Source organism: Ottowia thiooxydans DSM 14619 (assembly GCF_000422885.1).
Classification (GTDB): Bacteria; Pseudomonadota; Gammaproteobacteria; order Burkholderiales; family Burkholderiaceae_C; genus Ottowia; species Ottowia thiooxydans.
Genome location: NZ_AUGX01000037.1, coordinates 1 through 57188 on the forward strand (window position 1 = coordinate 1; position 57188 = coordinate 57188).

At 59.3% G+C, this 57188-nt stretch carries 52 protein-coding genes (1 of these 52 running past the window's edge); 32 read left to right on the top strand and 20 right to left on the bottom strand.

The window, feature by feature from the left end; genetic code table 11:
- Positions 1 to 726: 726 nt before the first annotated feature.
- The 5 genes from G518_RS0121780 to G518_RS0121805 form a co-directional block, all read right to left on the bottom strand.
- Positions 727 to 1485: a sulfite exporter TauE/SafE family protein gene (locus G518_RS0121780; RefSeq protein WP_028604348.1), complete on the bottom strand. Its 759-nt coding sequence runs from the start codon at positions 1483 to 1485 to the stop codon at positions 727 to 729.
- 319 nt (positions 1486 to 1804) lie between these two features.
- On the bottom strand, positions 1805 to 2716 hold the full coding sequence (ygiD, locus tag G518_RS0121785; RefSeq protein WP_156909495.1) for a 4,5-DOPA-extradiol-dioxygenase: 912 nt from the start codon (positions 2714 to 2716) through the stop codon (positions 1805 to 1807).
- Between the two features lie 359 nt (positions 2717 to 3075).
- Positions 3076 to 4419 carry an argininosuccinate synthase gene (gene argG / locus G518_RS0121795; protein ID WP_028604350.1) on the bottom strand — a complete coding sequence of 448 codons (1344 nt, stop codon included), beginning with the start codon at positions 4417 to 4419 and terminating at the stop codon, positions 3076 to 3078.
- A gap of 390 nt (positions 4420 to 4809) precedes the next feature.
- Positions 4810 to 6246 (bottom strand): NAD-dependent succinate-semialdehyde dehydrogenase, encoded by a 1437-nt coding sequence (locus tag G518_RS0121800; protein WP_028604351.1) that lies wholly within the window; start codon positions 6244 to 6246, stop codon positions 4810 to 4812.
- Between the two features lie 318 nt (positions 6247 to 6564).
- Complete coding sequence (locus G518_RS0121805; protein ID WP_028604352.1) at positions 6565 to 8250, bottom strand: GMC family oxidoreductase; 1686 nt, start codon at positions 8248 to 8250, stop codon at positions 6565 to 6567.
- Between the two features lie 329 nt (positions 8251 to 8579).
- Between G518_RS0121805 and G518_RS0121810 the strand changes: the two genes are divergently transcribed.
- The gene (locus G518_RS0121810) at positions 8580 to 9734 is read left to right on the top strand and encodes a hypothetical protein (RefSeq protein ID WP_028604353.1); all 1155 of its coding nucleotides are present in this window, start codon (positions 8580 to 8582) and stop codon (positions 9732 to 9734) included.
- Here G518_RS0121810 and G518_RS0121815 read toward each other — a convergent pair.
- The gene (locus G518_RS0121815) at positions 9708 to 10538 is read right to left on the bottom strand and encodes a hypothetical protein (protein ID WP_245598079.1); all 831 of its coding nucleotides are present in this window, start codon (positions 10536 to 10538) and stop codon (positions 9708 to 9710) included. The genes G518_RS0121810 and G518_RS0121815 overlap by 27 nt on opposite strands.
- Entirely contained in the window at positions 10489 to 11019 is a 531-nt protein-coding gene (locus tag G518_RS0121820) for a bactofilin family protein (protein ID WP_028604355.1), read from the bottom strand. The genes G518_RS0121815 and G518_RS0121820 overlap by 50 nt, the downstream gene beginning before the upstream one ends.
- A 410-nt stretch (positions 11020 to 11429) precedes the next feature.
- Between G518_RS0121820 and G518_RS0121825 the strand changes: the two genes are divergently transcribed.
- From G518_RS0121825 to G518_RS36320, 4 genes are read left to right on the top strand one after another with little or no spacing between them, the layout of a single operon-like run.
- A complete protein-coding gene (locus G518_RS0121825; protein ID WP_028604356.1) occupies positions 11430 to 12551 on the top strand; it encodes an MlaE family ABC transporter permease in 1122 nt (373 codons plus the stop codon).
- Positions 12551 to 13408: an ABC transporter ATP-binding protein gene (locus G518_RS36315; RefSeq protein ID WP_051237240.1), complete on the top strand. Its 858-nt coding sequence runs from the start codon at positions 12551 to 12553 to the stop codon at positions 13406 to 13408. Before G518_RS0121825 ends, G518_RS36315 begins: the two co-directional genes overlap by 1 nt.
- 4 nt (positions 13409 to 13412) lie before the next feature.
- Positions 13413 to 14396 carry an MlaD family protein gene (locus G518_RS0121835; RefSeq protein ID WP_028604357.1) on the top strand — a complete coding sequence of 328 codons (984 nt, stop codon included), beginning with the start codon at positions 13413 to 13415 and terminating at the stop codon, positions 14394 to 14396.
- 37 nt (positions 14397 to 14433) lie between these two features.
- Complete coding sequence (locus G518_RS36320; RefSeq protein WP_051237243.1) at positions 14434 to 15078, top strand: ABC-type transport auxiliary lipoprotein family protein; 645 nt, start codon at positions 14434 to 14436, stop codon at positions 15076 to 15078.
- Between the two features lie 599 nt (positions 15079 to 15677).
- Here G518_RS36320 and G518_RS36325 read toward each other — a convergent pair.
- The 4 genes from G518_RS36325 to G518_RS0121865 form a co-directional block, all read right to left on the bottom strand.
- Positions 15678 to 16961 carry a phospholipase A gene (locus G518_RS36325; protein ID WP_051237246.1) on the bottom strand — a complete coding sequence of 428 codons (1284 nt, stop codon included), beginning with the start codon at positions 16959 to 16961 and terminating at the stop codon, positions 15678 to 15680.
- 4 nt (positions 16962 to 16965) lie between these two features.
- Positions 16966 to 17463 carry a MaoC family dehydratase gene (locus G518_RS0121850; RefSeq protein WP_028604358.1) on the bottom strand — a complete coding sequence of 166 codons (498 nt, stop codon included), beginning with the start codon at positions 17461 to 17463 and terminating at the stop codon, positions 16966 to 16968.
- A gap of 5 nt (positions 17464 to 17468) precedes the next feature.
- Positions 17469 to 18215 (bottom strand): SDR family oxidoreductase, encoded by a 747-nt coding sequence (locus tag G518_RS0121855; RefSeq protein ID WP_028604359.1) that lies wholly within the window; start codon positions 18213 to 18215, stop codon positions 17469 to 17471.
- 207 nt (positions 18216 to 18422) lie between these two features.
- The gene (locus tag G518_RS0121865; RefSeq protein ID WP_211231751.1) at positions 18423 to 19316 is read right to left on the bottom strand and encodes a LysR family transcriptional regulator; all 894 of its coding nucleotides are present in this window, start codon (positions 19314 to 19316) and stop codon (positions 18423 to 18425) included.
- Between the two features lie 223 nt (positions 19317 to 19539).
- Between G518_RS0121865 and G518_RS0121870 the strand changes: the two genes are divergently transcribed.
- From G518_RS0121870 to G518_RS0121905, 8 genes are all read left to right on the top strand, one after another.
- Entirely contained in the window at positions 19540 to 20757 is a 1218-nt protein-coding gene (locus tag G518_RS0121870) for an amino acid ABC transporter substrate-binding protein (protein WP_028604361.1), read from the top strand.
- 70 nt (positions 20758 to 20827) lie between these two features.
- The gene (locus G518_RS0121875) at positions 20828 to 21694 is read left to right on the top strand and encodes a branched-chain amino acid ABC transporter permease (RefSeq protein WP_028604362.1); all 867 of its coding nucleotides are present in this window, start codon (positions 20828 to 20830) and stop codon (positions 21692 to 21694) included.
- Positions 21691 to 22635, top strand: coding sequence for a branched-chain amino acid ABC transporter permease (locus G518_RS0121880; RefSeq protein ID WP_028604363.1), 945 nt, complete (start codon positions 21691 to 21693; stop codon positions 22633 to 22635). The genes G518_RS0121875 and G518_RS0121880 overlap by 4 nt, the downstream gene beginning before the upstream one ends.
- Positions 22628 to 23392: an ABC transporter ATP-binding protein gene (locus tag G518_RS0121885; RefSeq protein ID WP_028604364.1), complete on the top strand. Its 765-nt coding sequence runs from the start codon at positions 22628 to 22630 to the stop codon at positions 23390 to 23392. Before G518_RS0121880 ends, G518_RS0121885 begins: the two co-directional genes overlap by 8 nt.
- Positions 23389 to 24123 carry an ABC transporter ATP-binding protein gene (locus tag G518_RS0121890; protein WP_028604365.1) on the top strand — a complete coding sequence of 245 codons (735 nt, stop codon included), beginning with the start codon at positions 23389 to 23391 and terminating at the stop codon, positions 24121 to 24123. The genes G518_RS0121885 and G518_RS0121890 overlap by 4 nt, the downstream gene beginning before the upstream one ends.
- A 119-nt stretch (positions 24124 to 24242) precedes the next feature.
- Positions 24243 to 25001 (top strand): 2-amino-5-chloromuconate deaminase CnbZ, encoded by a 759-nt coding sequence (cnbZ, locus tag G518_RS0121895; RefSeq protein WP_028604366.1) that lies wholly within the window; start codon positions 24243 to 24245, stop codon positions 24999 to 25001.
- A 40-nt stretch (positions 25002 to 25041) separates the two neighbouring features.
- Positions 25042 to 25878 (top strand): fumarylacetoacetate hydrolase family protein, encoded by an 837-nt coding sequence (locus tag G518_RS0121900; protein WP_028604367.1) that lies wholly within the window; start codon positions 25042 to 25044, stop codon positions 25876 to 25878.
- A 400-nt stretch (positions 25879 to 26278) separates the two neighbouring features.
- Complete coding sequence (locus G518_RS0121905; protein ID WP_028604368.1) at positions 26279 to 26968, top strand: dienelactone hydrolase family protein; 690 nt, start codon at positions 26279 to 26281, stop codon at positions 26966 to 26968.
- Between the two features lie 256 nt (positions 26969 to 27224).
- Here G518_RS0121905 and G518_RS0121910 read toward each other — a convergent pair whose 3' ends face one another.
- The 5 genes from G518_RS0121910 to G518_RS0121935 all read right to left on the bottom strand — a co-directional run bounded on the left by G518_RS0121910 (position 27225) and on the right by G518_RS0121935 (position 31660).
- Positions 27225 to 28169, bottom strand: a complete 945-nt coding sequence (locus tag G518_RS0121910) for a flavin reductase (protein ID WP_028604369.1) — start codon at positions 28167 to 28169, stop codon at positions 27225 to 27227.
- Positions 28166 to 28534, bottom strand: coding sequence for a VOC family protein (locus G518_RS0121915; RefSeq protein WP_036595612.1), 369 nt, complete (start codon positions 28532 to 28534; stop codon positions 28166 to 28168). Before G518_RS0121915 ends, G518_RS0121910 begins: the two co-directional genes overlap by 4 nt.
- Before the next feature lie 8 nt (positions 28535 to 28542).
- A complete protein-coding gene (locus G518_RS0121920) occupies positions 28543 to 29361 on the bottom strand; it encodes an SDR family NAD(P)-dependent oxidoreductase (protein ID WP_051237248.1) in 819 nt (272 codons plus the stop codon).
- Between the two features lie 160 nt (positions 29362 to 29521).
- Positions 29522 to 30520 (bottom strand): Bug family tripartite tricarboxylate transporter substrate binding protein, encoded by a 999-nt coding sequence (locus G518_RS0121930; protein ID WP_028604372.1) that lies wholly within the window; start codon positions 30518 to 30520, stop codon positions 29522 to 29524.
- A gap of 60 nt (positions 30521 to 30580) precedes the next feature.
- Positions 30581 to 31660 (bottom strand): LLM class flavin-dependent oxidoreductase, encoded by a 1080-nt coding sequence (locus tag G518_RS0121935; RefSeq protein WP_028604373.1) that lies wholly within the window; start codon positions 31658 to 31660, stop codon positions 30581 to 30583.
- 113 nt (positions 31661 to 31773) lie between these two features.
- Here G518_RS0121935 and G518_RS0121940 point away from each other — a divergent pair, with 113 nt between their 5' ends.
- Positions 31774 to 32727: a LysR family transcriptional regulator gene (locus tag G518_RS0121940; protein ID WP_028604374.1), complete on the top strand. Its 954-nt coding sequence runs from the start codon at positions 31774 to 31776 to the stop codon at positions 32725 to 32727.
- A 30-nt stretch (positions 32728 to 32757) separates the two neighbouring features.
- On the opposite strand, the gene G518_RS0121945 is transcribed toward G518_RS0121940, so the two are convergent.
- Entirely contained in the window at positions 32758 to 33633 is an 876-nt protein-coding gene (locus tag G518_RS0121945) for an SMP-30/gluconolactonase/LRE family protein (protein ID WP_028604375.1), read from the bottom strand.
- A 284-nt stretch (positions 33634 to 33917) separates the two neighbouring features.
- Here G518_RS0121945 and G518_RS0121950 point away from each other — a divergent pair, with 284 nt between their 5' ends.
- Positions 33918 to 35141, top strand: coding sequence for an SDR family NAD(P)-dependent oxidoreductase (locus tag G518_RS0121950; RefSeq protein WP_028604376.1), 1224 nt, complete (start codon positions 33918 to 33920; stop codon positions 35139 to 35141).
- Entirely contained in the window at positions 35138 to 35884 is a 747-nt protein-coding gene (locus tag G518_RS0121955) for a carboxymuconolactone decarboxylase family protein (RefSeq protein ID WP_211231752.1), read from the top strand. The genes G518_RS0121950 and G518_RS0121955 overlap by 4 nt, the downstream gene beginning before the upstream one ends.
- Here the strand turns inward: G518_RS0121955 and G518_RS36330 are convergent.
- The gene (locus tag G518_RS36330; protein ID WP_051237250.1) at positions 35881 to 36804 is read right to left on the bottom strand and encodes a LysR family transcriptional regulator; all 924 of its coding nucleotides are present in this window, start codon (positions 36802 to 36804) and stop codon (positions 35881 to 35883) included. The genes G518_RS0121955 and G518_RS36330 overlap by 4 nt on opposite strands.
- Before the next feature lie 212 nt (positions 36805 to 37016).
- Here G518_RS36330 and G518_RS0121965 point away from each other — a divergent pair, with 212 nt between their 5' ends.
- Positions 37017 to 37316 (top strand): hypothetical protein, encoded by a 300-nt coding sequence (locus G518_RS0121965; protein ID WP_028604378.1) that lies wholly within the window; start codon positions 37017 to 37019, stop codon positions 37314 to 37316.
- Between the two features lie 97 nt (positions 37317 to 37413).
- On the opposite strand, the gene G518_RS0121970 is transcribed toward G518_RS0121965, so the two are convergent.
- Both G518_RS0121970 and hemB read right to left on the bottom strand, forming a co-directional pair.
- A complete protein-coding gene (locus G518_RS0121970; RefSeq protein ID WP_028604379.1) occupies positions 37414 to 38571 on the bottom strand; it encodes a magnesium transporter CorA family protein in 1158 nt (385 codons plus the stop codon).
- Positions 38572 to 38662: 91 nt separating this feature from the next.
- Positions 38663 to 39670 carry a porphobilinogen synthase gene (gene hemB, locus G518_RS0121975; RefSeq protein ID WP_028604380.1) on the bottom strand — a complete coding sequence of 336 codons (1008 nt, stop codon included), beginning with the start codon at positions 39668 to 39670 and terminating at the stop codon, positions 38663 to 38665.
- A 586-nt stretch (positions 39671 to 40256) separates the two neighbouring features.
- On the opposite strand from hemB, the gene G518_RS0121980 reads away from it, so the two are divergent.
- The 15 genes from G518_RS0121980 to G518_RS0122050 form a co-directional block, all read left to right on the top strand.
- On the top strand, positions 40257 to 40685 hold the full coding sequence (locus G518_RS0121980; RefSeq protein ID WP_028604381.1) for a CopD family protein: 429 nt from the start codon (positions 40257 to 40259) through the stop codon (positions 40683 to 40685).
- Between the two features lie 37 nt (positions 40686 to 40722).
- Positions 40723 to 41916, top strand: coding sequence for a VanZ family protein (locus tag G518_RS36335; RefSeq protein ID WP_084652112.1), 1194 nt, complete (start codon positions 40723 to 40725; stop codon positions 41914 to 41916).
- A gap of 106 nt (positions 41917 to 42022) precedes the next feature.
- Positions 42023 to 43975, top strand: a complete 1953-nt coding sequence (locus tag G518_RS36340; protein WP_051237253.1) for a type IV pili methyl-accepting chemotaxis transducer N-terminal domain-containing protein — start codon at positions 42023 to 42025, stop codon at positions 43973 to 43975.
- Positions 43972 to 44652, top strand: coding sequence for a response regulator (locus G518_RS0121995; protein WP_028604382.1), 681 nt, complete (start codon positions 43972 to 43974; stop codon positions 44650 to 44652). Before G518_RS36340 ends, G518_RS0121995 begins: the two co-directional genes overlap by 4 nt.
- 153 nt (positions 44653 to 44805) lie before the next feature.
- Positions 44806 to 46098: an MFS transporter gene (locus tag G518_RS0122000; RefSeq protein ID WP_028604383.1), complete on the top strand. Its 1293-nt coding sequence runs from the start codon at positions 44806 to 44808 to the stop codon at positions 46096 to 46098.
- A gap of 11 nt (positions 46099 to 46109) precedes the next feature.
- Positions 46110 to 47546 (top strand): MFS transporter, encoded by a 1437-nt coding sequence (locus G518_RS0122005; RefSeq protein ID WP_028604384.1) that lies wholly within the window; start codon positions 46110 to 46112, stop codon positions 47544 to 47546.
- 46 nt (positions 47547 to 47592) lie between these two features.
- Positions 47593 to 51390, top strand: a complete 3798-nt coding sequence (locus G518_RS0122010; RefSeq protein ID WP_028604385.1) for a nitrate reductase subunit alpha — start codon at positions 47593 to 47595, stop codon at positions 51388 to 51390.
- Between the two features lie 23 nt (positions 51391 to 51413).
- Positions 51414 to 52937, top strand: a complete 1524-nt coding sequence (narH, locus tag G518_RS0122015) for a nitrate reductase subunit beta (RefSeq protein ID WP_028604386.1) — start codon at positions 51414 to 51416, stop codon at positions 52935 to 52937.
- Between the two features lie 14 nt (positions 52938 to 52951).
- Entirely contained in the window at positions 52952 to 53650 is a 699-nt protein-coding gene (gene narJ / locus G518_RS0122020) for a nitrate reductase molybdenum cofactor assembly chaperone (protein ID WP_028604387.1), read from the top strand.
- Positions 53647 to 54378 (top strand): respiratory nitrate reductase subunit gamma, encoded by a 732-nt coding sequence (gene narI, locus G518_RS0122025; protein WP_028604388.1) that lies wholly within the window; start codon positions 53647 to 53649, stop codon positions 54376 to 54378. Before narJ ends, narI begins: the two co-directional genes overlap by 4 nt.
- A gap of 39 nt (positions 54379 to 54417) precedes the next feature.
- Positions 54418 to 55263, top strand: a complete 846-nt coding sequence (locus tag G518_RS0122030) for a peptidylprolyl isomerase (protein ID WP_028604389.1) — start codon at positions 54418 to 54420, stop codon at positions 55261 to 55263.
- Positions 55264 to 55291: 28 nt separating this feature from the next.
- Positions 55292 to 55966 (top strand): carbonic anhydrase, encoded by a 675-nt coding sequence (locus G518_RS0122035; RefSeq protein ID WP_028604390.1) that lies wholly within the window; start codon positions 55292 to 55294, stop codon positions 55964 to 55966.
- Positions 55967 to 56046: 80 nt separating this feature from the next.
- Positions 56047 to 56466 (top strand): hypothetical protein, encoded by a 420-nt coding sequence (locus G518_RS0122040; protein ID WP_028604391.1) that lies wholly within the window; start codon positions 56047 to 56049, stop codon positions 56464 to 56466.
- Between the two features lie 84 nt (positions 56467 to 56550).
- On the top strand, positions 56551 to 56892 hold the full coding sequence (locus tag G518_RS0122045) for a (2Fe-2S) ferredoxin domain-containing protein (RefSeq protein WP_028604392.1): 342 nt from the start codon (positions 56551 to 56553) through the stop codon (positions 56890 to 56892).
- A gap of 154 nt (positions 56893 to 57046) precedes the next feature.
- Positions 57047 to 57188, top strand: partial view of an alpha/beta hydrolase gene (locus G518_RS0122050; protein WP_028604393.1) — the 5' end (the start) only. The gene runs 497 nt beyond the window's last position; the window shows 142 of its 639 coding nt (coding positions 1-142); its start codon is at positions 57047 to 57049; the stop codon falls past the right edge of the window.

Genomic DNA, 57188 nt, shown 5'->3' on the forward strand with positions numbered 1-57188 from the left:
TGAGGTGGCTCAGGCGGCAGGGACCGTGGGCTATGAGTTGATGTGTGCGCTCGCTCTGCGCGTACCTACCGTAGTTCTTTGACAAGCTGATGCCGAGCTGGAGTTAGGCGGACGTAGAAGCACGCCATTCAAGGTCTGGAGCTCATCTTTTCCCGGCAGGGAAAACTGGCCAGTCGAAGGCCGAGCGAAGCAATGGCCCGAATGGGTATCCCACCCCTTGAGGCCGTGCCGAGGAGCGCAGGGCAAGGGGCGGGCAAGAGCACTGCAAGATGCTCTTGCTTCAAGAACTAGCTTGCGGCAGTTGTTTGAACGTAGTGAGCGAAGCGAAAGAAGAGAGTTCTGTCGCACCGCCCCTTGACCGAGCACCGCAGGGTGCCCGGAGCGCAGCGTAGGGACACGGACTTGGGGTCGCTTTTTTTCTGCCTACTCTCTTTTGGCGAAACAAAAAAGAGTAGGTGCGCCGCCGGGCGCAATTCCCGGCCTCCGACTTCAAGAGAAGAGCAGAAGGTAACTATCAAGCACTACCAACAAATCAACCGCCGCTTGCCCTCACGCCGCAGCCGGCCGCCCCCGCCCTCTCCCAGGGGGAGAGGGAGTTAACCCCCTGGCGCTCACCAGGAGGAGAGGGAGTTGAAACACCTGCCTTGTCCGAGGGAGAGGGGATGAATTCCCCCAGGCGTCCCGTGCAGGACCCCTCGAACCGATTCCTAAAAGCGCAAATGAAAACTACTTGAAGAACGCGTCATATCCCGTCTTCAAGATCAGCGCACTCACCACAAAAATAAACACGCCTCTAACAAACCCCGCCCCATGCTTAAGCGCCAGCCGCGTACCAATCAGACTCCCCACCACGTTAGCAACTGCCATCATGAGCCCAATATGCCACCAAATGTGCCCTTTTGACGCGAAAAGGGCGATTGCAGCGATGTTGGTGGCTACATTCAACAGCTTGGCGGAAGCGGATGCATTGAGAAAGTCGTAGCCCAGAAAGCGGACGAACAGAAAAATGAAGAAGCTGCCGGTGCCGGGGCCAAAAAAACCGTCGTACCAGCCGATCACCGCACCTATGACGCATGCCAGCGCAGTTTCGCGCCCACGCGTATGACGTGGCGCGTGGGTGTGGCCCAGGTCCTTTTTCACCAACGTATAGATCAGCACGGCCAGAAGAATTAATGGCAGCAGGCGGCGCAGGAAATCGGGGTTGATCAGCGTGACATGCCAGGCTCCTAGGAAGGAGCCCACCAGAGCAGCGCCCGCTGCGGGAAGGAGCACCGCCCAGCGCATTTGCACGCGCCGGCTGTACTGTGCTGTGGCAATCGCCGTACCCCATACCGATGCGCTCTTGTTGGTGCCAAACAGAGTAGCCGGCGCGGCGTTCGGAAAAGTGGCAAAGAGCGCTGGCACCAAAACCAGCCCGCCACCTCCCACGATCGAATCCACCAACCCGGCCAGGAGCGAAGCCAGGGAAACGATCAGCAATTCCATGAGAGAAAGAAAGAGTAGTGGACGGTCAGGCTTCAGCCGGGAGACTTTGAGCAGGCTCTAAGGCGCTCCCTTGATGCGTTGCACAGCATGTCTAAGCCGTGGCGCAAGATGCGCGCTGATCATAGCGGCTTGCGCTCAGGGAAGGTGTGAGCGAATCTCTCAAGCCCGCCAGTACCGCCAAAAACTACCCACTAGGCGAGCAAATGCTCCCTGTAGCCCGATCTACGCCTTCGTTGGGTGCTGGTGGCCTATGACGGCTCTTTCGAGCGCGCCGAATGCATGCACACTTCTGATCTGCGATGGCCCCCCGCCTGATTGGCTAGCCCCAGACCACTGACCGCATTGAAATGGAAGCTGACTGGAACCCAGTATTGAAAAAACGAGGCATCTCGGTGGCGCGTGCGGCCCCTGCGGCATAGAGCAGCGGAAGGTAGTGCTCGTGCGTGGGGTGTGAGAGCCGCGCCACCTGGCCTAGTTTCTGGAAATCTGCCAGCGCACCGAGCTGGCCCTTTTTGATTTGATCTTGCACCACGGTGTCGAACTCGGAAGCCCAGTCGTAGGCTTCCTGTTGACCTGCACCTCGGCGAGTGGCCCGCAAGTTGTGCACGATGTTGCCGCTGCCGACAATAAGCACCCCCCGATCTCGGAGCTTTTGCAATTGCTGGCCCAGCGCATAGTGCTCGGCTGGTGAGCGGTCGTAGTCCATGCTGAGTTGCACCACCGGGATATCGGCTTTGGGGAACATAGGTTTAAGTGTCGACCAAGTTCCGTGATCTAGACCCCATTCGCTTTCATCTACGCCTAACGTGCCACTATTGGCGGGCGAACGAAGCTCTTTCGAAAGGCTTCGCGCTACATCAGGAGCGCCCGGCGCAGGGTACTGCTGATCGAACAGCGCCTTTGGAAAGCCGCCGAAATCGTGGATGGTCCTGGGCTGGGCCATTCCAGTCAGCTGCCAACCACCGCGTGTGAGCCAATGGGCAGAGATGCACAAGATCAGCTGTGGCCGCTCGGCTCGTGCAAGGAGCTCAACTCCCAAACTCTGCCAACTACGCCGCCAATTGTTGTCTTCAATGGCATTCATGGGGCTGCCATGGCCCACGAACAGCACCGGCATGCGGGTGGAGGGCTTGAGGGACTGCAGCAGCGGCGCAGCGAGAGCGCTGGAAAGGGAGGTGAGGGAAATGCCAGTAAGCCCAGCCAGGACCGCCAACGATGTTCTACGCTGCATTTTTTGAAGATCTTGTTTTGAAGATGTAGCGTTGAAAGATATCGCTATGGTCGCTAAGTTCCACAAAGTAAAGGGTTTTCCCTAATATTTTAAGAGGGAGGGGCTTAAACAAGCGAAAAAAAAGGACGCCTGGAGGGGCGTCCTTTATGAGCCATTGCATATGGCATTCTTTTGATTTGATGTTCTTGTTGGTCTGGCTTGTCTCCTCGGCCCTTCGGCATCACGATGCTGGCTGTGATGCCCGAATGCAGTGACTGTAACAGCGCACCAGCATCCGCCATATTGGGACTTTCCCCGAACGAAATTGGTGCGACGCACCTTTTTGGTTCGAAGGCTAGATCAATTTGTGAGCTTTAGCCTTATTTTGGCTGTTCGTGCTCAAGTTGCGGCAGCATCGAACCTTCGCCCAGTTGCAGCAGGCCGTTTTTGGCGTACACCGCCAGCTTGCCCCGCGTATCGATGATGTCGAGATTGCGCATGGTTAGCTGGCCGATGCGGTCTTGCGGTGTGAAAGGCGCGTTGGCCACCTTTTCCATGGACAGGCGCTCAGGTGCGTAAGTCAGGTTAGGCGACTCTGTATTGAGCAGGCTGTAGTCGTTGCCTCTGCGCAGCTCCAGCGTGACTTCTCCCGTGACTGCACTGGCTACCCAGCGCTGCGCGGTTTCGCGCAGCATGATGGCTTGTGGATCGAACCAGCGGCCTTGGTAGAGCAGGCGGCCCAGCTTGAGCCCGTTCATGCGGTATTGCTCTATGGTGTCTTCGTTATGGATGCCAGACACCAGGCGTTCATAGGCGATGTGCAGCAGAGCCATACCGGGGGCTTCATAGATGCCGCGGCTCTTGGCTTCGATGATGCGGTTTTCAATCTGATCGCACATGCCCAGGCCGTGGCGGCCACCAATGCGATTGGCTTCTAAAAAGAGCTCCACATGATCGGAGATTTCTTTGCCATTCAGAGCCACCGGAATACCATCTTCGAAGCGAACGCGAACCTCTTCCGCCTTGACATCGACCTCTGGCTTCCAGAACGCGACGCCCATGATGGGGTTCACGATTCGGATACCGCTGGACAGTTCTTCCAGGTCCTTGGCCTCATGAGTGGCGCCAAGCATGTTGGAATCCGTCGAATAAGCCTTTTCTGACGACATCTTGTAGTCAAAACCGGCGTTCTGCATGAATTCAGACATCTCCTTGCGTCCGCCCAGCTCGTCAATGAAGCGCTGGTCCAGCCACGGCTTGTAGATTTTCAGAGATGGATTGGCTAGAAGGCCGTAACGATAGAAGCGTTCGATGTCATTGCCCTTGAATGTGCTGCCATCTCCCCAGATGTTGACATCATCTTCCTTCATCGCATTGACCAGCATGGTGCCGGTCACGGCGCGCCCCAGGGGCGTTGTGTTGAAGTAAGTGGCGCCACCACTGCGTATATGGAATGCGCCGCACTGCAATGCAGCGATACCTTCGTTCGCCAGCTGTGTGCGGCAATCAATCAGACGGGCTTTTTCCGCGCCATATTCCATCGCTTTGCGGGGAATGGCGTCGTAGTCTTCTTCATCGGGTTGGCCCAGGTTAGCGGTGTACGCGTAGGGCACAGCGCCTTTTTGGCGCATCCACAGAAGCGCGGCGCTGGTGTCAAGGCCGCCGGAGAAGGCAATGCCGACTTTTTGGTCGGCAGGGAGAGATTGCAAGATAGTGGAGGACATAGCTGGCATTCAATGAAAAGGGGATTGCCCAAAAAGGCAGGCAACCGGTATTGTCGGTGCAATCCATGGGGCCAGCACCAAGCTGACGCCCCGCGACCACGCGTGCACGCTTCTCGCGAAGTCGCTTCCACTTCGCTCGTCGCAACTCATCACCGTTGTGAACACCCCTATCTCGTCATTCCCGCGCAGGCGGGAATCCAGGGCTACTGGGCGCAACGTGTCCTAATTCACAAGTTTTTTGGATCTACAGCGTTGAATTTGCAGCAAGCTACTCCAACGATCCCCGAAGGCTGCGCTTTTAACCCTGCTCCCCGCATGCACGCGGGGCCAACCATCCAGCGGCCGAGCCTTCCGGGAACGACAATACAGATTGTTACGGCAATAAGAAAATCACCCGCAGATGATCGACACCGTCTTGGTGTTCAGATACGCCTCAAGCGCTTCTGGGCCACCTTCTGAGCCATACCCGGAATCCTTGACGCCGCCAAACGGCAGTTCAGGCGAGGGCGCCGCAGGCTGGTTCACCCACAGCATGCCCACCTCAACCCCATGTGAGAGCTGGTGTGCGTTTTTAAGGGAGCGCGTGAAGGCGTAGGCAGACAAGCCCCATGGCAGGCGGTTGGCCTCCTTGATGGCGTCCGCCAGGTCATCGAAGCCACGCACGGCAGCCATGGGACCAAAGGGCTCCTGGTTGAACACGTCAGCGTCTAGTGGAACGTCAGCAAGCACGGTGGGGGCAAAGAAGTTACCCGCAGTGCCAATGCGTTCGCCGCCTGTGACCAATGTGGCGCCCTTGGCCACTGCGTTTTCGGTGAGTCTCTGCATGTTCGCCAGGCCGCGGTCGTTGGCCATGGGACCCATCTGGATGCCTTTTTCCAAACCGTTGCCCACCTTGAGGCCTTTGGCCAGCGCGGCGAAGGCGTCGATGAAGTCAGCCTTCACCTTGTTGTGCACCAGATAACGAGTGGGCGAAATGCAAACCTGGCCGGCGTTGCGGAACTTGGCTCCTCCCACGGCTTTCACTGCGAGCTCAATATCGGCGTCGTCGCAAACGATCACAGGAGCGTGGCCACCCAGCTCCATGGTCGCGCGCTTCATATGGAGGCCAGCCATCGCGGCGAGCTGCTTGCCGACAGGGGTGGAGCCGGTGAACGTGATCTTGCGGATCACGGGATGCGGAATCAGGTACGCAGAGATTTCCGCGGGTACGCCATATACCAGCCCGACCACACCGGCTGGAATACCGGCGTCGCTGAAGGCGCGCATCAACTCAGCAGGGGACGCGGGCGTTTCCTCGGGGCCTTTCACCAGGATGGAGCAACCTGTGGCCAGAGCGGCGGACACCTTGCGCACCACCTGGTTGATAGGGAAGTTCCACGGTGTGAACGCGGCCACCGGACCTACGGGTTCTTTCAGCACGCGCTGGTCGGCTGCCATGTTGCGCGGTGGCACGATGCGGCCATAGGTGCGGCGGCCTTCTTCGGCAAACCATTCGATGATGTCGGCGGCCGACAACACCTCACCCTTGGCTTCTCCGAGCGGCTTGCCCTGTTCCTGAGTCATCACGGAAGCGATGGCTTCGGCGCGCTCACGCAGCAAGCCTGCGGCCCGGCGCATGATGGCTGAGCGTTCATTCGCAGGCGTGTTGCGCCAAGTGGCAAAGCCGCGGTCGGCTGCGGCCAGGGCGCGGTCCAGGTCAGGCTTGCGGGCATGCGCCAGACGGCCGATTTCCTGGCCCGTGGCGGGGTTGAGCACCGCCAGTGTTTCTCCGGCGGCGGCGTCGCACCATTGGTTGTCGATGAACAGCTGGGTATTGGGGTAGGTCATGAACGTGGTGGAAGGTTAAAAGAAAAGCGGTGGCCCAAGGACTCTTTGCACAATTCAGATCGGTGCTTCACTAGGAGGCTGTCGGACTTGGAAATCGCCGGCTGCAAATGGGCCGCTGCGGTCCATTTTTCACGGTCTTTTTGACCCATAGCTAGGCTATGGGCCTGCAAATCCCGTGAAAACTGTCCTCGCTGGGGCCCATTTTCGCTATCGGCGCTCCAAGTCCGACAGCCTCCTAGCGCGACCCGTGCTGAGGAGGCCTAGCGTCAAGAACGCCGGGCGCAACCCCATATGTTAGAGCTTTTGGCCGGATTCAGCTCAGCCCCGCCCCTGAATCCATTTGGCGGCCTTCTCGGCCATCATCAGTGTCGGGCTGTTGGTGTTGCCACTGGTGATCAAAGGCATGGCCCCTGCATCCACCACGCGCAGGCCAGCAATCACTCCTCCGGCACCGTCGCGTACTTGAAGGCGCGGTGTAAGTACGGCCATGGGATCTCCGTCTTTGCCCATCATGGTTGTGCCCACAGGGTGAAAGATCGTGCTGGCAATATCGCCTGCCAGGCGGGCCAGGTCTTCATCGCTCTGGTACTGCGGCCCCGGTTTGTACTCTTCTGGGGAGAAGCGGGCCATCGCCGGCTGGGCCACGATGCGGCGCGTGACGCGAAGGCTGTCAGCGGCCACCTGCCGGTCTTCTTCTGTGGCGAGGTAATTGGGCGCGATAGCGGGGGCATCTTCGAAACGGGCGCTTTTGATGTGCACCGTACCCCGGCTGGTGGGGTTCAGGTTGCACACACTGGCCGTGATGGCCGGAAAGCTGTGCAGCGGTTCGCCGAAAGCGTCCAGGCTGAGCGGTTGCACGTGGTATTCAATATTCGGCCATTCAAAGGCGGGTGAAGAGCGTGTGAACGCGCCTAGCTGGCTCGGAGCCATGCTCATGGGCCCAGAGCGGCGCAGGAGATATTCCATGCCGATCTTGCCTTTGCCCCAAAGCGTGCTGGTGAGCTGGTTGAGCGTCTTGCCACCTTTGATCTTGTACACGCTTCGAATCTGCAGATGGTCTTGCAGGTTGGCTCCAACTCCTGGAAGATCGGCCAGGACCTCAATGCCATGCTGACGCAGCAGATCAGCCGGGCCTACACCCGAAAGCTGCAGGATCTGTGGTGAACCGATGCTTCCCGCGCTCAGGATCAACTCACCGCCTGGCTCCAGGAGTGCCTGTGTCAGGCCGGTATCGGTTGATATCTCGGCACCCGAGCATTGCAATGAACCGTTGGCACCGCGCTCAATGAGCAGGCGTGCCACCCGCGCGTGGGTCCAGAGTTCGAAATTTGGACGCCCATAGCAAGTGGGCCTGAGAAAGGCCTTGGCTGCATTCCAGCGTAAACCGGCCTTCTGGTTCACTTCAAAGTAGCCTACGCCCTCGTTGGTGCCGCGGTTGAAGTCGTCCGTAGCCGGCACGCCGGCCTCTTGCGCAGCGGCCGCAAATGCATCCAGCACATCCCAGCGAAGGCGCTGCTTGTCTACGCGCCATTCGCCGCCATGGCCGTGCAAGTTGGCAAAGCTTGGAGAAGGGGCTGGGGCGTCAGGCTTGCGCTTGTCGAGCTTGTGGTGATCTTCGTGGGCCTTGAAATCCGGCAGGCAATTCTCCCAGCGCCACTCATCATCCCCCGTGAACTCCGCCCAACGGTCGTAGTCGCGCGATTGGCCGCGCATATAGATCATGCCGTTGATGGAGCTGCTGCCTCCCAGCACCTTGCCACGCGGATAACGCAGAGTGCGGCCGTTCAGGCCGGCAGCGGGTTCTGTCTGATAGAGCCAATCAGTGCGGGGATTACCGATGCAATACAGGTAACCCACCGGAATGTGTATCCAGTGATAGTCGTCCTTGCCGCCAGCCTCGATCAGCAGCACACGTTTGTTTTTGTCGCGCGAAAGGCGGTTGGCAAGCAGGCAACCGGCGGTTCCTGCGCCCACGACGATGTAATCAAAGGTTTGTTCGCTCATATGCTGGCACTGGTGGAGCTGTCGGGCTAGGAGCTTGCTCAAGGTCTCTTCGCGCAGAGACTTTGAAAAGGCTCCAAGAGCGCCGATAGCGAAAATTGAGCCGATGGCCGATTTGCGGTCGGCAACTTCCAAGGCCGTCGGTCGCCCAGGCGGATGATAGGTCAGTCGGGACATCAAGCCGCGATTTTTGTCGGTTCCATGTCTGCGAGGGCGCTGCTTGAGATGGCGGAGCTTGATGAGCCCAATTTATTGCTGGCGAAGATGGGCGCCTGCAAGTATCATGAATTAACTCTTTTGTATTCATAGAAATAAGTTACTTCAGGGGCTTCATGCTATTTTTGCTTTCCTGTTTTCGTGGCAACAACTCCAATGCGCTTTCCGAGCGTCCAGCACCCAGGACCACGCACCTGAGCGCATCGATACCTCCTTCCGGTACGCGCTTGCCCTTTCCAGACAATGACATCTCCATTGGCGGCACGGATCTAGGCCTGGTATTGAAGAACGGCCAGCGGCAATCGGCCCAGGAGCTTAAAGGCATCCTCAGAACCGAATCAAGTTTCGAGGACCTGTCCGTACACCTTGCTCTTGAAGAAGACTCCTCTGACGGCTCCCTTGAGCTGTCGCACAACAGTGACCGCCCATCTCTGAGCCTGAATCAGGCGGGCACAAGGAGATCAGTCATGTTCAGTGACAAGGAGGCGGTGCGCGAGTTCAAGGGGGTGAACCGTGATGACCGGTTCCCTTTGGACGCAGCGCACGAAGGACAAAGCGATGTAGATCTTGCTCTCGATGGGTTGGAAAAGAGATTGGGGGATATGAGGAAGTTCGTGTGGCGCATGGCGCATTGGGCGGACATCTTTCTGCCAACGAGAGGCGAAGCGGTTGCGCCGGGAAAGCAGCGTATGCAAGAACTGATCGAAGACATCGATGCTTCAGACGCAGTGCAAAGGGTACAAAAAATGTTCTCTGAAGCCCGTTGCTCGCGTCCACCTGCAGCGGGCAACCCAGGCGTGGAGGCTTCACTGCCAGAGTTGGTGTTTTCCTCTGAGCAGCTGCTCGAACTGCAGCTCGCTTACCGTGAGTTGAATTTGCTTTTGAGGGAGCTGCAACCCGAATTGGTGGATCTGCAATTGGGTGCGAACTGGTTGAAAAAAATGACCAGCATGCTGGCGCTGGATGGTGCCGACGTGCTGGATACACCCCTTCAACGGGCTTTAGTCCCCATCACCGTTGTGGACGATTTGCAGCATGGCCCTGCTCGCATTTCCTTGCGAGGAGAGGAGGCTACAGTTTCAAGATCATTGGTGCCCATATTGCTCTGGGGAGAATTCCTGGCGGCCCTGGATGATGTGGCCAGGAGGAGCTTTGATGGAGCAAGCTTTTACGACTTACCCCAGAACATCCTGGTAACTCTTTCTAACCCAGGGGGGCAGGGGAGTTCGGCACCAAAAGGCGCTTCACCTTACTGGCAAGAAGGCCAGTAGCGGCGCTGCCACAATGCCCTGGACGTAGCCGATCGCGGCCCGCCGGTATCGCTCTGTGGCGTAGGCGGCAAGCATGTCCAGCCGGCCAATGATCTTTCCGAACTCCCGCTCGAAACTCAAATTGCGGCTGTCGGGGGTGATTTCGTTGGCTAGAAGGAGCGGCTGGCCGCGCGCATCACGGCGGGTGTTGAGGATCCAGAGCGCCGTTTCCATATTGCGGGCGGCGTTATAGATGTGCTGGGGATCTACGGAGTCCAGGTAGTAAAACTCGCGCTTGCCGCCATGCGAGGTGATGATGGTGTCAGAGCAAGCCACGATGAAGGCGGCTATGCGATCACCCTGGAACTCTGGTGCCAATGCCGACGAAAGCGCCACGACATCGCGCTTGCCAGCCAGTGCTGGCCAGGCTTGTTGGGCTTGTATGGCTTCATCGAGTTGCGCCAGGGCGGCTTCCCGTGAGGCTGCCGTCTTGCGCCACTCCGAAGGATTGCGGCGGTATAGCTTGTCGGCCAGCAGCATCAGGCTTTGATGATTGGCACGCATAGCCGCCGTGGCGACACGATTGCCCTCACTTTGCAACAGTTCGCCGCCAGCGAACTCCTGTCCTCGCACTTGGCCGCGTTCCAGGTGGGCATCGCTGGCGCAGCCTGCCATGACCAGCGCGCAGACAAGCGAAAGGGCCGCACGGGCGGCCCCAGGAAAATATTCGCCCAGCGAGACGCGGGCGAACCAAGGATCAGGCAGAGACAGACATCTAGTCGCCTTTAGCGCTGCCGCCTTCCGCAGTACCGAATGTGATTTCACCGGACAACTGTCCTCCTTCTTCGATCACGATCTTGCCATAGCGGATCTTGCCGGTGACCTTGCCAGTGGCAAAAATCACCAGTTTTTGGCGAACAATGAGATTTCCATCGAACACGCCGCGTATTTCCGCGATGTCGATCTCGGCGGAACCTTTGAACGCACCTTGTTCGGCGATCTGGATCACGCGCGAGTTCATGGTCGCTTCGACCGTGCCTTCGACCACCAGGGTGTCGCAATCAGTGATTTCGACGCCCTTCAGCTTGATATTAGGGCCGACGGTGAGTTTCGCGCCGTTCTCTCCAGCGGGTGCTGGCGCGGCCGCTACCGGAGCGCTGGCAGCGGGCGACGAGAATGGTTGCGCCGCGGAGGCGCCGCCGGCGGAACCCAGGGAGCTGGTGCCGCCCAGAGACGGGCTGGTGGGGCTGCGGGGATTTAGCGGTTCGGAATCCCGCTTGCCGAAAAACGGTCCTTGAAGTGCCATGCTTTTTCCTTATAACAACTAACGATCCTAACGGCAGCTGAAGCTACAGGACAGTACAAGAGGAAAGAAACGTAACCAAGAGGGTCTTCGAGGTGGTCCACACCTTGCAGTCCAACCCATTGGCTGGCGGCGTCTTGTCCCACAGTAGGGGAATTTGTCGACGCGTTACCATTCGTCTTCGCCCGTGATTGTCCTGGTGCCGGCTATTTCTGATTGTCTGACGCCAGAACCACTGTTGCCGGAAGTTGCGAGCGGTTTCTTGTGGTTGCCACTCTTTGGATTTTTCCCTTCTCTTTTTTCATGACCTGGCGCGCCATCCTTAGTATTGAGTCGAAGACTGGCTGCGCCGTGCCTGACGCGGAGTTTGGTGCGCCGTCTTTCGCGCACGCTCCTAGCCTCTTGTGAAGACTATGGAAGACCTCACGCCACGCTTACGCCAGCAAGAGCAGGCCGCCGGGGTGACCGTAGCCGTGCTCGAGGGCGATTGGACCGCTGCGCAACTGGCTTCGGTACGTGTCTGGAAGGAAGTCAGCACCAGACTTGCCAGCTTTAGCACTGTCCAAGACTGGGATTTGCGCCATATCGGGGCTTTGGATCATCTGGGAGCGCTTGCGCTTTGGGATCATTGGGGCCGCCAATGGCCGGCGCGCATGGAGGCGCATCCAGATCAACGTGCCGTGCTGGAGCGCGTGGCCTCCTATCCAGTCGTGGCACCCCCTTCCGGGCAACGCAGTTTTAGTCAACGCGTGAACGAGTTCGGTCTGGGTGTGGAAGCCGCACTTGCACAAGTACGAGATTTCGTCGCCCTCATGGGCCAGTTGCTGCTGGATTTCTTGCGCCTCGTGGCGGCGCCGCACAAGGGGCCATGGCGTGATTTCACTGGCCACCTCTATCGAATAGGCGCTCAGGCCTTGCCGATCACCGCGCTGGTTGGCTTCCTGATCGGTGTGGTCCTCGCCTATTTGATGAGCCAGATATTGCGCCAGTTTGGCGCGGAGGCGTTTATTGTCAACATCCTCGGCCTGGCTTTGATCCGAGAGCTCGGGCCACTTCTGGCAGCGGTACTGATTGCTGGGCGCTCTGGGTCGGCTATCACGGCTCAGATTGGGGTCATGCGCGTGACGGAGGAGCTGGACGCCATGCGGGTGCTGGGCATTCCCGCCGGATTTCGTCTTGTGATGCCTCGGGCGCTGGCGCTAGCCATTGCGATGCCACTGATCAGTGTCTGGACTTCCATGGCCGCATTGGTGGGTGGCATGCTCGCGGCTGATATCACGTTGGGCATTACGCCGAGCTTTTTCTTTGAGGCTCTGCCTAAAGCGGTTCCGATTGCGAACCTGGCTCTGGCGTCTGCCAAATCATTGGTGTTCGGGGTCTCGATCGCCCTCATTGGATGCCATTACGGCATGCGCGTAAAGCCTAATACCGAGAGCCTGGGACAAGGTACGACTGCTTCTGTGGTGGCCTCTATTACCGCCGTGATTCTGATCGATGCGCTGTTCGCGGTGCTGTTCAAAAAGGTGGGGATGTGATGGCGCCAGACACGTCCTTGGAGTCCGCGTCAGCTGCGGCGCTCGAGCCGGTGATTGAGGTGCGCGGCCTGTGGAGCGCATTCCCCGTTCCTGGTGGCGGACAAGTGGTGGTTCACAAAGATTTGGATCTCACCGTGAACCGGGGCGAGGTGCTCACTCTCGTGGGCGGCTCCGGCACGGGCAAGACGGTCCTGCTGCGGCAGATGCTGGGGCTCAATACGCCGGCCAAGGGTACGGTGACTGTTTTGGGCCGGCCGGTGGCGGAATTGTCCGGGCCGGGCGCGGCTGCCCGGGTGGGTATGCTGTTTCAGCAGGGGGCCCTTTTCTCGGCATTCAGTGTGCTGGACAACATCGCGTTTCCTCTGCGGGAAACCAACGCGCTGCCAGAAGAGCTGGTGCGCGAGGCGGCGTTGCTGAAGCTGCAGATGGTGGGCTTGAAGCCCACTGATGCGCACAAGATGCCCGCCGAGCTCTCAGGAGGCATGATCAAACGTGTGGCGCTGGCTCGCGCGCTCATCATGGATCCGCCGCTGCTGATGCTCGATGAGCCCACCGCCGGCTTGGACCCTGACAGCTCAGATGCCTTCTGTAACCTGCTGGGCTCGCTTCATCAGGAGTTGGGCCTCAGCGTGGTAATGGTCACACACGATCTCGACACGCTTTTTGCGCTGTCAACGCGGGTGGCGGTGTTGGCTGAGCAACATGTCATCATCGCCGCGCCGGTACCCGAGGTGCTCGCCTTCGACCACCCTTTCATACATCATTTTTTCCTCGGGGAACGAGGTTTGCGCGCGATGGAGATGCTGCGCGATCGGCAAACCGCCACGCCCCCGATCGCGTCTGTGAAAGGACAATAAGCTCATGGAAAATAAATCCCACGCGCTCGCCGCTGGTGTCTTCGTGCTGGTGGTGGCGGCTCTGCTGGTCGGCCTGGGCATGTGGCTGATGCGCGATGTCACCAGCACCGATGTCTATGAAATGACCACCAGTGACGCTGTCAGTGGTTTGCAGCCGCAGGCAGCGGTTCGTTTCAAAGGGGTGGCCATTGGCAAGGTGACTGACATCAGCTTTGACCCCGAGGTACGCGGCAACGTGTTGGTGCGCATTGCCATTAACCACGACTCCCCGGTCACCAAGTCGACCTTTGCCACCCTGGCCTACCAAGGCGTGACGGGCCTGTCTTTCGTGCAACTAGACGACACGGGGCAGTCCAGCGAACCACCTCCTTCTCGTGAGGGGGGCCCACCTCGCATTCCGCTCAAACCCGGCCTTCTGGGCCAGCTGCAAGACAGTGCGGCCATGCTGGTGGAAAAGTTCGACCAGACGGTTGAGCGCGTCAATCAGGTGCTGGGGCCTGAGAACCAGGCAGCTCTTACTGCTGCACTGAACGAAGTGGGTGCAGCCGCCAAGAGCATCAACCAACTGGCCGCCAACACGGATAAAACCATAGAGGCGCAGTTCGGCCGTGGCGGGAGCAACATTCCCGGGCTGGTCAAGCAGGCCACAGGTTCACTGAAGACCATGCAGGAGGCCGCAGTGAAAACGGGTGAAGCCATGGGTAGCCTCAGCGCGGTCGCTGCTGATATCAAACCCGGTGTCGACACACTGGTTGCGCCGGGTGGGGTGCTTGATCGCCTGAGCGAAAGTGCGAGCACCGTCAGTGGCACCACGCTCCCACGTATCCAGGGCCTGACTGAGGACGTGAGCCGCACCATTCGTCGGCTTGATCGTGTCGCCAACTCGTTGAATGACAACCCGCAGTCGCTGTTGTATGGCAACGGCACGGTTCCTCCCGGACCAGGCGAACCCGGCTTCGCCGCTCCGGCAGGATCCTCGCAACCTTGAGCCTACTATGAAATTTATAGCTTTTTGCTCAATAAAGATGAGGGTCTTGGGCGCTCTCTCAGGGATTTTTTTGTTGGCTGGCTGCGGCAGCATTCCGTTTCCGGATAAGCCGCAGCGCCCCATGATTTACGACTTTGGCCCCGGCGTACCAACAGCTTCCAGCAGCCCTAGTCATGCTCCTGTGGCGCTGGCTCCGGTGGCAGCGCCTGCTCCGCTTGAAGGACCGGCGGTCACCTACAGGTTGTTATATTCCGGCGCCGGACAGCAGCCTCAGCCCTATGCGCTGGCGCGGTGGAGCATGTCCCCCGCTCAACTGGTGTCGCAGCGTCTGCGTGAGACGCTGGCGGCGCAGCGGCCGGTGGTCAATGTGGGCGAGAGCCTGGCTGCGTTGGAGCTGCGTGTAGATCTCGAGGAGTTCAGCCAGGTGTTTGATTCCCCAAGTGCCAGCTTTGGTTTGGTGCGTATGCGCGCGACGGCGGTTGCGCCTCTCGCGCGCGGGGAACGCTTGCTGGGCCAGCGCACGTTCACTGCACGCCAGCCGGCACCTAGCAACGATGCACCGGGTGGGGTTCGCGCTCTGACTGAGGCGACGGATGATCTGGCTCGGCAGATTGTGACGTGGTTGGTGGGGTTGCCTGCGCCGGCGGCGGCACTGCCGGTGGCACCAGCAGCCAAGCCCTGAGACTCCCTGCCTTCTTCCTGTTCCTGTTCCTGTTCCTTTGGTTGGGTTGGGTTGGGTTGGGTCGGCCGGCTGGCTGGCTGCGGGGTGAGGGATTTAACTCCCTCTCCCCCTGGGAGAGGGTTGGGGTGAGGGCAAGCGGCGGTAGATTGTTGGCAGCGCTTGATAGCTACCTTCTGCTCTTCTCTTGAGGTCGGAGGCCGGGAATTGCGCCCGGCGGCGCACCTACTTGTTCTTTGCTTCGCCAAAGAAAAGTAGGCAAAAGAAAGGCGACCCCAAGTCCGTGTCCCTGCGCTGCGCTCCGGGCACCCTCCGGTGCTCGGTCAAAGGGCGGTGCGGCAAAACTCTCTTCTTTCGCTTCGCTCTCTACGTTCAAACAACTGCCGCAAGCTAGTTCACGAAGCAAGAGCATCTTGCAGTGCTCTTGCCCGCCCCTTGCCCTGCGCTCCTCGGCACGGCCAAAGGGGTGGGATACCCACTCGGGCCATTGCTGCGCTCGGCCCTGGAGATATTAGTTCCCCTTGCCGGGGAAAGATAAATTCAACCCCTGAAAAGACTGGCCCTGGGAACGTATTCACGTCCTCAGGTGCAAGCCATCAACCTCAAAAGTCCGACAAACTCAGCCCTATGTTGAACACCGTGCGCTTGAAGTTGTAGTCAAGCAAAGTATCTCCATAGCCATGAAAAACCGAGGTGTAGAGCTTCAGCCCAGAGAAACTATTCCCCAGGCCATCGCCCAATGACCGGGTCCATTCCAGCTTGCCGGATCCGCGGCGGTTGAATCCTGCGTAGGTCAGCCGCAAGCTGTTCTGCGAACTGACATTCCAGCGCACGTTCAGATCTCCGTGGCCCAGGAACCGGGTGATATCTGGGTTGTTGTCTTTTGCCGCTGATTCCGAGAAACGCTTCCACAGGCGCAACTGCACGGCCCACGTGTTGTCTTTCTCGATGCCGGTCATGAGGTAGGCACGGTTCCAGCTGCGCGAGAGCGGGTCGCTCTGGCCATTGGATTGATGCACCACGCCCAGGCCCGTATAGCGCCAGAGCCAGCCGCCCGGGAGTTTCGCAGTGGTGGGGTAGATGTAGATCAGCTCAGGCTGATGGTCTGTGTTGCGAAACGGGCGGGACAAGGTGCTGTTGAACACCTGCCAGTTCGATTTTTGCGTATAGGCTACCCAGAGCGAATCACGCAAGGTGCCACCCGCAGGTGTCAGTATTCCGCTGGCCAGTTTGGTCCGCACGGAGAGCGACAAGCTCAGCTCGTGTGTGCTGTAGTCAATGGGTGAGGTGGCGCTATTGGCGGGATTGGGCGAGGTGGGTTGCCGATTGATCCGATTGCCTGCGGACAGGGTGACGGTGGTGGGGTGAAATGCACGCAGGCCAAAGGTGGGGCAGCTGGAGCCGGACTCCAATTCCCAGAAACGCGAAAACTCGGAGAACTGGCGGTCGCGGCAACCCTGTTCCAGTCCTACGCCCACAATACCGGCAGACGCAGTGAGCGATCCGGCCTCTGGCGCGGATGGCTGAGTGCTCGCCAGAGCGCGGGTGACATCCTGACGCAACGTGGCGCTGGCCGCACCGGGTGTGGCTTGCAGGTTGGGTGATTCGGCGACCGAGCGGGCTTTTTCCTGCACCGCTTGAAGCAGCAGTTGCTGGCTGCGTGCCCAGTCATCAAAGCACGCGAGGCGTTCAGTGTCTGGCTTGCCAGAGCACTGCTGCCAGGCCAGCGTGGCTTCGCTGGCGGCGCGGGGTGTGAGGTCAACAGCGGCCGGCGTTTCTGCGGCCACCATGGCGGGATTCAGATGCAGGACGGTCAAGGAGGCGGCCCACGCCAGGCGCGATAAGCGCAGAGTCCGGGGTGGCGTGGTGTCGACGTTGGAAGTCATTAAATCAAGTACTCGTTGTTTCGTCTGCGCTGGCAGGTGTGCGACGCCGGAACATGCCATAGCCGTCCATCATCAGCACCTGGTCACCGTGCTGGTTGAACATTTCCCACAAGGTGCGCGTCAGGCCCACATCGGGGCGCGATTTCATAGGCCGCGCTTCGGTGATGCGCTGGTGCAGTGTCAGTGTGTCACCGGGATACACGGGTTTGAGCCATTTCACGCCCTCCAGGCCAGGCGAGCCGAGGCTGGATGATTCGTGCAGGAAGCCGCGCACCATCAGGCCCATGGCCATGGAGCAGGTGTGCCAGCCCGATGCGCTGAGCTTGCCGAACATCGATTTGGCGGCGGCTTCCTCGTTCAGGTGAAAGGGCTGCGGATCGTATTTGGTGGCAAATGCAATCACCTCGTCATGATCGACGGTGATACTGCCAATCTCCAGCGTTCTGCCAACGGGCAGGTCTTCCCAGAAATACTTGATGTTCGTTTGCGGATGAGTAGACATGGTGTTCAACGGGCTCCTGAGACGTCTATGAGAGACATGGTGGTGTAGCTTGCCGCATCCGACAATAACCACACAATGGATTGGGCGACTTCTTGCGCTGTTCCACCACGCTGCATGGGAATATGGTGTTTGAGTTCGGCCACACGATTGGGTTTGCCACCACTCGCGTGAATCTCGGTTTCGATCAAGCCAGGCCTGACAGCATTGACGCGAATGCCATCGCCTGCCGTTTCCTTGGCCAGGCCAATGGTAAAGGTGTCTATGGCCGCTTTACTGGCTGCGTAGTCCACATATTCGTTGGGTGATCCCAGGCGCGCCGCCGCGCTGGATACGTTGACTATGCTTCCTCCAGAGCCGCCGTACCGCGTGCTCATGCGCCGCACTGCCTCACGCGCGCAGAGCATCGAGCCGATCACATTGATCTCAAACATGTGCCTCCACCGTGCCACGCTCTGTTCCGCGACGGGTTGGGAAACATCCACCACGCCCGCGTTATTGACCAGCCCGGTCAGGGGGCCCAGCTTGGCATCGATGTGCGCAAACATGTCCATCACCTGTGCTTCGTTGGCCACGTCCGCGCGAATCGCAATGGCATGGGCTCCGGCGGCGCGGATGGTGCGCACCACTTCATCGGCCGCGAGCGAGTTGGCCGTGTAGTTGACCGCCACCGTCCAGCCCTGTTGTGCGGCCAGCTTCGCCGTGGCAGCACCGATACCTCGGCTAGCGCCGGTGATCAGCAATACTTTGTCCATGTCCTTGTTCCTGCAAGATCTGATGTGATTTTCTACAAGTCCATCGCACCTTCCATGGAGTCATTGGAACGCGCTTTGAAGGGCAACTTGAAACAGGCGGTGACTGAGGCCTGAAGTGAGCAATACCCTGAGTGTCGCTGATCCCTGAAGTCCATCAGCCCGCATCGATGATTGGGAGAAAGGAGCGTGCTGGTGCTCAGCGACGCTTCAAAACATCTCTTCGCTGGCGAGGTGGCGTAGAAAGCTGCGGGCTGCGGTGGACAGCTTATGTCCCCGAGCCGTGACAATGTCCACGGTGGATTGCTCGCATACCGGGTCTCGCAACTCCGCAGATACGATAGAGCCAGCAGCCTCTTCTCGCGCGAAAGTGATGCGCGGCATAAAGCCCACGACATCGCAGTTCTGTACCAATGACTTGATGAAATGCAGCGAGTTGGATTCGTGCTGAATCTTCAGAGGTACCTTGGCTGCCTGAGCTGCCCGCTCCACCAGGCGCCTGATGCCAAAAGTGCGGTCAGGTAGTGCCATGGGCACTCCCACAAGGTCCGTCATTGCCAATGAATCGCGACCAGCCAGCGGATGCCCCGGCCGCATGATCACTCGCATGGAGTTCGACACGCGACCACGGAGAATCAAATCGTCCCGGCTCGATACGCCAAACACCAACCCGATCTCTGCTGCATCAGTCACCACCTGTTCAGTGATCTGGTGCGTCCCAAGGGTATTGACCTTGAATTGAATACCGGGGTGCTGTTTGATGAAACTGGCCACCTTGGCGGGTAGAAAATCAAAAATCGTGCCCTCGGTTGCCGCGATGCGCACCGTCCCCTGTGCCAGTGTGCTGAGGTCCTCGATCTCGGAGCGAGCACATTGGAGATGTCCGTTGATTGATTCGACATAACGCAGCAACACTTCGCCTGCGGCCGTCAGTGCCATGCCATGCGGGGTGCGCTCGAAGAGCTCCGCACTCAGCTCTTTTTCAAGGTTGACGATTTGTCGGCTCACGGCACTGGGAGCCACAAAAAGCTTGTCGCAAGCCTGCCGAATCGACCCGTTGCGAGTGACCGCTTCGAAATACTGGAGAGAGACGGGTTGGAGCATGTAGCGAAGATAAAACACGTTCAGGAGTGTGCGTGCAAGTTTCGTTCCATCTTCTACAGGGTGCAACCGAGGATTCACCTAGTCTTCAATTATTGGGTGAGCTTGAGAGTGTTCTATTTTTGCGATGCACGGGTTCGCATTCAGCAGGGGTTCAAGCAGCGATCTGTTTGCTAGAGTGGCCTACAGTCTTTGTAGCTGTGTTCCCCCTTTAGGAGATACGCGTATGAAATTCGGCATCTTTCGTGTGTTGCGTACCAACGCCATCGTGTGCGGTCTAGGGCTGGCAGCCTTCGGCGCAGGACTGAGTGCGATGGCCCAGGATGTGGTCCGCTTTGGGGCGCCACTGCCTCTGACCGGCGCATTAGCGCCTGAGGCACTCAAGCAACGCCAGGGCTACGACCTGTGGGCCGAAGAGTCGAACAAGAAGGGGGGCATCAATGTCGGTGGCAAGAAGTACCGCGTCGAGATCGTTTACTCCGATTACCAGTCCAATACGCCTCGCGCCGTGCAGACCGCAGAACGTCAGATCACTCAGGATAAAGTCGACTTTCTCTTCGGTGCCTTTGGTTCGGGTGCAGCCAAGGCGGCTAGTACAGTAACCGAGCGCTACGGCCGCCCGAGCATCGCTTCGGCCGCGTCGGCCGAACAGGTTTATGACCAGGGCTACAAGTACCTGTTCGGGACCTTCACACCGAACAGCACACTCACCAACCCGCTCGCGGATATCGTGAAGACCAAATTGCCGCCCAATTCCAAGGTGGCTATTTTGGCGCGCAACGACCTGTTCCCCCTGTCTATCGCCCAGGAGATGGAGAAGTCTGCGAAGAGCCGGGGTTTCAACGTGGTCTTCTCCGAGAAGTACGCCATCAATACCATGGACCACTCGGCCGCTCTGGCGCAGGTCAAGGCGCAAAACCCGCAGTGGATCTTCATGACGGGATACATCAACGATCTGGTACTGCTGCGCAAGCAAATGGCAGACCAGCGTATTACGGCTGAGGTTGTGACGATGATTGCCGCGCCCGCGTACAAGGAGTTTATTGATGCGGCGGGTCAGGGTGCAGAAAACATCAGTAGCGCCGCATGGTGGCACCCAGCTCTGCGCTATCAGGGCACGGACATATTCGGCACCACCGAAAACTACGTCAAGGCTTTCGAGGCCAAGTACAAATCGACGCCGGACTATGCCCAGGCTTCAGCGTCGGTGGCCGGTGCGCTTTTCCAGATGGCCATCGAGAAGGCCGGCACGCTTGATCCGGCCAAGGTGCGCGATGCACTCGCTGCCCTCGATGTCATGACCTTCTGGGGACCTGTTCGATTTGGGCCTACAGGCCAGATCAACTCACTGCAGCCACCGGTGTTCCAGATCCAGAAGGGAAAACCCGTAATAGTGTTTCCCGCCGAGGCCAAGCAAGGTGAATTCCAGATGGGCGTGAAGTAATGCTTCAGCAGGGCCGCTCACAAGTCTCGGTGTCCCCACCAATGGAAACCATTCCTCAGGGAGCGGCTGCATGCTGATCGCACAGGTTTTGTTGAATGCTGTGGTGCTGGGCTGCCTGTATGCGGCCATTGCTGCGGGATTCTCGCTCGTGTGGGGTGTGCTCAACGTCATCAACCTGATGCACGGCTCCTTCATTGTGCTGGGGTCGTACCTGGCCTGGTTGGCCTATAACGCCCTGGGCCTGGACCCCTGGTACGTGTTGATCGCTGCTGCGCCCATCTTCTTTGTGCTCGGTTATGGACTTCAGCTTGGTTTGCTCAACCGCGTGATCGCTGCGCCAGTGCTGGTTACGCTGACCATGACCTTCGGCATAGACCTGATCCTCAGCAACAGCATGATCAAGGTTTTTACAGCGGATTTCCGCAAGCTGATTCTCGATCCCCCATTGGGCGTGTGGCAACTGGGGCAACTGGTCTTGCCGGTCGATCGGGCACTGGTGATGGTGCTGGCGCTGGCATTGACCGGGTTGCTGTACCTGCTGCTGCGCCATAGCCGAATTGGACGCGCCATCATCGCGGTGCGCCTGGACCGTGATGCGGCTCGCTTGATGGGCGTGAACGTCAATTTGGTTTATGCCTCTGCGTTCGGTCTGGGAGCGGCCATGGCGGGCTGTGCGGGTGTGCTGCTCGCCATGATCTTTCCAATTTCCCCGTTGACGTCCTCCTCCTATCTGGGAAAGGCTTTCGCGGTGTGTGTGCTGGGTGGCTTGGGCAGTGTCCCAGGTGCTGTGGCTGGAGGCCTGTTCCTGGGTTTGCTTGAAAGCTTTGGCGCACTTGCGTTGGGCCCTGAACATGGTACGACCCTGTCATTCGCTGTGTTGATCGTCTTTTTGCTGGTACGGCCCCATGGTCTGTTGGGCAAACGGGGGTTCGAATGAAGCTGAACGCGTATTTCTTGATGCTCGGGTTGATCGTCCTGGCCGCGATGTTGCCCTGGACGGACAGCGCCTATCTGATGCGGTTGGGCACTCTGGCTGCCATGTATTCGGTGTTGGCAGTGTCATGGACCATTGTGGGTGGGTTTACTGGCTATCCGTCGTTTGCCACGGCGGCCTTCTTTGGTCTTGGGGCGTACACAGGCGGCATTCTGGTGGCTCGCGGGTGGCCACTTCCACTGGCGGTGCTTTGTGCAGCGTTACTTGCTTTTGTGCTCGCGCTCTCGTTGGGCTCGGTATTGCTGCGTCTGAAAGGCCACTACTTCGCGATTGGTAGCCTGGCTGTTGTGGAGGTGTTGCGCGAGCTCGCTAACTCGTCGACTGAGCTCACGGGTGGCGGAATGGGTTTGAATGTCCCTATGAGCTCCGGCAGCAGCATCGCCGCGACGGCTTCGCTCTTCTACTGGTTCATGTGGGCACTGCTTCTGCTGTGCTTCCTGGTGGCACGTTGGATCGAGCGGTCCAAGTTGGGTTTTGGCCTCGCCTGTATTCGCCAGAACGAGGCCGCCGCGGACATGATCGGCGTCAACGCCACGCTTTACAAGAGCCTGGCATTTGGCTTCTCGGCCATTTTCGTTGGTGCCGCAGGCGCGGTGTATGCAGCCTGGGTGAACTACATTGAACCGGCAGACGTGTTTGATGTGCTGTTGTCGGTTAAGCCTATCGTCATGGCGTTGCTTGGTGGCTTGGGTTCGGTTAGCGGCGCTGTGGCTGGTGCATTGGTTTTTCTAGGGTTGGAGGAGACACTGTGGCGCAACATGCTGGAGATGCATTCAGCGGCGCTGGGTGTCCTTGTGGTCTTGTTGCTGCTTTTCCTGCCACATGGCCTGGTGTCCTTGCCGCGTCGTCTGGCGCGCCGAGCTTCGGGAGCTTCTCATGACTGAGGTGCTCACACTTGATTCAGTGTCCAGGCGGTTTGGTGGCCTGCAAGCACTTCAGGACGTATCGCTGCGTCTGCACGAAGGAGAAGTGCTGGGGCTTATTGGTCCCAACGGTGCTGGCAAGACGACACTGATCAATGTCATCACGGGGGTGCATCGCGCCAGTAGTGGCCGGGTCGTGTTTCAAGGCGAGGACATCACCTCGCGCAAGCCTTACCAAGCCGCCCGCATGGGCTTGGCTCGCACCTTCCAGATCGTGCAGCCTTTTCCGGAGCTCAACGTACTGGACAACGTGGCCTCCGCGGCCCTTTTTTCTCAGAGTGGGCTCTCGGTGGCAGGAGCGCGAAAAGCGGCAGAGGGACACCTGGAATTCGTGGGACTTGGGTCCGTATCTGATCGTCCTGCGGCGAGCCTCACTCTGGCTATGCGCAAACGTCTCGAGCTTGCCAAAGCGTTGGCGATGAAGCCCAAGATTCTCTTTCTTGACGAGGTGAACGCCGGGCTGAACACTGCCGAGGTCGAGCAAGCCATGACCTTGATTCGCACGCTTGCGGAGCGAGGCCTGACCATCGTGGTGATCGAGCATTTGATGAAGGTCGTGGTAGACACCTGCTCGCGGGTTGTCGTGCTTCAGAACGGCCGCTTGATTGCAGATGGCCTCCCCCATGACGTCGTGCGCGACCCGCTTGTCGTGGAGGCCTATCTCGGGCAGAAATATGCGAAGCTGGCGCAGCAGTTCGCGCAAGGAGAACAGCGATGAGCGGGACGACGTTGCTGGAGGTGCGCGCGGCACAAGCTGGCTATGGGCAGGTGAATGTGCTCTGGGGCGTGGACCTTACATTGAAGCAGGGTGAAATCACGGCATTGATCGGCTCCAACGGCGCAGGAAAGTCCACCTTGATGCGCGTGCTTTCAGGCTTGGTGGATTTACGCGCGGGCGAGTTGCATTGGGAGGGCACCAGGCTGGGAGAGGGGGCGATGCCAGCGTCGCTGTTGGCATTGGGAATTGCGCACGTTCCGGAAGGACGACGTCTGTTTGGTGCCATGAGCGTGGAAGACAACTTGCTGATGGGTGCCTACGCGCGCAAGGCTGATCGCACCACGATCCGGCGAGACATGGATCGGGTGTATGCCGTCTTCCCCAAACTCTTCGAGCGGCGCGCTCAAGCGGGCGGTACCTTGTCAGGTGGCGAGCAGCAGATGTGCGCCATCGGTCGAGGTCTGATGAGCGCGCCCCGTCTGCTGATGATCGATGAACTCTCTTTGGGGTTGTCGCCTTTGTTGGTAGATCAGTTGGTGCAGTCGCTGCAACTGCTCAATCGCGAGGGCCTCTCTCTTCTGGTCGTCGAGCAAGACGTGGTCACGGCGCTTGAACTGTCGAGCACCGCCTACGTGATGGACACCGGGCGAATCACTCACCACGGACACAGTGCCGCTTTGCTGAAGGATCCCGCTATCCGGGAGGCCTATCTGGGCAGCGCCTACGCCTGAGGGCTCCGGCCCTTGCGCATCGAACTTTAGCGCTGCCCTTCACTTGAATTTTCCTGTCTGAACTCACCGGACCATCCGGTGGGGCGGACTCTCACGTCTCATTTTCAAGGAGTTACATCATGGCCGAGGTCATCGCTTTCAATCCAGGCAACTATCGATATGTGCGCGGAGTGCGCCAGTACTCCTGCGGGGTCGCCGCTGAGCCGGGTTACAGATTGGAGCGTGCACGCTTCTCACGGCCATTGCCTCTCAAGGAAGGGTTCGAGCGTATCGCCGCTCACCTCCAGGCAAAAGGGCGGCCGTTGACGGCATTTGCAGCCTGTGAGCTGCGCTCGCCCGCGCCATTCACAGAAGAGGGCTTTCGCGCTTTCAATGATGTCTACATCGGCACACTGAAAACCTGGGGAATCTATGAAGAGGGCGCAGACAACCCGGTGGCGCGCAGCAATGTTTGCCCGGAATTTCATAAGCCCGCCGAGCCCTCGCTGTACGCGTTCAGCTATACCGTGGTACACGAGGGCGCCGTGCCCTCATTCGTGGTTGCTGGCAGCGCCGAAGCCCTTGAAGGCAAAGGCGATTACCGCGACAACTGTGTGCGTCTGGGAGACATCTCTCGCGAAGGCTTGTCTGAAAAGGGTCGCTGGGTATTGGGTGAGATGAGCCGCCGAATGGAGGCGCTTGGCTTCACTTGGGATGACACAACAGGAGTGCAGTTATATACGGTGCATCCCATCCAGCACGTCATGCTGCAGGAAATGGCGCCACAAGGAATTGCGCGCAACGGCGTGGACTGGCACTTCAATCGTCCGCCCGTTAAGGACCTGGAGTTTGAAATGGACTGCCGTGGCGTGGCCTCGGAATGCGTATTGACCGTTTGAAAATTGGATTGATTGGTCCTTTGAACTGGAGCTGATTCTTATGAAATACCTGCGTTACGGGCCGATTGGCCAGGAACAACCCGGTCTGCTGGCACCCGATGGCACCTTGCGTACTTTGGTTGGTCTCGTGCCCGACATCGACGGACCTAGCATGGCATCGGGTGCGCTCGAGCGTGCTGCTGAAGGCTGGCAAGAATTGCCGCTGATCTCGGGTTCTCCTCGCTTGGGGCCCTCGGTGGCTCGTGTGGGAAAGCTCCTGGGGGTGGGCTTGAACTACGCGGACCACGCCGCGGAATCTGGCATGCCAGTGCCTGAGCAGCCTATCCTCTTTTTCAAGGCCACATCTTGCATAGTGGGGCCGAACGACAATGTTCAAATGCCCCCTGACAGTCAGTCTCTGGATTGGGAGGTCGAGCTGGGCATTGTGATTGGGCGGGAGGCCTCGAATATCAGTGTGGCGCAGGCGCGTGAACACATCTTTGGCTACTTGATAGTCAATGATGTTTCAGAACGCGACTGGCAACTCAAACACTCTGCTTCTCAATGGACCAAGGGCAAGAGCCATGACAGCTTCGGCCCACTCGGACCATGGTTGGTAAGTCGCGAGGAGTTGACGGACCCAGGTAATCTGGACATGAGCTTGAGTGTCAATGGCGGCATCATGCAAAAGGGCAATACGCGAACCATGATTTTTAACGTCGACCAGATCGTTGCCGACATATCGACGTACATGCGTCTGGAGCCAGGCGATGTGATCGCCACCGGCACGCCTCCCGGTGTAGGCATGGGAATGAAACCTCCTCGGTACCTGCGTCGTGGTGACGTCATGGAGTTGACGATTCAAGGCCTGGGAACTCAGCGCCAGTTGGTGGTCTGAGGCTTTTTTGAATCGACAGGAGGCAACGAGACACAACGAGCCAGAGTGGTGACCTGTCCCAGTGAACCCCAGGCCCGCTATCAATGACGGAATTGTGAAGCCGATTGCCACGAGCCTGGTGCGGTGGATTTCATCAACTGAGCGCCATTCTGGAGGACTTTCTGTTGTACGCTTTCGCGAATAAAGGCACACTGCTCGCTCGATCGACTCAGGGTGATTCACCGATCACCGCTTCGCGCATCATTCGAGGCCAGCCCCGCTGGCCCGTTGCGAGGCCTACGGACATGTTCTTGAGACGTTCGTGCGAGCTAAGAAGGTGTGAATGAATCCGGCGGGCATGAGGGATTCGTTCACACCTTCTCAGTGCTTCATCCGCAGTTGATACAGGAGAAAGACATATATGGGACAGTTCATTGAATTGAAAGCCGCAGACGGCACCACCATTCCCGCCTACGTTGCTGAGCCATCGGGCAAGCCCAAGGGCGCCATCGTGGTGACTCAGGAAATCTTTGGCATCAACCAGCACATCCGTGAAGTGGCCGATGGCTATGCCGCTGAGGGGTACCTGGCTGTGGCGCCTGCCACGTTTCAGCGTGTTCAGGCAGGGGTCGAGCTGGGCTATACAGAGGCGGACATGGGCGTCGGCTTCAAGCTCAAGCAAGCCGTGGAGGCCTTGCCTGCTCCAGGCGTGATGCAGGATCTTCAGGCCGCCATTGACTACGCAGCCAGCAAGAGCGGTGGCAAGGTCGGCATCGTGGGCTATTGCTGGGGCGGTTTGCTGACCTGGCGTGCGGCCAGCACCTTGAATGGACTATCGGCCGCTGTGCCTTATTACGGCGGAGGCATGACCACTCCTGAGGAAATCGCTCGCCAGCCCAAGGTGCCCGTACTGGCGCATTTCGGTGAGCGGGACCACTGGATTTCGGTGGAAAGCGTAGAAGCCTTCAAGAAGGCCCACCCTGAGGTCGAAGTGCATCTCTACGCAGCAGACCACGGTTTCAATTGCGATCACCGTGGATCCCATGATGCCGCAGCCGCCAAGCTGGCGCGTGAGCGCACCTTGGCATTCTTTGCTCAGAAGCTGGCGTAATCGCGCTTTTGAGACTTTGGCAAGTCATGATAACTACCATTTTGACTGAGTAAATAGCCGTTCGGGCTAAGCAAATACCCGTTCGGGCTGAGCTTGTCGAAGCCTTGCGCAACGCTCCGGCAAGCTCAACGCGAACGCTGGTAGTTTGCTGTCATGAATTCCGAAAACGTCAGTAGAAGGTTTGAATGAATCCGGCGGGCACCATGTCCCTGGAACAAGTACCGGCATGAGGGATTGGCTAGCACCTTCTCATGTCTTACGACGTCCCGGCTTCCTTGCGCAGACAGGTAATCAGCGCATCCAGCGCCGCTGTCGCACCATCGACATCGCGCGCGCGTAGGCAATCCACGATTTTCCGGCGAAGTGGGAAGACATCCGGCCTCGGCGGTGTCGGCAGCACGTGAGTCATACGTTCCCGAAGCACGGCCGTCATGGTTTGGGCCATGAGCGTCAGCGCTTCGTTGTGGCCGGCCTGCGCGATCGATGAAAAGAATCGGGCGGTGGCGTCTATGCGTTTTGGCAAGGCGTCCAGATGCTGATGCTGCTCGATCTCGTGCACAGCGGCTTCGATCGCATCTACTTCTTCGGGGGTTGCGCGCTCACAACCCAGCCGCAAAAGCGTGCCATAGAGCGCCCGATAGGCTTCGTCGATGTCGGCAGTATTGAGTTTTCCTTCAAGCACCAGCTTGCGGAGCGACTCCGCCAGCATCATGTAGGCGCCTTTGTAGAACACCAGCGCGTGATCCGCTGAATCAGCGCCCATGTGTTTGACTTCACCGATGAAGATGGTGTGATCACCTGCTTCATGGCGGGCATGCACCTGACATTCAAAACTGGCCAGACAGCCGTCAATCAGCGGCGTGCCCAGCGGGCCAGCGCGCCAGCTCACACCTTCAAATTTGTCAGCAATCTTGCTGGAGGCGAAGCGCCCGGACAATTGATCCTGGCTTTGCGACAGGATGTTGATGGCAAACGCATCAGCCTCCATGAACCGCGCCAGCAAGCTGCTCGCGTTGCGCAGACTAAAAAGAACCAGCGGCGGCTCCAGGGAAACCGAACTGAACGAATTGCAGGTGAGGCCCAGGGGGCGTCCGTCGTGGTCGCTGGTACTGATGATGGCCACCCCAGTCGGGAAGCAACCCAGCAACTGGCGGAACCGTTTCTGGTCAATGGCCTCGGTGGGGAGGGCGGTTTGGCTCATGGCGTAGGCGTCCCTTGGCGCTTGAAGAGTTGAACGATGTTGCCTTCAGGGTCACGCAATGAGAGTACCGCACCGTGCGAACCCATGTCGCGCATGCCCAGGACTTCCCCTCCTGCGGCGGTAATGCGCTCATGGGCTTGCATGAAATCCTCCACCTCGAACACCATGACCACGCCTGAGCTGGCCGGTGCGGCCTCCTCACGGCATGCCAAGGCCACACTGGTATTGCCTACGCCATACTGGATCCAGCGGTCCTGGTCGCGAAATTTGAGTGTCAGCCCCAGGGCGGATTCGTAGAAATGATGCAACTCAGCGGGCCGCTCGGCTACTACGAATACGTTTTGCAGGCGTTTAGGTGATTGCATGATGGGCCTTATGGGGAAGCAGGTTCGTTGCTTTGGGTGCGAGCGTGCTCTGCTTCGTTGTACAGATTGACCAGCCCCGCTTTCAGGAACCCGCCGTCGACCACGATGTCCTGGCCGTTGACATAGGCAGACGCATCGCTCGCCAGAAAACCGACCGTACCTGCGACGTCCGATGGCAAGCCCAGGCGCCGGGCTGGAATTCGGGCGGTGCGGACCGCAGCAGCGTCGCCGCTGTAATGCACTTCAGACAAGGGGGTGCGGATCATGCCGGGGCTGACAGCGTTCGCGCGGATGCCGCGTGGCCCCCATTCCACCGCCATTTGCGTGGTGAGGGCTTTGAGCGCTGCCTTGGTGGGGCCATAGGCGCCCACACGAGTGGCCACCTGTGCGGCGATTGACGCCACGTTGATGATGCTGCCAGATTGCTGTTCGAACATCATGGGCACGACAGCCTGCGCGCAAAGCAGTGCACCGCGCAGGTTCACCTGGAATATGCGGTCCCAGAGGGCGATTGGTAAATCCTCCAGGCCTACGACTGCGGCGCTGATCCCGGCGTTGTTCACCAAGACATCGCAACGGCCATACCGGGTACGGACCAGCTCACCCATTGCAGAGACAGAAGCCGAATTCCCAATATCGCATTGCAGGGACAAGCTGCCATCGGCCTCTATGGGCGCGGCGGGGTAGCTGATGTCGAGCTGCACGAGCTCAGCGCCCATGGCCCGAAGCTGCTCACATATGGCCAGGCCCAAGCCTCCGGAGGCGCCGGTGACCACGGCGACTTTGCCCCTCAAGGCGTTGCTGTCGAACGAAGCGGATGAGAGCATGGGGTGGCCCTGGGTAATTGTTCAGCACGCGGTGCAACGCGGCCGTTTGGCTGGTTTGTTGGCCGTCAAGGCCGAGCCTGCGCCCGCCCGCTTGCTCCGGGGCGTCCACCAAGCGCTTGCCCGCAGCGTGGGTGGTAGAGACCGCCCACGCTTTTAGACCTTACTTGTCTCGCAGATCGGTGGTCTTGGCGAGTCCTTGCCAGATCACCGCATCGGCTTTGATCGATTCAGCAAATTGTTTGGCTGTGCGATTAGGCGGAACGATCATGTTCTGCGCCTCGATCTTGGGGCGCACCTCAGCGCTTTGCTGGATACGGTTGATTTCCGTAGCCAGGCGGTCAATGATGGCTTGGGGCGTGCCCTTCGGCACAAAGATGCCGTACCAGCCGTCTGCATCGAACGTAAATCCTTGCTCGGTCAAGCGAGGCACGTCCTGCGTGGCTGGCCAGCGCTGTGATCCCGTGGTGCCCAAAGCGACCAACCGACCTTCGCGAATGTGCGGAATCGGCGAAGCGATGTCAGTGAAACCAACGCTGATGTTGTTGCCGATCAGGTCGGTCACTTCCTGAGGAATGCTCTTGTATGGCACGTGCGGCATGTCCAGGCCATAGCGAGCCTTGATGCCTTCCATCGCCAGGTGCCCGGAGGAGCCGTTACCCCAGGAGGAGTAAGGGAGCTTGCCAGGGTTGGCTTTGGCATAGGCCACCATGTCGGCCAGATTCTTGAAGCCGGTTTTGGGGTTGGCGACCAGCAAAATGCCTGCGGCTCCAACCTGCGCGACGGGGATCAAATCCTTTTCCGTGTCGTAGGGCAGCTTCGACTGAATAACCGGGTTGATCAGGATGGCGGAGGAGGGGGCGAGTAAAAGCGTGTAGCCATCACCGGGTGCTTTCGCTGCCTGATCTGCAGCGATGATCCCATTGGCGCCGGGCTTGTTGTCGATGATGATCGGTTGCTTGAGGATGCCCTGCAGCGGAGTCGCAATCAAGCGGGCGAAAATGTCGCCCCCAGCGCCCGGTGCGCTCGGCACCACAAGGCGAATAGGTTTGGATGGCCAGTTGTCCCCTTGGGCCTGGGCCGGAGCCACCGCGCCAGACAGCAGGGTGCCCAGGAGGGCGCTGGCCACCACGATTCGGCGGTTGATCAGGTTTTTATTCATAGTTGTCTCCTTACGACTACTGACTTCAAGATTCGGGAATGGCTTAGGACCCAAGGTCCTTCACGCGGCAGTGGCGGTATCCGGCTGCTTATTGCGGCTGAGTTCCTTTTGAACGGCAGGGATGATCGTGCTGCCCCATAGTTCGATCTGTTTGAGCATGGTCTTCTGATCGAAATCGCCCAGTTGCGTCTGAATGGCAATGTGCTTGGGCTTCAAAATGCTGATTTCCTCCAGTAGCTTGTCGATCACCTGATTGACGGAGCCTACGGGCAGGTTCTCGCGCAGTTGCTCCATCGTTGGGTCGGTAGGCGAAGGCACTTCCTTGACCATGTAGCCATCATCGGATTGCGCACGACGGTATTTCAAGCTCTCCGAAATGCGGCGCTGAAAGCGGGCGCAATTCAGATAGGAGTCGATTTCAGCCTGGTCGTCGGAGGCATAGGCGCAGCGCAAGAAGCCAAACTTCACGTCACGATCCAGGTCGGCGCCATTGTCCTGGGCCACTTTGTCCAGCCGTGCTCGTAAGTCGGTGATGGCCTGGTTGCCGCCCAGCAGCGCGGTCACGAAAAGGTTGTGGCCCTCGCGCACGCCGCGGCCCAGCGCCACCGGATTGCCCGAAGTGACCCAGATCGGAGGCATGGGACTTTGCACAGGACGGACCGCGACGGAGCTCGGCGGCATCTTGAGAAATTTGCCGTCGTATTGCACGATCTTCTGAGTCAATCCCATGGGGATGATGTCCAGGAACTCGTTGTATATCTCGGCGGCGTCCTGGATCTTCACGCCGAAACGCTCGAATTCAAACTCCTGGTAACCAGAGCCCACACCCAGGTCCAGGCGACCGTTGGAGACGATGTCCGCAAATCCGACCTCGGCCAGGAAGCGCGCTGGTTGATACAGAGGGAGGATGCAAACTGCGGTACCCAGGCGAATGCGCTGGGTCTTGGCCGCCATGTGAGCGACCATCATGAGCGGCGAAGGCGAAAGCGAATAGTTGTTAAAGTGGTGCTCTGCGTACCATGCGTTGGTAAAGCCCGCTTGTTCTGCGGTGACTGTTTGCTCGATCGAGTTATGGATGACCTGCTGGGGGGTTTGGTGGTAACCCCGTTGTTGGGCCAGGATGAATACGCCAAAGTCCATGTACTGTCTCCAGAAATTTTTGCGTTGCTTTGATATGCCGCAAATTCTATGGAGACAGATGAATTTATCTATCGCCAATATTGAAGTTCAGAACTGCGTGAATTGGAGGAGTCATGGATAGATTGCGGGCAATGGAGCTTTTTCTATCCATATCGCAGACTCAGAGTTTTTCGGAAACGGCCCGCCAATTCGGCATCTCGGCCACCGCTGTGTCGCGGATGATCACCGACCTCGAAGACGATTTGAACGTCAAGCTGTTGCTGCGTTCCACACGCCAGGTGGTGCTGACCGAATCTGGCCAGGAGTACGCGAAGCAGCTCGAAGGTATTCTTTTTCAGATCAACGAGTTGCGAGGCAGCATCACGGCGATCAGCCATGCGCCTCAAGGTCTGTTGCGTGTGCATTCGCGTGTGATGTTCGGGCTGGGGGTGCTCCCTCAGTTGATCGCTGATTTCCGCAAGCTCTACCCTGATATTCACATCGAGTTGGTCCTGGCAGAGTCTCAAGCCGATCTGCGTCGCAGCCAGATCGACATTGATTTCCGTATCTCACCTCCGGTGGAGGCGGGCGTCAAGCGCCGCATGCTGTTTGAGAGCCACCGGTATCTGGTGGCCTCTCCGGCCTATTTGTCGACAAGGCCGCCCCTGGTGGTGCCTGAAGACATCCTCTCTCATGAGTGCCTGGCTTACTACCGCCCTGGCGATGAGTACACGTGGCTATTCAAGCAGGATGAACAGCAGAAAACCATGGCCTTCAAGCCCCGCCATGTCAGCAACAGCGGATTTGCTCTGCTGGAGCTGGCCCGGCTAGGTGAAGGTTTGGCCCTGCTGGACGACTACACCATCCATGACGACATTCTTCATGGGCGCTTGATCCGCATATTGCCGGACTTCCGCATCACCAACACAAGCTTTGGCCAGGGCATGTTCGCCACCATCTCTGATACGCCGATCGTTCCAGCCAAGATCCGGTTGTTTTTAGACTTTGTGGCGGAACACGTGGCCGGACCGGAGTTGCGGTTCACGGCACATGCCAAAAGCGCTCGGTTGCTGGTGAAGGCGAGCTGAACGCTATCCGGGATAGATCTGGAACCTGTTTTAGAGCGGGAACCGGCACAAAGGACGGGCCATGCCCTGAAAGCCCAGTCCGGTGAGCTTGAGCACTCCGCCATCCATTGGCCCCGAGGCGCTGAGGCGTCCGCTGTCACTGATGCTGGTGATGAAAATATCGCTCATATCGGGTCCGCCAAAGCACAGGGCAGTGGGGTGCTTGACCGGCAGCTCGATCTGGTGGGTGGGCACACCTGATTGATCAAAGCGAATCAAAGACCCCGCACGAACAAGAGCGGTCCATAGCCCGCCCTCGTTGTCAAAGCAGCAGCCGTCCGGGCTCGAATGATAGGGCTCGGTGTTTACAAACACCTTCTTGTCAGACAGCGTGCCGTCAGCCGCCATGAGGTAGGAATAGATGCAATGAGCCGCGCTGTCGGCCACATACAGGCGCCCGTTGGTCGGGCTGATGCAGGGGCCATTGGTAATGCCCAGGCCAGTGTCTACCTTGTGGAGTTTCAACTGGGTATCCAGTCGGTACAGGCCCCCCAGCGGTTCCTCGCCGGGCTCGCGGGCCAGATGCATTGTTCCTGTGATGAAACTGCCGTCGGGTAAAGCAATGCCGTCGTTCAGGCGCAGATTGGGGTGAGAGCATCCTATGTGCGCCAGCATGCGCAACTCGCCGGCGGGCAGACTCATGGCGGCAATATGTTCCTTCATTGCAAGAACAATAGCGCCGTCTTGGTTGAACGCAAAGGATCCCAGCGGGGCGGGTGCTTCGTGGCGTGCAGTAACTGCTCCGGTGTCTGGATTCAGCGCGAACACCAGGCCCGCACGGCAGTCCATCAGCCAAAGCTTCTCTTCAAACCAGGTGGGGCATTCACCCAATGCTGTTTTTAATTCCCCCAAACGTTGAATGTTCACTGCTCGCCTTTGCACTGTTGCGATAAATAGATTATCGAGACTTGGATATTAGATTTAATCGGTGGCAACAAGGGGACAGTGCGAGAAACGATTGCTGCAATTTTTGTAAAACTCTCCCGCGCAAACACTTGCAATACGCGGTTCACGTGTGTCCTAGAATATTTTTGGATACGACCGTAAGGCTGAGAACCCCTTTTCTGCCTGTAGTTGTCCATTTGCCAGGCCCATGATGGCAGGTGGCGCCAGCATGCCCTTCAATCTATTCAACCTTATCTAAGCACGCGATGCAGACCGTTTTGATTACCGGGGCAGCTTCCGGAATTGGGCGTGACACCGCTCGCTTGTTCGCCAGCGCTGGCTGGCAATGCGTGCTGGTCGATCGCAATGTGCAGGCTTTGGAACAGGTGGTTCAAAGCCTGCCCGTGCACGGAACAGCTGCGCATGTGCCGCGTGTCATCGACTTGACCGACCGGCAGCAGATTGAAGCACTCGCGCAAGGCACGCCAGCCTTGGACGCCATCCTGAACAACGCAGGCATGACCGAGCCGTCCACCCTGCCTTTGATTGAGCAGACACCAGAGCAATTGCAACGCCTGCTGGCGCTGAATCTCGCGGCACCCGCCGCAGTGGTCGAAGCCTGCGCTGGTCTTCTTCGTCCAGGTGCTCGAATCGTGAACGTGTCGTCCGGCGCTGGCCTGGCAGCCATTCCCTGGCGAGGCGCCTATAGCCCCAGTAAAGCTGGCCTCATCGCCCAAACCCAAGCGCTTGCGCAAGCACGGCCCGATCTGTGCGTGACGGTGCTGGCCCCCGGATTCGTGCGCACCGAACTGGTAGAAAACCTGATTGCAACCGGCCGCCTGGTGCCTGAGGGCGCGGTGGCGAAGATCCCGCTGGGACGTATGGCAGCCCCCATGGAGATGGCGCAAGCCTTGTTCTTTCTGGCCAGCGACGGCGCCAAGCCTTTCAGCGGGCAAATCCTGGCGCTCAATGGAGGCTCCTCCATCTATGGCGGCAGCCGGCCGTTTGCACCCACCACCATTGACACGCTCCCATTGGATTTGCCAGTGAAGTTTGAAGTCCGTGGCGACCATGCCGAGCCGTGGAGAGTCCGGGTCGAGGAGCCCACGGGGCCTGTCCGTTACGAGGCTTGTCTGGACTCCTCCGCTCTCTACGCCCCTGCTGGCGGTTTGTTGCAAGCGGTGCACGCAGCGGCCACACATTTCGCCAACCGCCATGTTCAACAAGCCAGCCTCACCGTGCTGTTGCCCTCACGCTCAACTGTCCGTTGGCAGGATGCGGGCGATGCAGCGGCGGCCCGCATGCTGTTGTCTACCCTGGCCTGCGAATGGGGCGCTCTTGCGCTCCGCATCAACGCCATCGAAGTGCCCGAAGGCCTGGACCCGCAGCAATTGCACCCCTTGCTCGTCTACGTTGGTGGCTCCGCCGCGCAGTACCTGACAGGGCAGACTCTGGTTTGTCACGCCCCAAGCTCAGTGCCAACGCCGTGACCAAGGCCCCTGACACCGCCGAGGCCGAGCGCGCTCGAATCAAAGACTTCTTTACCGAAGAGCGCGGCTACTGGCGCCCCTGGACTGAAACCGTGCTTCAGGCCAACCCCGGTTTTGTGGAGCAGTATGCGCACTACGCAGGCTATCCTGCGCGAACGGGGCCATTGACGCCGCGCATGGTCGAGCTGATCTATGTGGCACTGGACAGCTCCTCTTCACATCTGTTTGGCTCCGGCTTGCAAACCCATATGCGAAAAGCGTTGGAGCAGGGGGCGACGCAGGCGGATATCTTTGACGTGCTGCACCTGGTGGCCGTACAGGGCGCAGCCAGCGTCTGCCAGGCAGCCGAGATTTTGGCCGAGTTGGCAGGGCCCGATCAGGCTGAGGCGCTGGATGCAGACCTGCTGGCGCGCATTGACCAGCTAGGGCCGGAGCATGCGCTCACCTTGCATGCTGTGGCGCGGATGGATTCTGGTTATGCGCGTGTGCTGCTTGATTTCATCGAACACGGCCGGCCGGCTGGCGGTTTGAGTCCCGAGGAACGCACTCTGGTGCAACTGGCGCTGCATGCCTGCTTCACGGCTTTCAATCCCGAGGCTACCCGGAAGATAGTGGCCGTGGGACTCTCACAAGGTGTCTCTCAGGCTGAAATGCTGCAAGCCATTCAATTGGGCGCGCATTTGGCCGTACACGGAACGGCCTTGGGTGCCAACACGTTTCGCGAGCTCAGGGAGGCTCCCTAACAGTCCTTGCCAGATAGCAGGGTCAATTTCGGGTCCTGCCGGGGAAACTCCTCTTCCAGATACGCCAGCAGCGCCGTCAGTGCTGCGCTGTTGTTGCGGCGCTGTGCATACGCCGCATACAGCCATATGTCTTGAGGAATGAACCGATCCAACACGGGCTTGAGCGTGCCCTTTTCAAGCTGCTCGGAGACTGAAAGCCGCGCGATGTAGATCACCCCCAGGTCGTGCATTGCCAAGGTCACCATAGGCGCCAAGCTGGTACTTTCCACATGGGGGTCCAGCGGTATTTCGAAGCGCTTTCCGTTTTCGATGAATATCCATTTGGGCACTTCGCCAGACTGCACCACGGCAAGCGTCTTATGCGCTGCCAGGTCTCTTGGGTGCTTGGGCTCACCATGCTCGGCCCAATAAGCGGGTGTGGCCACCAAGACGCGGTCAATGGGCATGAGGCGGCGCACGATCAGATTGGCATTGGGCACAGGGCCCACGCGCAACGCAATATCCACGCCTTCTTCGGCCAGATCGATCACTCGGTCAGTCGCCCGCAGATCCAGCGACACCGCCGGATGACGCACCAGAAAGCGCGCGAGCAATGTCGGTAACTGCGTTTGCAGCAAAGGATGCGGCAAGGTCAATGCCAGGCGCCCGCTGGGCGTATTGGCTCGGTCATGCAGCTCCCCAGTGGTGATCTGCACTAACTCCAACACGGGGCCGGAACGCTGAAGAAGCAGATGGCCCGCGTCGGTGAGGGACACCTTGCGCGTCGTGCGGTTGAACAGCCGTACACCGAAACGAGCCTCCAACGCAGCGACGTATTTGCTCACGTTGGCGGGCGACATATCGAGCGCGCGCGCCGCTGCGGAAAAGCTTCCGCGCTGCGCTACTTCGCGAAAGGTTTGAATCAGTTCGAGAGAGTCCATAGCCTAGATTATTTCCTAAAAGGAAAAAGTCCTATTCCAGGAAGCTGGTTTGAAACCATCTCACCGAGGCGCAAACTTCGTCCTACGGAGCGGCGATAAGCCTCTTAAGCAAACAAACCACTCCGCAGAGAGCCCGGGCCAAAGGAAAAAGACACGGACTCGATGGAACGGCTGATGAACAGCCTCCCTGTACGAACCTAAAGGAAATTGTCATGAAAACCAAGAACATTGCCCTCGCTACTCTGCTTGCCACCGCTTTTGCTGGCAATGCCTTTGCATTCCCGGTATCGGGTGAAGGTCCCTTGTTTCAGACCGAAGCCGTAGCCGCCAGTACCACCAGCCGAGAAGTCGTCCGCCAAGACGCAGTTGCTCATTTCCCTGCTGCTGGTGTTCAGAATGCTGTGGCAGCCAACCGTGCCGCCCCAAGCCAGGTCACCCGCGCACAGGTGCGTCAGGAAACCCGTGAGGCGGTGGCTCATGGAAACTTTGCTAAAAGCGGCGAGATGAGCTGATAGTTGCCAGAACTGCAAGCTGCCCTGAGCAGCTGAAAAAACGAGATGCAGGTCATCTCGTTTTTTTTGGGGTGCAAGGCGCGCTAATACAGACTGTTTAGCGTTCCGTTCGGGCAATGTATCGCTTGCGCATAAATACCAGGATCACTGCCAAAGCCAAGGCCGCCATGACACTGAAAATGGCCCACATAGCCCCCGGGCTGTGAATCAGGGGCAGATGCTCGAAGTTCATGCCAAAAAACCCCGTCACCAGGTTCAGTGGCAAGAAGATGGCGGTCACCGCCGTGAGGGTGCGCATGATGTCATTGGTCCGGTGGCCTTGCACGGAAAAATGAATCTGCACGACGGTCTCGGCTGATTGCTCAAGACGCCGGGCATGGTGCATCACACGGTCTATGTGTTCGCCCACATCGCGCGCCCGCGCCATGAGCTGATCACGCCTGGTCTGGGCCACCATGGCATCGGGTGAGAAGCTGGCCAGGGGTTGCTCGCGCAGGGAGTCGAGCCACTCTTGAATGGCATCGCGCTGCCCTTCGCACATATCTTCCAGCAAGTGCAGTTGGCGGCGCGCTTCCATTAACGCGCCCCAGTCGGCAAACTGCGAATCGAGCTTGATCAATTCGGCCTGCATTTGCTCAAGATAGGTGGTCAAGTCCTTGCGCAAGTCCAGATAGCTATCGACCATGGTGTTGATCATGCGCAGCGCGAGGTCGGCTGGGCTGGCGGGCAGCCGAGAGCGGGCGCTGATGGCATCAATGCTGAGCCGGGCATCGGCCGCGAAACGCTGCACGTAGGTGTTGGGGATGGCGCAGCCCGGAGGGTGCAAGCTGATCAGAAGGCGATCGAAAATGGCAAAGCCCACCGCGCGCGAGTTGATACGGGCAAAGGCGGGCGGGATGGCGTCAGATTTGCGCGCGCGAGAGGAAAAGCCCTGGTTGTGATAGGCCACGATAGCGGCTTCGCGCTCCGCATCTTGCTGCACTTCGGTTTGCGTGGCCAGGCGGCGAAAGACCACCACGTCATAAACGGAAGTGGAGTCGTAGTTCGAAGGGTGCTGCTCGCTGGCAAGGTCCAGCCAATGCAGATCCAACAGGCCCGAGCCACCCAGTCGCTGGGCGGCAGCCTGAAGCGCTACCTGATGCCGTGGTAACTCGGAGCGGTCGAGGTAAGCCCAGACGAAGCCATCGGCGGGGACTTCCGCAGGCAGCTCGTCGAGGAAGCGCAGGCTGTCACCGGTGAATTCGAGGATGTGCACGGTGGGGTTGTCCGGAGCTATGAAAAAAGACTCTTGCAGCGCTGGAGGCACCGCGCTGCAGGAACGCCCGATCCTGCGGTGAGGCCGTTTGTCATTGTTGTTGAATCAGTCGGGCGGCATCCCGGGCGAAATAGGTCAACACGCCATCAGCGCCTGCGCGCTTGAATGCCAGCAGGCTTTCCATCATCACGGCATCGTGATCTAGCCAGCCGTTTTGCGCCGCTGCTTTCAACATGGCGTATTCGCCGCTCACCTGGTAGGCGAAGGTCGGGACATGAAACTCGTCCTTCACTCGCCGCACGATGTCCAGGTAGGGCATGCCAGGCTTGACCATCACCATATCGGCGCCTTCCTGCAGATCGATGGCCACTTCGCGCAAGGCCTCATCGGTATTGCCGGGGTCCATCTGGTAGACCTTTTTGTTGCTTTTGCCCAGGTTGGACGCCGAGCCTACGGCGTCACGGAATGGACCATAGAAAGCGCTCGCATACTTTGCGCTATAGGCCATGATGCGCGTGTGAATATGCCCCTTGGCCTCAAGCGCAGAGCGAATGGCTCCGATGCGCCCGTCCATCATGTCGCTCGGTGCCACGATGTCGACTCCAGCGGCTGCTTGCGTCAAGGCTTGTTTGGTGAGTTGGCCTACCGTCTCGTCGTTCAGGATGTAGCCGGTGGGATCGAGCCAGCCGTCCTGTCCGTGGCTGGTGTAGGGGTCCAAAGCCACATCGGTCATGATGCCGAGCTCAGGAAAGCGTTTTTTTAACTCACGCACGACGGTGGGGATCAGGCCTTTTGCATTGGTGCTTTCGCTGCCTTTTTCGTCCTTGAGCTTCGCGTCGATCACAGGGAACAGTGCCATCACCGGAATTCCCAGTTCGACACATTCTTGCGCCACCGGCAGCAATTCGTCCAGCGAAAGCCGCTCTACGCCAGGCATGGAAGCCACCGTTTCGCGGCGTTTCTTGCCATTCAGCACGAATACCGGATAGATGAGGTCGTTGGCGCTCACAGCATGTTCACGCACCAGGCGGCGGGTGAAATCATCACGGCGCAGGCGGCGAGGCCGGTTGGCGGGGAAGGGGGCGGGGGGGAACGTCATGATGAAAATTGTAGACCCCCTGAGTCGCCTTTGGCGCCATCCCCCTGAGGGGGACGCAGCCAGCGGCCTGGCAAAGCCAGCTCCGCGGCTACTCCCGCATGGCCTGCTCCGCGGCCATTTGACCTTGTTGCCTCTCTTTCTCTCCCGTTTGCTGGATAGTCTGATGCAGGCACGCCTGCCGACTTGAGCCCAAGAACCCGGGGTTGTGAGCTGGTTCTACTCCTTCCCCCTCTGGGGGAAGGTTGGGATGGGGGCAGGCGGCCATGGACCAGGCGCGAACATCTGTAGTACCCCTGACTCTTCTCATTCCGTAGTGTCTCGCTGAGACGTCAACTCCGCTTCCGTGCGATGGGGCGCTCACTTGCCCAATGAAATACGGGAAAGCACCCATATGAAAGTCGTACTTTTGTAGTATATTTCTCCCGGGCAGTTCGCTGCTCCCCGCTTTTCCTCCCTGAGCGGGCGCTGGGCTGCCTATGTGCAGTCAAGCTTATTCGACCTCGGCCCTTGTGGCCGAGGTTTTTTCTATTGGGCTACGCAAAGACCGCAGTCTGTACGGGATTTCATCGCCGCTACACTTGTCTCCATGCTCTGGATCAAGGCTCTGCATATCGTTTTCGTCGCGAGCTGGTTTGCCGGCTTGTTTTATTTACCACGTATTTTCGTCAACTTGGCGATGGTGCCTGCGGGCTCCGTGGCCGAGCACACGCGTCTGCTGCTCATGGCGCGCAAGCTCTACCGCTTCATGACCATTCTGGCCGTGCCCGCGCTGGCGCTGGGTTTGTGGCTGTGGATGGGGTACAGGATCGGCATGGGGCCCGGTAACGGCTGGATGCACGCCAAGCTGCTGATCGTGGTGCTGCTGCTTGGTTATCACCACTGGTGCGGTCGTTTGCTGCGCGGCTTCGAATCCGGGCGGCCTGCGCGCGGACATGTCTGGTTTCGCTGGTTCAACGAGGCGCCAGTGCTGCTGTTGCTGGCGGCTGTGATCCTGGTGGTCGTCAAGCCCTTCTAAGATATGAGCACGCTCTAATGGCAGCCTGGCGCTAACCATGAACCGCTACAAGTCTGCCGCGCGCCCGCTTTCGTTTCTGTATGCCGCGTTGATTGTGTACGCCAGCCTTTACCCGTTCTCGGGTTGGCGTGATCAAGGGCTGTCGCCTTGGGCTTTCACTGCCGCCCCGCTGCCGCAATACTGGACGCGCTTCGACATCATCGCCAACGTGGTGGGCTATGTGCCCATGGGGTTTCTTCTCACTCTGGCGCTGCTGCGCGCTCAGTGGCGGTGGCCAGCGGTGGTGCTCGGCGCTTTGGTCACAGCGCTGCTGTCGTTCACCATGGAGTCCTTGCAGTCCTACCTGCCCATCCGGGTGGCCTCCAATCTCGATTTTGGGTTGAATACCGGTGGCGGGGTCATTGGCGCGCTGGCAGCCTATGTGCTCGAACGTTTGGGAGCAATTGAGCGTTGGAGACGCTTTCGAGCGCTCTGGTTTGTACAAGATTCGCGCGGCGCGTTGATCTTGCTTGCACTTTGGCCCTTGGGACTATTGTTCCCGCCTCCCGTGGCGTTCGGGCTCGGCCAGGTGTATGAGCGGCTGGAAGATGCGCTCGCACAGCTATTGGAGGACACACCGTTTCTCGAGTGGCTACCCCTGCGCGAACTCGATTTGCAACCTCTATTACCGGGGGTGGAGCTGATCTGTGTTGCGCTGGGCGCGCTGGTTCCGTGTCTGCTGGGTTACACGGTGATCCGGGATATAGGGCGCAGAGCACTGTTTGCGTTGACTGTGCTGATGCTGGGTGTGCTGGTTTCGGCGTTGTCAGCTGCCCTGACTTGGGGCCCGGTGTATGCCTGGGCGTGGATTAGTCTGCCAGTTGAAGCCGGAATGATGGTCGGGGCATTCATGGCGTTCGTCGCCTTGTTCATACCGGCCCGAGTATGTGGGGTGCTGCTGATGCTGGCGCTGGCGGCCCAGGTCGCCTTGCTGAATGCCGCGCCAGAGAGCGCCTACTTTGCCGCCACGCTTCAAAGTTGGGAGCAAGGGCGCTTCATCCATTTCCATGGGTTGGCACAGTGGGTAGGGTGGCTGTGGCCTTACGTGACCTTCGCCTATCTTGTTTTCCAGACGGCGCGCCTTAACCGGCACCAGCCGTCACTGCCTGAGCCCGCAGCAGGAGCCGCTTTGAGCGATTTGGAAGCACTTCCCGGGGATAGCCAGTCCAACTCGAGCCCGGAGAGGCCATAAGAGACTTTGAACAGGCTCTAAGCCGTTCTGAGCGTTTTACAGAGGCTCCATGGTTTCTTGACTCACATCAAGGTGAACTTGTCCCGCGATTTCTACACTTCGCGGCATGCGCGGCTCCGTCACCTTGACCACCAAGCTTCTTTCAATGGGGGCTGGATTCCTCATTGTCGCGCTGCTGTCTATCGGACTCACGCTCTGGGTGACCTGGCGCCTTGAAGGCGGAGCGGCGGCGGTGAATGAGGCCGGTCGGTTGCGCATGCACATGATGCGCATGGTACTGGCAAGGCAGCTGGAGGCTCCCGAGCGCGTGCAGGAGCTCGCAGTCAAATTCGACGCCGGTTTGGAATTGTTGCGGCGAGGAGACCCCGTTCGTCCCCTGGCTGTTCCGTGGAGCGAGGATACATTGAGGCGCTTCGAGGGCATTCGTGAAGAATGGCGGGAGCTGCAGCGCAATTGGGCTCAAAGCCCTCACGTGGACGATGCCGCTGCAGTGGCGCGGGCTGATGACTTTGTGCACCGCGTGGATGGCTTGGTCGATGCCATTGAAATACAGATGGCCCGTTGGACAACCGGTTTGCACCTGTTCCAATTGGCGCTCATGGCCTTGGCCATCGTCGCCGCCGTTGTGTTCATGGTGGTGACCTACCTGCTCGTGATCAACCCCCTGGTGCAACTGCAGCAGGCATTGGCGCACATACGCCAGGGCAATCTGAGTACTCGGCTCGCTGTGGAGACGGCTGACGAGTTTGGGCAGCTATCCGCCGGTTTCAACCTGATGGCGCATGCTCTACAAGCATCGCGCGATGAACTTGAGGGCAAGGTCCAGGACAAGACAGCCCATTTGCAAGTCAAGAGTGAACGGCTATCGGCTCTGTACGAAGCCAGCGCGCTGGCGTCAGAGGCCACCAGTCTCGACGCGTTGGCCCAAGGCTTCGTGCGGCTGGTGCGTCGCGTGGCGGGCGCTGATGCTGCCGCGGTACGCTGGTCGGACGAAACCAACGAACGTTACGTGCTGCTGGTGAGCGATCAGTTGCCTCGCTCTCTGACTGACGGCGAGCATTGCCTGCATACAGGCACCTGCGCTTGCGGGCAACCTCAGGCTTCGGCTAATTTGCGCGTTATTCCCATCACGCCTGCCGCCACTTTGGAACTGCCGTTGCCGCATTGCCGTGACGCCGGGTTCGAGACTCTGGTGGCCATTCCTGTGCAGTTGCAGCAACGCGTGCTGGGTGAGATAGATCTCTTCTTCAAAGGCAAGCAGGAGATGCCAGAAGGCATGCGTGACTTGCTGGAGGCCATGGCGCGTCATCTGGCGGGAGCCATGGAAAGCTTGCGTGCCACTGCGCTGGAGCGCGAAGCGGCAGTGGGTCAGGAACGGGCGTTGATTGCGCGGGAATTGCATGATTCGATCGCGCAGTCTCTGGCTTTCCTCAAGATCCAGACCCAGTTGCTGCGCGATGCGGTGACGCGTGAAGATCAGACCGCGCGTGATCGCAGTATTTCCGAGCTGGATGTAGGTGTTCGGGGTTGCTACGCAGACGTGCGTGAACTGCTGGTTCACTTCCGGACTCGCACCAGCGAAGAGGACATCGAGGCGGCGCTTCGCTCCACTTTGTCCAAGTTCGGTCACCAGACAGGCATCACGCACGCCTTGTCCATGACGGGTCATGGACTTCCTCTGGCCCCAGATGTGCAGATTCAGGTGCTGCACATGGTGCAGGAAGCACTCTCCAATGTGCGCAAGCACTCCCACGCCAATCATGTAGACCTGCGCGTACAGCGTCACCCGGCCTGGCGCTTTGAGGTGGTGGATAACGGCACAGGCTTTGACCCCACCTCGGTGCCACCAGACTCATTGCATGTAGGGCTGGGCATCATGCGCGAGCGCGCGGAGCGCATTGGGGCGAGCGTGCGTGTGGATTCCTCGCCCGGTGCTGGCGCTCGAGTTGTCATCGAGTTGCCCGTCACCACCCATGCGCCGACTTCAGTGCCCGTCTCCATCTCCTTTACTGGCGCCACCGTCCCAGCCGACTCAAGCATGAGCCTGCCAACTCCATGACACCTGCCTCCGCATTGACCCTTCTGGTGGTAGATGACCATCCCCTGTTTCGGCGTGGCCTGATTGCATTGCTCGGGCAGTACCCGGGCCTGCACGTCGTGGGGGAGGCTGGAGACGCCGCCGAGGCGCTACGGCTAGCCCCTGTGTTGAAACCGCAAGTGATCCTGCTGGACAACCATTTGCCTGGTGTGCGCGGTGTGGACGCCATCCAAAGCCTGCGCGAAGCCGCACCCGGTGCACGCGTACTCATGCTCACCGTGAGCGAAGACGGCCAGGACCTCGCGCAGGCCCTGCGTAACGGCGCGCAGGGCTATCTGCTCAAAACCATCGAGGGCAATCTGCTGGCTGATGCCATCCACCGCGCTGCGCGGGGCGAGCCCGTGGTGAGTGCGGAACTGATGGGCAAGCTCGTCACCGCGTTGCAGGCGCAGGGTGAAATTGTTCAGGTGTCGGAAGTAGAAGAGTCAGCAGACCAGACGGCTTCGCCTTTGTCACCGCGCGAAGAGGATGTGTTGCGTGAGATCGCACGTGGAGCGAGTAACAAGGAGATCGCACGCACGCTGGATATTGCGGAGACCACCGTGAAAATTCATGTGCAGCACATTCTGCGCAAGCTTGGCTTGTCCTCCCGCGTGCAGGCGGCGGTCTATGCGTCCGATCGAGTCCGAAGCACTTAAGGACACTTTAACCAGCGCGAATAGTTCTTTCGGAGGATGCCGCGGCTGTTGCCGGCTACTCCTTCTGCCGCGTGCGAACCTACCTCTGAAGGATAGGCGAAAGGTCCGGGAAGCGAGACCATTCATGACATCACTCTCAAGAGTAAATACGTCATGGCAAATTCCAATAGCGCTTCCCAAGGCGACCCACGCCATACCCGTCAGGCCTGGTCGGTATTGATAGCCAGTACGCTGGCCTTCACTGTGTGCTTCATGGTCTGGATGATGTTCGGCGTCATCGGCATCCCGATCAAGAAGATGCTGAACCTCAATTCCACGCAGTTCGGCCTGTTGACGGCCATGCCCGTGCTCACAGGTTCGCTGGTCCGCGTGCCACTGGGCATCTGGACGGACCGTTACGGTGGCCGCATCGTCATGGCCATCCTTATGGCGGCCACGGTACCCGCCATCTGGATGATGGGCTACGCCACGGAATACTGGCACTTCCTGGTAGCGGGTCTCTTCGTCGGGCTGGCCGGCGGTGCGTTTTCGGTGGGAACGCCGTATGTGGCGCGTTGGTTTCCCAAGGAGCGCCAGGGAATGGCCATGGGCGTGTATGGCGCCGGCAACTCGGGCGCTGCAGTCAACAAATTCGTCGCGCCGGTGCTGCTGGTGGCTTTCGGCTGGACCATGGTTCCGCACGTGTACGCCGCGATCATGCTCGGGGCGCTGGTGCTGTTCTGGTTCTTCAGCTATAGCGACCCGGCCCACCTGGTGTCCAGCAAGGTGAGCTTTGCCGATCAGCTCAAAGCTCTGAAAGATCCTCGCGTGCTCAAGTACTGCCAGTACTACAGCATTGTGTTTGGAGGCTATGTCGCCTTGTCGCTGTGGATGGTGCAGTACTACGTGGGCGAATACGGCCTGGACATCCGTGTCGCAGCGCTCCTGGCGGCCTGTTTTTCACTTCCCGGAGGTGTGTTGCGTGCCATTGGCGGCGTACTGAGCGACAAGCACGGTGCGCACAGCGTGACATGGTGGGTGTTGTGGGTCAGCTGGATCTGCTTGTTCCTTCTGTCCTATCCGCAGACCGATTTCACCGTGCTGACAGTGGATGGCCCACGCACCTTTCACATTGGCTTGAACGTCTACATGTTCACTGCCCTGATGTTCGTGCTTGGCATCGCCTGGGCATTCGGCAAAGCCAGCGTCTTCAAATACATCAGCGACGACTACCCCCAGAACATTGGGGCCATCAGCGGCATCGTCGGATTGGCCGGAGGCCTGGGCGGTTTCATTCTGCCCATCCTCTTTGGGGTGCTCATGGACTGGACCGGGATTCGCTCCAGCGCCTTCATGTTGATGTACGGCGTTGTCTGGGTCTCCCTGATCTGGATGTACTTCACTGAGGTGCGCCGCACCGATGTGATGGCAGACGCCTCCGCACCTTCAGCCTCTTCCGCACGCTAAGGAAACACACCATGTCATCCATCACTCGCAACCGTAGCCGGCAGCGCACGCTCACCATCTGGACTCCAGAAGACAAGGCCTTCTGGGAGCGTGAAGGTGAGGCGGTTGCCAAGCTCAATCTCTGGATATCCGTGCCAGCACTGTTTCTGGCCTTTGCCATCTGGCAGGTCTGGAGCGTGGTGGCGGTGAGCCTTCCCGGGCTGGGCTTTCGCTATTCCACCAATCAATTGTTCTGGTTGGCTGCAGCGCCAGCCCTTTCCGGCGCCACGCTGCGCCTTTTCTATTCCTTCATGGTGCCGCTGGTTGGTGGACGGCGCTGGACGGCCATTTCCACCGCCTCGCTGATGATCCCGGCGCTGGGCATTGGTTACGCGGTGCAGGACAACACCACCAGCTACCCCACCATGCTCGGCCTGGCGTTGCTTTGCGGATTGGGCGGGGGGAACTTCAGCTCCAGCATGGCCAACATCAGCTTCTTCTTTCCGAAGGAACGCAAAGGCTCTGCCCTTGGAGTGAATGCGGGCCTGGGCAATCTGGGTGTCTCTGTGGTCCAGTTTCTCAGCCCCCTGGTGGTGACTGCTGGCATTTTCGGGATCTTCGGTGGCGACGCGCAGACCATCGTGAAGAATGGACAAACCATGCAGGTATGGACCCAGAATGCGGCCTTTATCTGGGTGCCATGGATTGCCCTTGCATCCCTGGCGGCGTGGTTCGGCATGAATGACATCGCCGACGCCAAGGCCTCTTTCGCGGCGCAAGCTGCGGTCTTCCGGCGCAAGCACAACTGGATCATGTGCTTGCTTTATCTGGGCACGTTTGGCTCCTTCATCGGTTTCGCTGCTGGCTTTCCGCTGCTTATCAAGGGGCTGTTTCCGGAAGTGAACCCTCTGGCCTATGCCTGGCTTGGCCCCTTGGTCGGCGCGTTGATTCGCCCAGTGGGCGGTTGGTTGGCTGACAAACTGGGTGGCGCGAGCGTGACGCTCTGGAACTTCGTGGTCATGGCTCTGGCTGTGATGGGTGTTCTGTATTTCCTGCCCAAGGGATCGGGAGGGTATGTGCTGCCGTTCGGCCCTGCAGAGGGCAGCTTCATGGGCTTCTTCGTGATGTTCCTGCTTCTCTTTCTCTCCACTGGCGTAGGCAATGGCTCCACGTTCCGAATGATTCCGGTGATCTTCCTGAATCTCAAGTTGCGGGATGTCAAGGAGGGAGACGAGGCGGGCCGCGCGCAGGCCATCAAGGACGGAAACACAGAGGGCGCCGCGGCACTGGGTATTTCGGGTGCGCTGGCTGCCTACGGCGGTTTCTTCATTCCAAAGAGCTACGGCAGCTCCATTGCAGCCACGGGGGGGCCCGAGCTGGCGCTCTGGGTGTTCGCCGCCTTCTACCTCGTGTGCATAGGCGTCACCTGGTGGTTCTATGCACGCCGGAACGCAGAGATGCCCTGTTAAGCCGCCCCTTCGCAACTTAAGAAATCTATAACGAAAAGGACACACGATGAGCCACTTTCTCGACCGCCTCTCGTACTTCAGCCAACCGCGGGAATCGTTTTCAGGTACGCATGGCCAGACCAACGGCGAAGACCGCACCTGGGAAGACGCCTACCGTGACCGTTGGGCGCACGACAAGATCGTTCGTTCCACCCACGGTGTGAACTGCACGGGCTCCTGCTCATGGAAGATCTACGTCAAGGGCGGCATCGTGACATGGGAGACGCAACAGACCGACTACCCACGCACGCGCCCTGATCTTCCGAACCATGAGCCCAGAGGCTGTGCGCGCGGTGCGAGCTACAGCTGGTACCTCTACAGCGCCAACCGCGTGAAGTACCCGATGGTGCGCGCGCGACTGCTCAAGCACTGGCGTGCGGCCATCACGGTTGCAAAAGGACCCGTGGAAGCCTGGGCGAGCATCGTGCAGAACGACGATGCCCGGCGCGAATGGCAGCAACAGCGCGGCTTGGGTGGTTTTGTACGCAGCACCTGGGAAGAGGTCAATCAGATCATTGCTGCGGCGAACATCTACACCATCAAGCAGCATGGCCCGGATCGCATCATTGGTTTCTCGCCCATCCCGGCCATGAGCATGATCAGCTACGCTGCTGGTAGCCGCTATCTCAGTTTGCTCGGCGGCGTGTGCATGAGCTTCTACGATTGGTATTGCGATCTTCCACCCGCCAGTCCGCAGGTGTGGGGTGAGCAGACGGACGTTCCCGAATCGGCTGATTGGTACAACAGCACCTTCCTCATCGCCTGGGGCTCCAACGTACCGCAGACCCGCACACCCGATGCGCACTTCTTCACTGAGGTGCGCTACAAAGGTGCGAAGGTCGTGGCCGTTACGCCCGATTACTCAGAAGTCGCGAAGCTGGCTGATCTCTGGATGCACCCCAAGCAGGGCACCGATGCGGCTGTAGCCATGGCCATGGGCCACGTGATCATGAAGGAGTTCTACTTCGATAAGCGCTCGGCCTATTTTGATGACTATGCGCGGCGCTACACCGATCTGCCTCTGCTGGTGGTGCTCAAGGAAAAGCAACTGCCCGACGGTCGCAAGGCTCTGGTGCCAGATCGCTATGTGCGCGCGAGCGACTTCCCCGGAAAACTCGACCAATCCAACAACCCCGACTGGAAAACCGTGGGCTACGGCGCGGATGGCCAGGTGGTTCTGCCCAATGGTTCCATCGGATTCCGTTGGGGTACGGAGGGCCGTCCAGATCAAGGCCTGTGGAACCTGGAGAACAAGGACGCGCGCACCGCCAACGATGTGAAGCTCAAGCTCTCAGTCGTGGAGGGCGGTGAGGAGGGTGCGGGTGCCTACGAAGTCGCCGATGTCGCATTCCCCTATTTCGGCGGTGTGCAGTCACCGAATTTCACCGCCAACGAGCAGGGTGGGGATGTGGTGGTGCACCGTGTGCCCGTCAGCCGTCTGGACCTGGCTGGTGAAGGCACCGGGGCTGGCACTTACGTCGCTACCGTGTTTGATCTGCAAGCCGCCAACTACGGCATCTTGCGTGGCCTTGATGGCGAACCCGCAGATGAGGGCTACGACGGCAACCGCCCCTACACACCGGCTTGGCAGGAACCCATCACCGGCGTGCCCCGCGATCAGATCATTACCATCGCCCGCCAGTTCGCAGACAACGCTGACAAGACGCGTGGCAAATCCATGGTGATCATCGGCGCGGCCATGAACCACTGGTATCACTGTGATATGAATTACCGCGGCATCATCAATATGCTGATGATGTGCGGCTGCATTGGCCAGAGCGGCGGCGGCTGGGCGCATTACGTGGGTCAGGAAAAACTGCGTCCGCAAACGGGCTGGACGGCCCTCGCATTCGCGCTGGACTGGCTGCGTCCGCCGCGCCAGATGAACAGCACGAGCTTCTTCTATGCCCACACCGATCAGTGGCGCTACGAAAAGCTCGGCATGGAAGAAATTCTCTCGCCTCTGGCCGACGCGAGTTCCTATCACGGTGCACAGATTGACTACAACGTGCGTGCCGAACGCATGGGCTGGCTGCCATCCGCACCACAACTTAAGACCAACCCGCTGCAGGTCGTGCGTGATGCGCAGGCACAGGGCGTTGCGCCACGTGACTACGTAGCGCAATCGCTCAAGAACGGCACGCTCGAGATGAGCTGCGAAGACCCGGACCATCCGGCCAACTGGCCGCGCAACATGTTCGTGTGGCGCTCCAACATTCTCGGCTCGTCAGGCAAGGGGCATGAGTACTTCCTCAAGCACCTGTTGGGTACTACCCATGGCGTACAAGGCAAGGATCTGGGCGTGGACGACGCCCGTCCCGAAGAAGTACGCTGGCACGACAAAGCCCCTGAGGGCAAGCTTGACTTGCTGGTCACGTTGGACTTCCGTATGAGCACGACATGCCTGTACTCAGACATCGTTCTGCCCACCGCCACCTGGTATGAGAAAAACGATCTCAACACCAGCGACATGCATCCCTTCATCCACCCGCTTTCCACGGCGGTGGATCCCGCTTGGCAAGCCAAGAGCGATTGGGAAATCTACAAGGGTTTCGCCAAGGCTCTGAGCGATATGAGCCCAGGCCACCTTGGCGTGGAAAAGGAAGTGGTGCTCTCTCCCATCATGCACGATACCGCTGGAGAGATGGCTCAACCATTTCACGTGCTGGACTGGAAAAAAGGTGATTGCGATTTCGTGCCCGGCCAGACCGCTCCCAATATCGCCGTGGTCGAACGCGACTATCCCAATCTGTATAAGCGCTTTACGTCTCTCGGCCCGCTGATGGACAAGCTGGGTAACGGCGGCAAGGGCATAGGCTGGAATACGCAGACCGAGGTTGAGCAACTGGGCGATCTCAATGGCCGTGTACGCGAGGAGGGCGCAACCCAGGGCCGCCCACGCATCCTCACCGATATCGACGCCACCGAAACCGTGATGATGCTGGCCCCGGAAACCAATGGGCATGTCGCTTGCAAGGCCTGGGAAGCTTTGGGCAAGCAAACCGGGCGCGATCACGTGCACCTGTCTCTCCACCGGGAGGACGAAAAAATTCGATTCCGTGATATCCAGGCCCAGCCGCGCAAGATCATCAGCTCCCCGACCTGGTCTGGCCTTGAAAGCGAGAAGGTCAGCTACAACGCGGGCTACACCAACGTGCACGAACTGATCCCATGGCGCACCCTTACGGGCCGTCAGCAGTTCTACCAGGATCACGCTTGGATGCGTGATTTCGGTGAAGGCCTGGTCAGCTATCGCCCGCCCGTGCACCTGAAGACGCTGGCCGAGGTAGAGGGCAAGAAGCCCAATGGCAATCCTGAGATTGCGCTGAACTTCATCACGCCGCACCAAAAGTGGGGAATTCACTCCACCTATACGGACAACCTGCTGATGCTCACACTCAACCGGGGTGGTCCGGTGATCTGGCTCAGCGAGGACGATGCCGCGCGAGGAGGCATCGTTGACAACGACTGGGTGGAGCTCTTCAACACCAACGGCGCTATTGCAGCCCGTGCGGTGGTGAGCCAGCGCGTGAAGCCGGGCATGGTGATGATGTACCACGCCCAGGAAAAAATCATCAATACCCCGGGCTCACAGATCACGGGAACCCGTGGTGGCATCCATAACTCGGTGACACGCATTGTGCTCAAACCCACTCACATGATTGGCGGTTACGCGCAATACAGCTACGGCTTCAACTACTACGGAACCATTGGCACCAACCGCGATGAGTTCGTGCTGGTGCGCAAGATGAGCCGAGTGGATTGGCTCGACAACGAACCCGCCAGTGAAGCTGTCCAGGCCTGAAAACGCACAAGAAGGAGAACACGATGAAAATTCGCGCACAGATAGGCATGGTGCTGAACCTGGACAAGTGCATTGGCTGCCACACCTGTTCCGTTACCTGCAAGAACGTCTGGACCAGCCGGCCCGGCGTTGAGTACGCCTGGTTCAACAACGTGGAGACCAAGCCCGGCATTGGGTATCCCAAGGAATGGGAAAACCAGGACCGCTGGAACGGTGGCTGGACACGCAACGCGGATGGCTCCATTGCCCCCCGCCAGGGAGGCAAGTGGAAGATGCTCATGCGCATCTTCGCCAATCCAAACTTGCCGCAGATCGACGACTATTACGAGCCCTTCACGTTCGACTACGACCATCTGCAATCAGCCCCCGAGTCGAAGGCTCCACCCACAGCCCGTCCACGCAGCCTGATCACTGGCAAGCGGATGGAAAAGATCGAATGGGGTCCGAACTGGGAAGAAATTCTGGGCGGTGAGTTCAGCAAGCGCAGCAAGGACAAGAACTTCGAAGACGTCCAGAAGGACATCTACGGCCAGTTCGAGAACACCTTCATGATGTACTTGCCGCGGCTGTGCGAGCACTGCCTGAACCCGGCCTGTGTGGCGTCGTGTCCTTCGGGCTCGATCTACAAGCGTGAAGAAGACGGTATTGTGCTGATCGATCAGGACAAGTGCCGCGGCTGGCGCATGTGCGTATCGGGCTGCCCTTACAAGAAGATCTATTACAACTGGCAAAGCGGCAAAGCCGAGAAGTGCATCTTCTGCTACCCCCGCATTGAGGCTGGCCAGCCTACGGTCTGCTCGGAAACCTGCGTAGGCCGTATTCGCTACCTCGGCGTTCTCCTGTATGACGCTGACCGCATTCAGGAAGCAGCCAGTGTGGAGCGCGACAAAGACCTCTACCAGGCGCAGCTCGATCTGTTCCTGGACCCGCACGACCCTGAGGTCATCAAGCAGGCACGTCTCGACGGTATCCCCGAGACATGGCTGGAGGCAGCCCGCAACAGCCCTGTCTACAAGATGGCTGTGGATTGGAAAGTGGCTCTGCCTTTACACCCTGAATACCGCACGCTGCCCATGGTTTGGTATGTGCCGCCGCTGTCGCCCATCACGGCGGCGGCCAATGCTGGCCACGTGGGCTTGAACGGTGAGATTCCAGACGTGACGCAGTTGCGCATTCCGGTGCAATACCTGGCCAATTTGCTCACCGCAGGAGACACCGCTCCCGTGGTGCGCGCTCTTGAACGCATGCTGGCCATGCGCACCTATCAGCGTGGCGTGCACGTGGATCAGCGCCAGAACCTGGATGTGCTGCGGCAGGCGGGGCTCACTGTGCACGAGGTCGAGGACATGTACCACGTGATGGCCATCGCCAACTATGAAGACCGCTTTGTGATCCCTTCCACGCACCGTGAGTACGCAGAAAACACCTTCGATATGCGCGGTGGCTGCGGCTTCACTTTCGGCAACGGATGTTCGGACGGTAGCTCTGAAGTGAGCATGTTTGGTGGCAAGAAGCCGCGCACCATTCCCATAAAGGCTGCGGTCTAAAGGAGATAAGAACCATGTTCCAACCACACCCTGAATCTGTGCGCCTGACTTTGCGCGCCCTGGGTTGTCTGCTGACTTACCCTGATGCGCAACTGCGCGCTGTACTGCCGCAACTGGTGGACGCTCTTCAGCTCGAAGGGGCGCTGTCTCCACGCCGGCTGAATGAGATTGAAGCCCTGTGCCGCCAGATCACAACGCTGGCACCCATGGAAGCCGAAGCGCGGTATGTGGACCTGTTCGACCGGGGTCGCCAGACCTCGCTCCACCTGTTCGAACACGTACACGGTGATTCCCGCGACCGAGGTCCGGCGCTGATCGACTTGCTTCAGACCTATGAACGCGCCGGGCTGCAGTTCAGCGCGCCAGAATTGCCTGACCATCTTCCGGTGGTGCTGGAGTTTGCTTCCACCCAGCCGCCCGAAGTAGCGAGCGAATTCCTGAGTGAAATGGCACACATCCTGAACGCCTTGTTCAGCGCGCTGCTGGGGCGTGAGAGTCCCTATGCCAGCGTGGTGGCCGCAGTTCTGGAAGTGGCGGGCCAGCGAGTGCAGGCCGTCGAGTTGGCGCCGGAGCCGGACCTGGATGAGGTATGGAGCGAGCCAGCGGCCTTTGACGGTTGCAGCAGCCGAGGCCAGAGCCGACCCGATCAGCCGCAGCCCATGCATTTTGTGCGCACTGAACGCACCAGACCACAACAAGGAGCCTCACGATGAACGCCTGGATCGACACTCTGCTGTTTGGCATCTATCCCTACATTTGCCTGACGGTGTTCTTCCTTGGAAGCTGGGTGCGCTTTGATCGCGACCAGTACACCTGGAAAAGCGACTCCTCGCAGCTGCTGAGAACCGGCAGCCTGCGCTGGGGGAGCAATTTGTTTCACATCGGCGTGCTGTTCCTGTTGTTTGGGCATACGTTCGGCATGCTTACGCCGCATTTCATGTATGAGCCATTCCTCAGTGCAGAGCACAAACAGCTCATGGCCATGGTGTCCGGTGGCGTTGCAGGCGTGTTGGGCTTCATCGGCCTCAGCATCTTGCTGCACCGCCGGTTGTTTGATGCGCGCATCCGAGCCACTTCCAGGACCAGCGATATCCTGATTCTGGTGCTGCTCTGGGTGCAACTGCTTCTGGGCCTGGCCACCATTCCACTGTCGGCGCAGCATCTTGACGGCGGCATGATGATGAATCTCGCCGGCTGGGCACAGCATGTCGTCACGTTCCGCCCAGGCGGCGTGGAGCTGTTGGCCGAAGCGAGCTGGGTCTTCAAGCTGCACATGTTCCTGGGGATGACGGTGTTCCTGATTTTCCCGTTCACTCGGTTGGTGCACGTGTGGAGCGGTTTTGCCACGCTGGCGTATGTGCTGCGTCCCTATCAGTTGGTGCGTGCGCGCCGGCTGAACGTTCCCCAGCGCAGCCAGAGCGCGGATCGCCGCGCTCACTGATGCGCTGCCAATGAATTGCCCTTGAGGAAGGAAAACATCATGAATCACGGATGTGGAAGCCAAGGCGGAGCCGGTACCTGCGGCTGCGCTTCAAACGCTGCGACGATGCCTGAGATCACTGCCCGCCCCGTCGCCCATGTGAACGGCATAGCCTTGCATGCGCAAGGCGAGCAACCAGACGAAGAGACGTTGCGCCAACGCGCATGCACCGAACTGTTGCGCCAGGCCGCTCAACGCAAAGGGTTGCTGGCGCAAGACGACCTTGCGAGCGCAGATGGGGCCACGAGCCAGGCGGCGACGCAAGCCATCGAGTCCTTGCTCGAGCAGGAGTTGGAAGTGCTCGAACCCTCGGAAGAGGCGTGCAGGCGGTATTACGAGGCCAACGATACTCAGCATCGCCAAGGTGAGCGCGTGCGTGTACGCCACGTGCTGTATGCCGTGACGCCGGGCGTGGATGTGCAGGCCTTGCGTGGGCGTGCTGAGGCCTTGCTGCTGTCATTGCGTTGTGCGGAGGATGGAGGCGTGAAGTTCGCGGCCGCCGCGCGCGAGTGGTCGAACTGCCCCAGCGGACAACAAGGTGGCGAGCTCGGGTGGTTGGCACGTGGTGATTGCGCTGAAGAGTTCGCCCGCGAACTGTTCGGATCAGCAGAGATTGGCGTGTTGTCCCGTCTGGTACACAGCCGTTTTGGCTTGCATGTGGTTGAGGTCCTGGAACGGGAGTCTGGCCACCTGCCGCCGTTCGAGCTGGTGCAGGGTGCCGTGGCGCTCACATTGCGGCAACGGGCGTGGGTGAACGCATTGCGGCAGTATTTGCCACTGCTGGCGAGCGAAGCCGTCATAGAAGGCGTACAACTCGAAGGCTCGGACTCACCGCTGGTGCAATAACGAGCCATGATCGGCGTTGAAGACCTTCATGACTGACGACTTGCTGCAGCGGCTTCGTCGATTCCGCGAAGATGCGTTTCCTCAATATCGCCAGCAATTTCGCGCGCTGGTGGATGAGGGGCAGCACCCGACCACGTTGTTCATCGGTTGTTCGGATTCCCGCCTGGTGCCTTATCTGCTCACTGGCGCGGGCCCAGGCGAATTGTTCCTCGTGCGCAATGTGGGCGCTTTCGTGCCTCCCTACGACGGCTCACAAGGCCATCATGGAACCGCCGCTGCCATTGAGTTTGCTGTCCTCAATCTGCATGTCAGCCACATCATCGTGTGTGGGCACAGTCATTGCGGCGCAATCAAGGCGATGTACAGCGATGTGTCCCCGGAAGCCCGGAATCTCCAGCGATGGCTGGATCTCGGCCGCGAGGCCGTATTACCAGTCCAAGCCAGTCCAGAGGCCCTGCGCCGTACCGAGCAACGAGCCGTGGTTCTGCAGCTGGAGCGGCTCATGGACTATCCCATGGTTCGAAGCCGGGTGGAGGCCGGGAGCATCAGCCTCCACGGGTGGCATTACGTTATCGAGGAAGGGGAGGTCCATGTGTTCGACGTCAAGGCAGGTGGTTTCGTGGCGGCCTCCACGGCCTCCAACAGCGGCACTGGGCCCTATCACCCCTATGTGGAGCACGACGGACAAATTTTGTCCGATTGAGGCAGGCAGACCTATTTCCTGCCAAATCGTTCTGGAGCCCCGTTCCTTTCCACTAGTTTTCTCTACATTCAAGCAGCATCATGAATCTATCCCTTTCTCATTTCGACGACTTGCTGCGTGCCGCCCGTTCGCAGACTGACCCGCAACGCCTGTTGCTTGTGTTTGCCAGCGTAGAGCTCCCGGATGACGCTACACCAGCGCAACGGGCCGGCTTCGCCGCAGGGCGGGGCGGCGCCCTGGTTCCTATGATGTGCGTAGACAAGGGCGCGCATGAGCTGGAATCATTCGCTATGCTGCTGTCGGAAGCGGCCTCCGTGAGCGCTCCTGACCAGGAGTGGGTGATGGTGTTTGTCGCAGCCATGTCAGGTCCCGGCGGACGGGTACCCACTAGCGAGGATGCGCATGCCCCACTGCAGCGCATGACGGAATCCATCCGTGCAGGCGTGTTCGGCCAAAGCATCGCATTTGACCGGTCCGGCACGCCGGTGCAGTTTGGTTAAAACCATTCCCGGCATTCGGATCGCTGGCGATGCCTGGGGCAGCGTGGGTCAGAATATTCCCAAGACGTCCTAGAATGCGAGCCCATGACTGCCCCCGATCCTTCGTATTATCAGCACCACATATTCTTTTGCCTGAACAAGCGCGAGAATGGTGACTCCTGCTGCGCCGACCACGATGCCCAGGAGGCGTTCGACTACTGCAAGTCAGAGGTCAAGAAGCAGGGGCTGTCCGGCGCTGGCAAGGTGCGGGTCAATAAAGCGGGTTGCCTGGACCGCTGTGCCGGAGGCCCCGTGGCAGTGGTGTATCCGGAAGCTGTCTGGTATTCGTATGTTGACAAGGCAGATATCAAGGAAATTGTTGAGTCCCACCTTGCAAACGGAGTGGTGGTCGAGCGCTTGCTGACGCCGCCTCATCTGGGCCGCTGAATTCGCTTTGAGTCTGGGCCTGACCGCGCCTTGAGGCCCGGTTTCACCGTAAGGCGCTCGGGCCACGAAATTCACTCCGGTACCGACGCAGACCCACCCCGCCGGGCATTTCTTAAGCCTTGTTTACGCAAGCTGCTATACTTTAAATAGCTAAATGAATGCCCAAACCCAATCCTTGACCCTCTCCGGCCCTGTCGGAGCCATAGAGGCGGTGCTGGATACGCCGTCACCCGATCTGTTTCAGACCCCGCTCGGAACTGTCGTGGTGGCTCATCCCCACCCGCAATTTGGCGGCA

Excerpts from the sequence above, each read along its gene's own strand:
- G518_RS36335 (WP_084652112.1), top strand. The coding sequence starts at position 40,723 with ATGAACCGCTACAAGTCTGCCGCGCGCCCGCTTTCGTTTCTGTATGCC.
- G518_RS0122030 (WP_028604389.1), top strand. The coding sequence starts at position 54,418 with ATGAATCACGGATGTGGAAGCCAAGGCGGAGCCGGTACCTGCGGCTGC.
- G518_RS0121935 (WP_028604373.1), bottom strand. The coding sequence starts at position 31,660 with ATGGACTTTGGCGTATTCATCCTGGCCCAACAACGGGGTTACCACCAA.
- G518_RS0121900 (WP_028604367.1), top strand. The coding sequence starts at position 25,042 with ATGAAATACCTGCGTTACGGGCCGATTGGCCAGGAACAACCCGGTCTG.
- narH (WP_028604386.1), top strand. The coding sequence starts at position 51,414 with ATGAAAATTCGCGCACAGATAGGCATGGTGCTGAACCTGGACAAGTGC.
- G518_RS0121880 (WP_028604363.1), top strand. The coding sequence starts at position 21,691 with ATGAAGCTGAACGCGTATTTCTTGATGCTCGGGTTGATCGTCCTGGCC.
- G518_RS0121885 (WP_028604364.1), top strand. The coding sequence starts at position 22,628 with ATGACTGAGGTGCTCACACTTGATTCAGTGTCCAGGCGGTTTGGTGGC.
- G518_RS0121870 (WP_028604361.1), top strand. The coding sequence starts at position 19,540 with ATGAAATTCGGCATCTTTCGTGTGTTGCGTACCAACGCCATCGTGTGC.
- G518_RS0121780 (WP_028604348.1), bottom strand. The coding sequence starts at position 1,485 with ATGGAATTGCTGATCGTTTCCCTGGCTTCGCTCCTGGCCGGGTTGGTG.
- G518_RS0121810 (WP_028604353.1), top strand. The coding sequence starts at position 8,580 with ATGCTATTTTTGCTTTCCTGTTTTCGTGGCAACAACTCCAATGCGCTT.
- G518_RS0121930 (WP_028604372.1), bottom strand. The coding sequence starts at position 30,520 with ATGAATAAAAACCTGATCAACCGCCGAATCGTGGTGGCCAGCGCCCTC.
- G518_RS0121865 (WP_211231751.1), bottom strand. The coding sequence starts at position 19,316 with ATGCTCCAACCCGTCTCTCTCCAGTATTTCGAAGCGGTCACTCGCAAC.
- G518_RS36315 (WP_051237240.1), top strand. The coding sequence starts at position 12,551 with ATGGCGCCAGACACGTCCTTGGAGTCCGCGTCAGCTGCGGCGCTCGAG.
- G518_RS0122010 (WP_028604385.1), top strand. The coding sequence starts at position 47,593 with ATGAGCCACTTTCTCGACCGCCTCTCGTACTTCAGCCAACCGCGGGAA.
- G518_RS0121905 (WP_028604368.1), top strand. The coding sequence starts at position 26,279 with ATGGGACAGTTCATTGAATTGAAAGCCGCAGACGGCACCACCATTCCC.
- G518_RS0121855 (WP_028604359.1), bottom strand. The coding sequence starts at position 18,215 with ATGGACAAAGTATTGCTGATCACCGGCGCTAGCCGAGGTATCGGTGCT.
- narJ (WP_028604387.1), top strand. The coding sequence starts at position 52,952 with ATGTTCCAACCACACCCTGAATCTGTGCGCCTGACTTTGCGCGCCCTG.
- cnbZ (WP_028604366.1), top strand. The coding sequence starts at position 24,243 with ATGGCCGAGGTCATCGCTTTCAATCCAGGCAACTATCGATATGTGCGC.
- G518_RS0121825 (WP_028604356.1), top strand. The coding sequence starts at position 11,430 with ATGGAAGACCTCACGCCACGCTTACGCCAGCAAGAGCAGGCCGCCGGG.
- G518_RS36330 (WP_051237250.1), bottom strand. The coding sequence starts at position 36,804 with ATGGACTCTCTCGAACTGATTCAAACCTTTCGCGAAGTAGCGCAGCGC.
- G518_RS36325 (WP_051237246.1), bottom strand. The coding sequence starts at position 16,961 with ATGACTTCCAACGTCGACACCACGCCACCCCGGACTCTGCGCTTATCG.
- G518_RS0121875 (WP_028604362.1), top strand. The coding sequence starts at position 20,828 with ATGCTGATCGCACAGGTTTTGTTGAATGCTGTGGTGCTGGGCTGCCTG.
- narI (WP_028604388.1), top strand. The coding sequence starts at position 53,647 with ATGAACGCCTGGATCGACACTCTGCTGTTTGGCATCTATCCCTACATT.
- G518_RS0121965 (WP_028604378.1), top strand. The coding sequence starts at position 37,017 with ATGAAAACCAAGAACATTGCCCTCGCTACTCTGCTTGCCACCGCTTTT.
- G518_RS0121890 (WP_028604365.1), top strand. The coding sequence starts at position 23,389 with ATGAGCGGGACGACGTTGCTGGAGGTGCGCGCGGCACAAGCTGGCTAT.
- G518_RS0121980 (WP_028604381.1), top strand. The coding sequence starts at position 40,257 with ATGCTCTGGATCAAGGCTCTGCATATCGTTTTCGTCGCGAGCTGGTTT.
- G518_RS0122040 (WP_028604391.1), top strand. The coding sequence starts at position 56,047 with ATGAATCTATCCCTTTCTCATTTCGACGACTTGCTGCGTGCCGCCCGT.
- G518_RS0121910 (WP_028604369.1), bottom strand. The coding sequence starts at position 28,169 with ATGAGCCAAACCGCCCTCCCCACCGAGGCCATTGACCAGAAACGGTTC.
- G518_RS0122035 (WP_028604390.1), top strand. The coding sequence starts at position 55,292 with ATGACTGACGACTTGCTGCAGCGGCTTCGTCGATTCCGCGAAGATGCG.
- G518_RS0121835 (WP_028604357.1), top strand. The coding sequence starts at position 13,413 with ATGGAAAATAAATCCCACGCGCTCGCCGCTGGTGTCTTCGTGCTGGTG.
- G518_RS36340 (WP_051237253.1), top strand. The coding sequence starts at position 42,023 with ATGCGCGGCTCCGTCACCTTGACCACCAAGCTTCTTTCAATGGGGGCT.
- G518_RS0121850 (WP_028604358.1), bottom strand. The coding sequence starts at position 17,463 with ATGTCTACTCATCCGCAAACGAACATCAAGTATTTCTGGGAAGACCTG.
- G518_RS0121800 (WP_028604351.1), bottom strand. The coding sequence starts at position 6,246 with ATGACCTACCCCAATACCCAGCTGTTCATCGACAACCAATGGTGCGAC.
- G518_RS36320 (WP_051237243.1), top strand. The coding sequence starts at position 14,434 with ATGAGGGTCTTGGGCGCTCTCTCAGGGATTTTTTTGTTGGCTGGCTGC.
- hemB (WP_028604380.1), bottom strand. The coding sequence starts at position 39,670 with ATGACGTTCCCCCCCGCCCCCTTCCCCGCCAACCGGCCTCGCCGCCTG.
- G518_RS0121820 (WP_028604355.1), bottom strand. The coding sequence starts at position 11,019 with ATGGCACTTCAAGGACCGTTTTTCGGCAAGCGGGATTCCGAACCGCTA.
- G518_RS0121915 (WP_036595612.1), bottom strand. The coding sequence starts at position 28,534 with ATGCAATCACCTAAACGCCTGCAAAACGTATTCGTAGTAGCCGAGCGG.
- G518_RS0122000 (WP_028604383.1), top strand. The coding sequence starts at position 44,806 with ATGGCAAATTCCAATAGCGCTTCCCAAGGCGACCCACGCCATACCCGT.
- argG (WP_028604350.1), bottom strand. The coding sequence starts at position 4,419 with ATGTCCTCCACTATCTTGCAATCTCTCCCTGCCGACCAAAAAGTCGGC.
- ygiD (WP_156909495.1), bottom strand. The coding sequence starts at position 2,716 with ATGCAGCGTAGAACATCGTTGGCGGTCCTGGCTGGGCTTACTGGCATT.
- G518_RS0121805 (WP_028604352.1), bottom strand. The coding sequence starts at position 8,250 with ATGAGCGAACAAACCTTTGATTACATCGTCGTGGGCGCAGGAACCGCC.
- G518_RS0122005 (WP_028604384.1), top strand. The coding sequence starts at position 46,110 with ATGTCATCCATCACTCGCAACCGTAGCCGGCAGCGCACGCTCACCATC.
- G518_RS0121950 (WP_028604376.1), top strand. The coding sequence starts at position 33,918 with ATGCAGACCGTTTTGATTACCGGGGCAGCTTCCGGAATTGGGCGTGAC.
- G518_RS0121995 (WP_028604382.1), top strand. The coding sequence starts at position 43,972 with ATGACACCTGCCTCCGCATTGACCCTTCTGGTGGTAGATGACCATCCC.
- G518_RS0122045 (WP_028604392.1), top strand. The coding sequence starts at position 56,551 with ATGACTGCCCCCGATCCTTCGTATTATCAGCACCACATATTCTTTTGC.
- G518_RS0121940 (WP_028604374.1), top strand. The coding sequence starts at position 31,774 with ATGGATAGATTGCGGGCAATGGAGCTTTTTCTATCCATATCGCAGACT.
- G518_RS0121920 (WP_051237248.1), bottom strand. The coding sequence starts at position 29,361 with ATGCTCTCATCCGCTTCGTTCGACAGCAACGCCTTGAGGGGCAAAGTC.